Source organism: Streptomyces sp. BHT-5-2, from assembly GCF_019774615.1.
In the GTDB taxonomy this organism is placed as follows: domain Bacteria; phylum Actinomycetota; class Actinomycetes; order Streptomycetales; family Streptomycetaceae; genus Streptomyces.
The window spans coordinates 2,464,244-2,520,517 of sequence record NZ_CP081497.1; the positions used below are offsets into that span (position 1 = coordinate 2,464,244).

Consider the following 56,274-nt stretch of genomic DNA (forward strand, 5'->3'; position numbering starts at 1 on the left):
CCCGCTGCGGCCCGCCAGGGCATCCGCGGCCTTCTCCGCCACCTGCTCGGCCTTCACCGGAATCCCCGGGTGCATTTCCTTGGCGATGGCCTCGGCCCGGCGGAGCGCTTCGGTGCCGTACCGCCGTCGTTCGGCGCTCTCCGGGACGGACGAGACCGACCACGGCTGGGAGACCCAGGAATGCAGGAGGTGGAGCGGGAGGTTGCGGACGGCCGCCTCCTCGGCACCCCAGCGCACCGCCGGCTCGCTGTGGCCGGTGCCGTCGAGCCCGACGAGGACCGCGCCGCCCATGTCATGCCTCCTCCGGAGTGGCGGTGCGCGGCGGTGCGGCTCCCGGAGCGCAGTGCAGATGCCGGACGTGGGTGTCGGGGCCGGGGAAGAAGAGGGAGACCTGATCGGTGTCCGACCAGCGGACGTCGTAGGGCGGGGTCCCGTCTTCGTGGTGCAGTCCCACGACTTCCCCGTCCCGCCGGGTGGTTCCCGTGCTCGGTGATGCGACCACGAGCTGATCGCCGATGTGTGCCTGCACCGCCCTCACCTCACTTGTGCACCGGTGTCCAGTGCCGAACCTGTCACAGGGGCGACGGGTCGGACATAGGGCGAGTCGCCTGGCCAAAGGGTCGTTCGGCCCATGGGGTGGGGACCAACCGGAACTGGCCTTCGGCGCCGCCACGCGTTTCACTGAAAGTGACGAGGAGGACGGTAGACGCGGAGAAGCGGAGCGAGACCGTGCACCGCGCAATCAGGGCCCGCGAGAAGTGGGCGGTCCTCCTTGGTCGCGAACGCCGGCCCGCCTGTGCGGGCCGGCACGTTCACGGTCCGCCCGCCGGCGGGCGCGGAGCCCTGGTGTCCCGCGGCGCCGTCCCGCGGACGGCCGGAGATGTGGAGGACGGCCATGACCACCACGCCCCTGCTCCACCGACTCCCGCCCGACGGGCGGGAACGCCTCTTGGCCTTCGCCCACGAGGTGTCCTTCCCCGAAGGCACCCGCATCTTCGAGGAGGGCGGGGCAGCCGACCAGTTCTGGATCATCCGCACGGGTTCGGTGAACCTGGACGTCCGGCTGCCGGGCCGTCGGCCGGCGGTCGTCGAACCGCTGGGCCCGGGGGACCTGTTGGGCTGGTCGTGGCTGGTGCCGCCGTACCGGTGGCGGATGGGCGCGGAAGCGTTCACCCTCGTGCGGGCCCATGAGTTCGACGCCACCGCGGTGCGCGCACTGTGCGAAGCGGACCCCGCCCTGGGGCTGGCGGTGACCCGCCAGGTCCTCGACGTGGTCGCCCGCAGGCTGCTGGCCACCCGGCACCGGCTGGTCGATCTGGCCGGCGCGGGCGCGAGCCTCCGCCCCGGACCGACCTGAACGACCCCGCGCCGCCCGTGCTCCGTCAGCCGGAGACGCGGCCCCGGGCCACCCGGGACGGGCCGAACACCTCCTGCTCGATCTGCTGCCGCACCCGGTTCGTCAGCCGTGCCAGCGGCTTCGACACGGTGGCCCGTACCGGCGCCGGCGACCTGATCTCCCTGGCCGCGGCGGGGAGTTGCGCCACCTCCGCGGCGAGCCGCCGCCGGGCGTCCTCCAACGGCAGCGGCGACACGCACCGCATCCCGCCCCGCATCACCGCCCGCAACAGCGGCACACTGCCGGGCGGCGGCTCCTCGTCGGCCAGGCCGATCACGTCGACGCAGCCGGGGCGCCGGAAGACCTGCTTGCGGCCGGGTGCCGTCGCCTTGGCCGTCGACAGTTTCATCACCGGACGTCCGGCGTACTCGACGAGTTTGTAGGCGGTGTCCAGGTACGGGGCGTCGGCGCTGACTCCCACCCGGGTGCCGACGGCGTACACGTCGATCGGCGCCCGCGCCGACACCAGGTCGTGCACGGAGTACTCGTCCAGGCCACCACTGGCCACGATCCGGACCTGCGGGAGCCCGGCGGCGTCGAGGACGGCCCGGGCGCGGAAGGACAGTTCCTTGAGATCACCGCTGTCCAGCCGGACCGCCGAGCCGTCGGCGCGGTCCAATGCACGCAGCACGCGGGCGGCGGCTGCGACACCCGACTCGGTGTCGTAGGTGTCCACCAGGAGCGTGACCGGGCCGGGGTGGCAGCGCGCGAAGGCGGTGAAGGCCGCCTCCTCGTCCTTGAAGGCTTCGACGTACGAGTGCGCCATGGTGCCGACCGCGGGGAAGTTCAGGGCCCGGGCCGTGGCGACGTTGCTGGTGCCCGCGAAGCCGGTCAGGGCGGCAAGTCGGGCCGTGTGCAGGCCGGCGGCCATCCCGTGGGTGCGGCGCAGCGAGAAGTCCACCACCGCATGCCCCCGGGCTGCGAGGACGCAGCGGACGCACTTGGAGGCCACCATGGTCTGGTGGCTGAGGTGGTTCAGCACACTCGTCTCGACGAGCTGCGCCTGCGGCAGGGGTGCGGTGACCTCCATCAGCGGTTCGCCGGCCAGGACGACGCGGCCCTCGGGAACCGCGCGCACGCTGCCGGTGAAACGCATCCCCACCAGCGGCATCAGGTCGTGGACCGGACGTCGCAACGCCTCCGCGAAGGCCCTGGCGTCGTCGAGGCCGACGCGGTACCGGGACAGGTAGCTCAGCGCCGACTCGACACCGGCGCACACCAGGAAGCCCCGGTCGGGCGGGAGTTGACGGACGAAGCAGCTGAAGGTGGCCGAGTCCGTCATCCGCTCGCTCAGGTAGGAGAGCGCCATGGTCACTTCGTACAGGTCGGTGGTGGTGGTCTCGGACATGGCGGCCGTTCCTTCCACGTTTTCGCTTCCCCATGCCGGGGTGCCCGTCCCCCGGTCCCGCACATGGGCCCTTCGGCCGCCGGCGAGGACGACCGGCCCACAGCTCCGACCGGGCTCCCGCGCGACAGTGGGTTCGACGCCGGTGAGGAGGCCGTCATGAGGATTCGCGACGTGATGCGTACGCCGGTGGTCACGGTCACCCCCGACACCACCCTGCGGGACACTGCGCGGCTGATGGCGCGGCGCACCGTCGGGTGCGTCGTCGTGGTGTCGGCCGAGGCGGTTCTCGGCATGGTCACCGACCGGGATCTCGCGGTGCGCGGTCTCGGCGCGGAGCGGTGCGCGAGCGCGCCGGTCGGTGAGGTGATGACGGTGCCGGCCCAGGTCGTCCGGCCGGGCGACGACGTGGATGCCGCGTACCGGACCATGGCGCGCTCGGCGGTCCGCCGGCTCGCGGTCGTCGACGAGGGGCGGCTCGTGGGTGTGGTGGCGTTGGACGACCTGTTGATGGACGTCTCCAGGAGGCTCTCCGAACTGCTCGGCGCGGTCTCGTGGTGCGTCCTGGCAGAACCACCGCCGGCGGGGAGGGCCTCGCCGGGTTGACGGGGGACGGCTCGCCTCGGGCGGGCGGCACTCGCCGTGGTGTTCATGCGCCCGGACTCTGCTCGGTGCTCCCGGTCGGCGATGCAGGCGCCCCGGGAACGCGGATCCGCCGACCGCTGATCCGGGTCGGCCGGATGGCGATCCACTGGTACCGGCCACCGCCCACCCACGGGGCCGAGTACGCCTGCTCCTCGAACTTGCGGGACTCGTAGAAGCCGGTGACGACCTCGGCGGGCCCCACGACCAGCACACTCCACCCCTGACTGAACGCGTCGTCGATGTGGTCCACCTCCAGCGCCGCCTCGTGGCCGGCCGCCGCTGCGGGACCGGAGCCCGCCTGGGTGCGGTAGGCGATCACGTCGTCGATGACGCTGTAGTTGACGGGGAAGACGGCGGGGGTGTCGTTGAGGGTGACGGCCACTCTGCCGATGCCGTGGGTGGAGAGCAGTTCCCGGCACTCGGCGGGGCCGAGCGTCAGCACCTCGGGGTGTGTACCGGCTTGGCCGAAGCCTGCCGGTAGATCGGCGTTACCGCCCGTCAGCTCGGCGACCGAGGTGTTGAGCGCACTGGCGAGGCGCAGCAGGAAGCCGATGCTCGGTTCGGCCGCGTGTTCTTCGACGTACTGGATGTAGCCGGGTGCGGCGGCGGCCCGGGCCGCGACCTCCTCACGGGTCAGCCCCAGCTGCTCGCGGCGCATCGCGGTGCGCCGTCCCAGATCGCTGCGGGCCCGGACCGGTTCGGCGCCGGGTCCGGTTGCTCGGTCGCTCGTCATCGCGCACGCGTCCTTTCTGCCGGCGGCTCCGGCCTCGTTCGTGCGGCGGGGGTTGGTCACTCGTGCGGCACGACCGCCACGGGGCACGGCGCGTGGTGGACGGCCGCGTGGACGACGTGGCCGATGCGCGGGACCGCACGGCCCAGGTGTCGGCGGCCGACGATCAGCAACTGCGTTCCCGCTGCCCCGTGCAGCAGGGCCGGTGCCGGACTCTCCATCACCACCTGCTGCTCGACGCGCACGTCCCGGAACTTCTCCCGCCATGGGCGCAGCGCCTCGGACAGCTCCTCACGTGCCAGCAGTTCGGCTTGTTCCGCAGCGGCCCGCTCCGCGGCGCCGCCCCGGTCGTAGGCGAACGGCGGTAGGTTCCTGCCGTGTATGGCGCGGAGGGGGACGGCGCGTCGGGCGGCGGTCTCGAAGGCGAAGGCCAACAGCGCGTCGCCGGGGGCGTGCAGGCTGACACCGACGGCGACGCCGCTGCTGCCCTCGGTGGCCGGGCGATCGTGCCGGGCCCGGACCAGGACGACCGGGATGTCGACCCGGGGCACCAGGTCCAGGCCGGTCTCGCCGAGTGTGAAGCGGGCCGCCGGGCCCAGCCCACGCGACCCCAGGACCAGCAGGTCCGCCTGCTCGGCGGCCTCGACCAGGGCTTCCAACGGCGGCTCGCGCACCAGACTCACATCGATGGGTATCCCGGGCTCGGCCGACTCGACCGTGGCCCTGGCCTCCTCGATGATCCGGTCCGGCCAGTGCGGGATCTCCTGCGTCCACGGTGCCCCGCGGGGTCTCGCGGTAAGGGGTTCCCAGGCGGTCAGGAGCCGCAGTCGGGACTGTCGTAGGCGCGCTTCGTGTGCCGCCCACGTCGCTGCCGCCAGGGCATGGGGTGTACCGTCCACGCCGACGGTGATGACGTTCTTCGTGACGGCGCTCTTCATGATGGCGGTCTTCATGATGGCGTCCGGCTTTCCTTGGTTCGTCCTTCGCCGGTCCGGACGGTCCGGTCGTCGGCCGCCGGCGTCGGTTTGAGGTCCTCGGACACCGACACCACGCCGTCGACGCTCGCGCACATCCGCACCAGCACCGGGATCAGCAGTGCGTCCGTCACGGTGCCGTGCAGGGCGACCTGGCCCCGATTGACCTCGGCGGTCACGCCGGCGGCGCCGAGCCGTGCCGTGCGCCCGAGGACCTCGCGGGTGATCTCCTCCCGGATCGCCCGGTCCTTGCGCAGGAAGACGCGCAGCAGGTCGCTGCGGCTGACGATGCCCAGCAGGACATCCGCCTCGTCGACCACGGGAAGCCGCTTGAGGTGCTGCACCTCCATCAGGCGGGCCGCCTCCACCACCGTCCAGTCCGGGTGCGCGCACACCGCCGGGGCGGACATCAGCTCTCCGGCGGTGCGCCCCTCCGCGCGGGCCTTCTCCCACGCCTCCAGATGCGGTAGCGGCGTCCGGCCGGACAGATCCGACCGGTCGGCGGCCTTCCGCAGCAGGTCGGCCTCCGAGACGACGCCGGCCGGCCTGCCGAGACTGTCGAGCACCGGCACGGCGCTCACCGCGTGGTCGGCGAGCGTCTGCGCGATCTCCTTGAAAGGAGTCTCCAGCCCTACGCTCACGACCTTCCGGGTCATCAGCTCGCCTATCGTGCGATGCTCCATCTCCGGCTCCTTCCGCCCCGGCGGCCCAGGGTGCGGCCACACCTCCAGCGTGGGCGGCCCGGTGGGCGCACCGGTATGAGCCACTTGGCCCTCTCGACCGGCCGGCCGTCCCCGGCCGGGCCGACCGGTCCCCGGTCGGGGCCCGATGGCCCCTGATGTCACCGACGGCGTCCCGCGAGGCTGAAGGCACCTGCCAACTCACCGTCCGCGCCCCGGCCGGGCGCGGTCCGATCCGCCCGGGAGGCCCCGGTGCTCACCCACCCCACCCTCGACGACACCGCCGTGATGTCCCTGATCGCCGACGCCATCACCGCGCCCTCGATGCACAACGCCCAACCGTGGCACTTCGACTACTCCCGGGCCTCGCGCACCGTGCTGCTCTCCGCCGACCTGGATCGCGCGATGCCGCTGGCCGACCCCACCACGCGCGGACTCCACCTCGGCTGCGGCGCGGCCCTGCTCAACCTCCGCGTGGCCGCCGCCCACGCCGGCCACCGCACGATCACCACACTGCTACCAGACCCCCACACCCCCGCACTGCTGGCCTCGGTGCGCCTCGACGTACCGCACGAGCCCTTGGACGTGGCCCTCTCCCACCTCCAGCCCGCCATCGCCGTCCGGCACACCAGCCGCTACCCCTTCACCGAGCGGCGCATCGCGGAGAGCCTGCGTGCCGCCCTGGTCGAGGCCGCGGCCGCGGAAGGGGCCCGCCTGGCGTTCCTGACCACCCCGCACCGCGAGGCGGTACTCGACCTCATCCTGCACGCCGAGGGCTACGACCGCATGGACGACGGCCGCGAAGTCGAACAGCGCCGATGGACCCACGACGCCTCCGCCGACACCCCCGTCGACACCTCTGCCGAAGCCGCTGCCGAGGGCATCCCGGAGTACGCCTTCGGCCCGGCCAAACGCAGCGGCGCGGCCCCGATACGGGACTTCGCCGGCCGACGCGCCATCCCCGGACGCGCCTACGCCGACTTCGAGAAACACCCCCAGCTGGCCTCCCTGAGCACCACCCACGACACCCCCGCCGACTGGCTCCGCGCCGGCCAGGCACTGGAACGCGTCCTGCTCCTGGCCACCCGCCAGGGCCTGGCCAGTTCCTTCGCCACCCAGGCCCTGGAATGGCCCGACCTGCGCTGGCTGCTGCGCGACCCGCTCTCCGGCCCCGGCCACGTCCAGATGATCCTCCGCCTCGGCTACGGCCCCGACGGACCACCCACCCCGCGCCGCCCGGTGGATGAGGTCCTCACCATCACGGCGTGAGCGCTGGGACCGGATGACCCCGTGCACCCGGACACGGGCTCGACGCCGGGACGGCCTGGGAGGCCCCGGGCAAGGAGCGGAGGCTGTCGTGCGGTGCGCTGAGGACCGGGCGGGAGGCCGGGCGCGCGAGACCGCGGATGCCCGGCGGAGGCGTCGCGACCCGATGCTGCTGAGCGCGACGACGGTGGCGCTGGTCGCGGGCGGGATCGCCTGGCTGGCCGGACGCGGGGCACTGGCCGATGCGTGCTGGGCGGGCGGCACGGTGATCGCCGTGGTCCCGGCCGTGGCCTGGGTGGTGGACACACTGCGGAAGGGGCGGGTCGGGGTCGATCTGATCGCGGTGCTGGCGCTCGCCGGGACGCTGGTCGTCGGCGAGTACCTCGCCGGGGCGCTGATCGCCGTGATGCTGGCGACCGGCCGGACGTTGGAGACCGCCGCCGGTCACCGGGCCTCACGTGATCTGCGGGCCCTGTTGGAGCGTGCGCCGCGCTCGGCCCGGTGTCGCCGCGGTGGGGAGATCGCCTCCGTGGACCTGGACGAGGTCGGCGTGGGCGAGGTGGTCGTCGTCGGCCCCGGTGAGGTCGTGCCGGTCGACGGCACGGTCGTGTCGGGTGCGGCGGTGCTGGACGAGTCGGCGCTCACCGGTGAGTCGACGCAGGTGGAGCGGCGGGCCGGCGAAGCGGTGCGCAGCGGTGTGGTGAACGCCGGCGGGGTCTTCGAGGCGACGGCGACGGCGACCGCGCGGGAGAGCACCTATGCGCAGGTCGTGCGGCTGGCCCGGGAGGCGAGCGCCGAGAAGGCGCCGGCGGTGCGTCTCGCGGAGCGGTATGCCGCGTGGTTCCTCCCGTTGTCGTTGGGGCTGGCCGGGGTCGCCTGGGGAGTGAGCGGGGAGCCGGTGCGGGCGGTGGCCGTGCTGGTCGTGGCGACCCCTTGCCCGCTGCTGCTGGCGGTGCCGGTGGCCGTCGTCTCCGGCATGTCGCGGGCGGCCCGACGGGGCGTGGTGGTCCGGGACGGTCGGGCGCTGGAATCGCTGGGCCGGGCCCGGACCATGGTGATCGACAAGACCGGGACGCTCACGGCGGGGCGACCGCGGGTGCTGGAGGTGGCGGCGGCACCCGGTGGCCCTTCCCCCACCGAGGTCCTGCGGTTGGCCGCCTCGGTCGACCAGGTCTCGGTGCACGTCCTCGCCGAGGCGATCGCCCGGGAGGCGCGCGATCGCGGCCTGACCCCGTCCCTGCCCGGGGAGGTCGTCGAGGAACCGGGGCGGGGAGCCACCGGAACCGTGGACGGCCGCCGGGTCGCCGTCGGCAGGACCGACCTGCCGTCGGCGGAGCTGCCCCGCTGGGCCCGGACCGTGGACAACCGCGCGCTGCTCGACGGGGCCGCGGTCGCCTGGGTCACCGTCGACGGCGCGCTCAGCGGTGCCGTGCTGCTCCACGACCCCCTGCGCCGGGACGCCCCGCACACCGTGCGGCGGCTGCGGGCGGCCGGGCTGACCAGGCTCCTGCTGCTCACCGGGGACCGTCCCGAGCCGGCCAGGCAGGTCGGGACGGTGCTGGGGCTGGACGACGTCCGTGCCGGGCAGCTGCCGGCCGACAAGGTCCGGGCCGTGCGGGAGGAGCGCGGGCGCGCCGTGACCATGATGGTCGGCGACGGCGTCAACGACGCCCCCGCCCTGGCCGCCGCGGACATCGGCGTCGCCATGGGTGCACGCGGCGCGACCTCGGCGTCGGAGGCCGCCGACATCGTGCTCGGCACCGACCGGGTCGGGCGGCTCGCCGACGCGATGGACATCGCCGTGCGGGCGCGCCGGATCGCGGTGCAGAGCGCGGTGGGCGGCATGGCGCTGTCCTTGGCGGCGATGGTCGCGGCGCTGTGGGGGCTGCTGCCGCCGGCTGCCGGCGCGCTGCTGCAGGAGGCCATCGACGTGGCCGCCATCCTCAACGCACTCCGTGTCGTGCTGCCGGCGCCGGGTACCGGCGGCCCGCCTCTCGAACCGGCGGCGGAGCGCCTCGTCCACCGGTTCGCCGCCGAACACGAGGATCTGCGCGGCGTCCTGGACGCCATCCGGGAGGCGGCGAGCCTGCTCTCCGCCGAGCCGGGCCCGCGCGCCCTGGCAGCGGTCCGGCGCGTCGACCGTCTGCTCACCGAGCGGTTGCTGCCGCACGAGTACGCCGAGGAGCACCAGCTGTACCCCGCGCTCAACGAGCGGCTCGGCGGCCCGGACGCCACGGAGACCATGAGCCGGGCGCACGCCGAGATCGAGCGCCTCGCCCAGCGCATCGCCACCCACCTCGCCCTGGCCGACGCGGCGGGGGCCTTGCTGCCGGAGCAACTCGACGATCTCCGGGCGTCGTTGTACGGGCTCCACACGGTCCTTCGGCTCCACTTCAGCCAGGAGGAGGAGAGCTATTTCTCGCTCTCCTCCTGACGACTGCCAGGGTCAGGGCCAGGGCCGGTCGGACTGCCCGGGGGCCTCGAAGCCGCCTGCCCCGGCAAGAAGAACCTCGTTCGGCATCAGATGCCGTCACTCCTGGGTTGCGGTACGGCGATGACGGGACACTGTGCGTAGTGGAGCAGGCCCTGGCTGACCGAGCCCAGCAGCATGCCGGTGAAGCCGCCGCGCCCGCGGGTTCCGACCACCAGGCACAGGGCGTGGGCGGATGCCCTGGCGAGCTCTTCCACCGGGTGGCCGAGGAGGACCTCGTGGTGCAGTTCCACCTCGGGGTAGGTCGCGGTGCGGCCTGCCACGGTCTCGGACAGCAGGCTGCGGCATTCGCTTTCCACGATGTGCTCGTCCCGCACACGGAACCGCTCCGGGCTCCGCACGTACACGGCTCGCAGGACGGCGCCGTGCTGGGCGGCCTGCCGGAAGGCGACGTCCACCGCGGCCGCGGAGTGGGCGCTGCCGTCGACCCCGACGACGACGTACGGCGGGTCCTGGGTGACGTGTTCCGACTCGGGTACCACGACGACCGGGCAGGGGGCGTGTGCCATGACGGGCAGCGCGACGGAAGCCGGACTGAAGACTTCCTGCACCCGGCCCAGGTGGCGGGAGCCCACCACCACCTCGGCGGCATCACGGGCCTGCTCCCGCAGGACCCACACCGGTCCGCCCTCGGCCAGCAGAGCCGAGAGCCGCACCTGCGGTTGCCGGTCCTCCACGAACGCCACCGCGCCTTCGAGCACGCGCTCGCCGGCTTCGTGCAGGGACTGGTTCCACTCCTCCCATGAAGGCCGTACCTCCGTCTTCCGATAACCACCGGTGGGTACTCCCTCGGCATGGACCAGGCGCAGCGGCATCCGGCGGCGCGCCGCCTGGGCCGCCGCCCAGGCCAGTGCCGTTCGCTGGGAAGGATCCGGATCCACGCCGACCACGATCGACCGGCGGACTTCCGCTGAGGCCATTGCCATCTCCCGGCCACACCCGTTGTCAGCCCCTTCTCCAGAATGGCGCCGTCGACGGCGAGTGGCACGACAGACAGCCGTGAGAGGGGATACCGAGGAGAGCCGGGCCGGGGCGTGGTCCCCCGACTGGTGACCGCCCCGCTCCCGGCGCGACACTGGAGGGGAGAGACGCCTTTTCGGACGTGGAGGAATGGCCATGACCACCGCGCGAGACATCATGCACGCCGGCGGCACCTGCGTGCGGGAGGACGAGACGTTGGAGAGCGCCGCGCGCCGGATGAGCGAACTGAACATCGGCTCCCTGCCGATCTGCGGTCCGGACGACCGACTGCACGGGATCATCACGGATCGGGACATCGTCGTGAAGTGCCTTGCCAAGGGCAAGGATCCCAAGGTCATGACCGCGGGGCAGCTTGCCCAGGGGAAGCCCGTCACCATCGATGCCGAGGCCGACGCCGAACAGGTCCTCAGGGCCATGGAGGGGCACCGGATCCGGAGGCTTCCCGTCATCTCCGACCATCGCCTGGTGGGGATGATCAGCGAAGCGGATCTCGCACAGCATCTCTCGGAAAAGCAGGTCGGTCGCTTCGTCGAGATGATCTGCACGCCTGCCTGACGGACCATCGCCCCCTGGCTTCGTGACCGTTCACGCCGCTCGGGCCAGGAGGAACGCGGTGCCGTCCGCGAGCGTGGTGAGACGGGGAGCGCCATCGTCATCGAAGATCCGCTACTTCGGAGCCGGGCAGCCGGCCGTTCCGGACACGGGTGGCCAGATCCTTCAACTGGGCCATGAAATATGGGAGTTCGAGCGCGTCGGCGTGCCGTAGAGCGGGACGACCAGCCCGCCGCCACGCGGGGAGACCGCCACGCCGAGGCGTGCCTCCGCACCGGCGGTAAAACGGCAATCGAGCCAGCAGCCGTTCAACTCGGGTACCTCCCGGGCGTCGGGTGTCGGCGGCTGGCCGGTCGAAGTCGAGGGTTTCCCTTTCAGCGCCATGTGCATCGCGATGAGCTTGGGTACCGAAGGGCTCACGTTGCTCACACTCGGGCTGGTCAAGCCCTGGGGCGAGGTGGTGCCGGGCTGGATCCCGCTGATCGGGGGGAAGCGTGTCGCGCCGCTGGCGGCGGTGGTTCCGGCGTTGCTCGGCGCGGCCGTTGTGATGCTGTTGACGATCCCCCGGGCGGGCGGCTTCGGAGGGGCCCAGGGAGCCCCGACCGGGCCGGCGCTCGTCGTGATGGACGCCTGTTACGCACCACTGCTGTTGTGGGGACCACTGCTCGTGGTCGTCACGATCTCCTACTACCCACGGCGCCTGAACTGAGCAGGCACAGTCAACCTCGTTGCGGCCGGCCCCGCTCCCTTGGGCTCATCCGTTCAGAGCACGGACACCGCACGGCGCCCCAAACCCAAACGGTTCGGGGCGCCGAGGCGTTCGGTCAGGCCGGGGTGACGTTCTCCGCCTGCGGGCCCTTCGGGCCCTGAGTGACGTCGAAGGTCACCTGCTGGTTCTCCTCCAGGGACCGGAATCCGCCGGAGTTGATGGCGGAGTAGTGGACGAAGACGTCGGGGCCGCCGCCGTCCTGGGAGATGAAGCCGAAGCCCTTTTCGGCGTTGAACCACTTCACGCTGCCGGTTGCCATGTTGTCCCCTTGTCCAGGGTTGGGGGGCGCTGGCTCGTCAGCGCCCCTGGGTGAGGTGATCGCCCTGGTCCTCGGGCACTGCTGCACAGCACGACGCCCGCGGTGCGAACCGCGGGCGCTGAGACTTCGGAACCACGACTACTGCTGACGAAGTTAGCCGATCACGAGCCGCCTGGCTACCAGCCACAACAGAACTGGAGAGCACCGTCGGACAAGCTCCAGCGGATCGGGTGGGAGCATGCCTGCCTCGACGCTCTGCTCACAGCGGAGCGGAGGACGAGGGCGCGGTCGAGGGTGCGGCGCATCGTTGAGCCGCCCCAGCGGAACCGGCGGCCGGGCAGCGCGCAGGCGCACCGGAGCCGAAGGGGAGTTCCACGCCCGTGAATGACGCCCCGCCCGGTCGCTGTCGGCTGTGAGCGGGCCGCGTACCCGAGCGACTCGTCGGATGAAGCCTGCGGCCATACGGCTACCCCGCAGCGCATGGCCCGCTCCCCGAACGAGACGGTACGGCCTGAGCCCTACCAGGTCTTCCGCGAGCTTCAGCTACTCCTCGCGGTGGGAACCGTACCTGCCCCACCTGTCACCGCGACATGTCCACACCCATACAAACCTGGCCGGACCCTACTTGTTGCTGATGCTTTTCCGCTCGCGCTTTTGGAGACGGCGTCCCTTGGCCGGGGGGAGTTGGTGGACGATGTGGACGCTGCCGCAGGCGGCGACGCCGGTGATGTTGATCCGGTGCGCTGCCGAGTGGTCCGCGCTTTCGTGGTCCTGCTTGAACCCGCCCAGGATTCCGGTGCCCTCGACGCGTACCTCGACGTTTTCGGGGACGACGACGTGTACGGTGCCGAGCCACGCGTTGACGTGAAGGGTCGTTTCGGGACCGGTGAACTCGGCCTCGCGCAGATCGACCACTCCGGAGCTGACGACCGCGGTGCTGCGATGGCTGTCGCCCACCAGCCAGCGTCCCCTGCGGACGAAATCGCTGAGGACACCGACGTCCTTGGTCGACGTCGGCGTGCCCCTCGACCACGGGACCGGCTGCAGGTCCTTCACGACGGATGCCAGTTCGTCCCTGGACTTGGCGCTGTAGACCAGTTCCAGACGCTCTTGCAGTTCGCCGGTGGAGACCCGGCCGTCGACGGTGGCGGCTCGCAGTACGTCTGCGGCCCGCTCGCGGTCGGCATCGGAGGCTCGCAGGGTCGCGTCGGCAGGAACGGCTGTGCGCGCGCGTGGATCGCCGGGCGCGGCCGCAGAAGGGTGTGAGAGGTCCATGGTTCGAGCTCCTCGCTGATCTGTGCAGTGGAGACGGGTCACGGAGGGGCGGCCGGGTCGGCCGCGTGGACGCCGTCCTGCGCCTTGTGCGCGGGCGGCACGGTGCGCAGCCGTCAGGCTGAGCGGGTGTGCCGGTCCGAGGACCGGTCGAGGAGGTGTCCGATGCTGTCCGCGACGGTCCCTGGCTGCTCGGCCTGGATGAAGTGACCCGAGTCAACCTCTTCGAACCGCCCGTCCGCCAGCGTCTCGGCCCAACGTCGTTGGTGTTCGGCGATGAGGGTGTGCTGCTGTTCCCGGCCCTTGGCGGGGCGGGATGACGAGAGCAGGACCGTCGGGCACGTCGGGAGGCCGGGCGGCTCGGCACGGAGCTGGGGGATGGCCGCGGCCACGGCCTTGAACTCCTTCCTCGTCTGCGCGATGCCATCCGGAACGAAGTCCTCGGCGAGCATGGCCCGGTAGGTGTCCGCCGGGAAGATGCGGCGGACGTTCTCGCTGACCACGCGGGCCAGCGGGCGGAACCGGACCAGCGCCTGCGTCACGCCCATCGCACGGTCGACCTTCGCGGCGGTCTGGTCGAACGTGTCGTAGACCGGCGCGTTCTCCGGCGTCGGATCGACCAGCAGCAGCCCCCTCACCTGCGGCCCCAGACGCTCCATCGCGCGGCGCGCGACCAGAGCGCCCATGCTGTGTGCGACGAGCACGAACCGGCTGGGGACGACCGCTTCGACCATGGCGACCAGGTCCGCGGCCATGTCGTCGATGCCCAGTCGGGCCGTCGTCCGGCCGCTGCGGCCGGAGCCGGCGCGGTCGTAGGCCACCAGCCGTGCCCGATCCGTCAGCAACGGCAGAACCGCGTCCCAGCAGGTACGTCCCATGCCCTGGCCGGATTCGAAGACCACCCGGTCCGGTCCGGTGCCGGACTCCTCGACATAGACGGACCGATCGTTTACCTGAACCGCCCGCCCTGCTGCCTGGCGCATGTTCCCCCCTTGGGCTTCGCCCTACGTTTTCAACTTCGATAAAGGTAGCGCATATGAAAGAGTAGTGTCATGGACGCTACCGACCTGCTTCTTCACCCGGTGCGACTGCGCGTGGTGCACGCGCTCTCCGGCGGCCGGGTGCTGACCACCTCGCAACTGTGCGACCGTATGCCCGAGGCGTCGAAGGTGACCGTGTACCGGCATGTCGCCCTGCTGGTCGAGGCGGGTTTTGTGGAGGTGGCCGAGGAGCATCGGGTACGTGGCGCCGTCGAACGGCATTACCGGCTACGCCAGGACCGCCCCGTCATCGACGCCGACGCGGCCGCCGCCATGTCGCTGGACGACCACCGCCGGGGCTTCGCCGCCGCCATGGCCGTCCTCATCTCCGAGTTCAACGCCTACCTCGACCGCCCCGGCGCCGACCCGGTCGCCGACGCGGTCGGCTACCGCCAGGGCACGCTCTGGCTCAGTCGGGATGAACTCGCCGAGATGAACCACAAGTTGCTCGAGATTCTGGGCCCCCTGCTCGCCAACCAGCCGGCGCCGGACCGTGCCCCCTACCTCATCAGCCGGATCTTCTTCCCTGCCCAGCAGGCGCCTCGCGACGAGAAGGGCCCTGCCCATTGATCCTGGGTACAGGTTTGCGGCTGGGCCGGCGTAGTTGATGGTGTATCGAGTGCCGTCTCGAAGGCGATCGGGCTGCGGTGCCCGAGGCTGGAGTGACGGCGAACGGTGTTGTATCGGTGCAGCCAACGGAACAGCGAGAGCCGCGCCTCGCGCTCGTCGGCGAAGGCCCGGCGGCCCGGGAGCGTCTCCCGCTTGCAGGTTGCGTTGAAGGACTCGGCGAACGCACGGGACGCGTATGCGCTATGTGGTCCGTGTGCATGATGCGCCGGTGAGGCTGTCACGTCAGCGTTGGGCTGCAGCCAGGGGTCGACGACGAGCTCGGCACGCGGGTGAGCCGGGATCGCCCAGCCGACCAGGCGCCGTGAGGCCAGGTCGCTGACCGTGGCGAAACACAGGTCAGCGACCTCAAGGAGGCCCGGCAGCGCCAGCTACCCCGAGTGCCGATCCTGTTGCGTGCGGGTGCGGCGCAGAGAGACGCACTCGCCTCGTCGCCCAACAACCGTGGCATTGGGCCAGGCTGTCACGGGGAGAACCGCTCCGGGCGGAAGTCCGCAAGCAGCTCATCTCTCTTCCCGCTGAGGATCTCCGAAGCAAGCAGCCGGCCGACCACCGGCCCGAGCGTGATGCCGCTGTGGGTAACAGCCTCGTAGTAGCCCGGCACAGACGGCACCGCTCCCACCGAGGGAAATCCGTCGGCTGGGATGGGCCGGTGGGCCACCCGTGTCTGTGCGATGCGGGAGTTGCCGAGCTCGGGAACGACGTGCCGCGCCGATTCGTGAAGCCGCCGTGCGAGTTGCGCTGGATCTTCGCCTGTGTCGACGAGCGCGTCGATCTCGCGGCTGTGGAGGAGCACCGAACCGTCTCCGTCAGGACGGATCTCGACGTGCGGCGCGTGCATGGCTCGGTGAACCGGGACCTGAGCACAGCCGATCCGGGTGACGGCGCCGGGTTCCCGGCGCATCGGCAAGTGCCGTGCGACGAGCCCGGCGACGTGGGAGGCGTGGGGACCTGCCGCGTTCACGACGATGTCGACGTCGAGACAGCTCCCATCGGACAGACCAACTGTCCGGATGCTCCCGTCGGCACCGGTGCCGACGTCACAGACCGCGGTGCCGGACCGGAGCTCGGCGCCGGACGCAACGGCCTGGCCGACCAGGCGGCCGACGAGATGCCGTCCGTGCACCCAGGCTTCGTCGGCGTAGAACACGACTGGAACTTCACCGGGCATCGTGAGGGCAGGTTCGAGGCGGCGGCGCACCTCGGCCCCCGTGTACACCTCGACCCGGTAGTCCCGCTCAGCCAGCAGTCCGGCGGTTTTGAGGAGCTTCGCCTCCGCTGCGGGATCGTCTGCCCAGCGCAGGTGGCCGCTCGGATACCACCATGAGTCCGGCCCGATGGCCCGGGCGAGTTCACGGTGAGCTGCCATTCCCGCGACGTTCAGGTCGAAGTAGGACTTGCGCGCGGTCTTGTTGCTGGCGTTGACCCACGAGAAAGACCAGTCGGTGACGCCTTCGCCCGGCTGGCCTGCATCGATGAAGACCACCTTGGCGCCGTGCCGGGACAGGTTCCAGCCCACGCTGGCTCCGAGGATGCCCACTCCGATGACAGCGACACGTTCAGGCAGCTTCGCGAACCCGACCCTCACGAACGCCCCCTTCCCAGATCACGGCGAACTCCCTTTCTAACAGGCGAACATGTGGAACGGACAGCAGAGAAACGGGAATGGCTTGGGCAGTAGCCGTATCCGGCGTGGCCGGCCAGGTCGGAGGGTTTGACCTTCTCGCGGGAGGCCGCGCAGGGCACGGGCGTGGGCGACGCCGATCCCCGGTGGGCACTCCGGCGGGCCCCTGAACGTGGTGGGGCAGGCCCTGCATCGGGTCTTCACGGCAGGCGGTGAAGACCCGGGAGCTCCCGGCGGGTTGAGCGCGCGTGTGTGCCGAGAGCGGAATGAACCGTTTCTTGACCGCCCGCTACCTATTCGCCTGTTCGCTCGCCTGCCAGGGTTCTCGTGCGCACCACTGAGGTACGGGGAGAGAGGACTCTCGGTGAACCTGAAGGTGAGATCGGCGCTGGTGGCCGGCCTGCTGGCGGCTGCGGCAATGGCGGGAACAACGGGCACCGCCCAAGCGAACACCTACCAGTACAACGTGATGCTCCAGGACTACGCCACCGGCTACTGCCTGGACTCCAACGGTGGCGACGTCTACACCAATCCGTGCCAGCCCGGTAATCCGTGGCAGCGGTGGAACGTCGTGTCCTACGACGGCAACGTCGGTGGCTACTACGACCGGGTGCAGATCGTCCATCGCAAGGAGGGCAACTGCCTTCGAGTCCAGTGGTCGCATTCCGTCTCGGATCCCAGCTGGTTTGCAACCCGCGCGGCCGGGTGCAGTTCGAGCGACTACCACGACCAGTGGAACATGACCTGGGTCGGCAACAGCTCCGGCAACCCTCGCAACAGTTGGCAGTTCGCCAACTACCAGGCGGACTCCAATCTCAACGAGGTGCTCTGCCTTGATCGCGGGCAGGACGGACACCACAACCAGCTGCTGTGGGACCAGGGCCACCCGCAGGGCGCCCCGGTCGCCAAGACCACCTGCTACAACCACACCAACCGGTACCAGATGTGGAACATGGTCCATTGAGCGTGGTCGAGGGGTCGGGTGACGGACTCGTCGGCAGAACGCCGTGTGGGGGCTGCGCGGATCTCTCTTCCTGAACGGCGGTCCGCCGCTGTGGGCCGTAGCTGTCCGGGCTGAAGGGCACAGACGCGTTACGGGCACGGCGGGCTCGCGGTAGCTGTGGTGCGGCGCCTGTGGTCGATACGGGCGAGGGCGGGATCTCGGAGTACCACACCCGTTATGGCGGGGACCTGATCTGGGAAGTGGGGACGGGCTACTTCGGCTGTCGCACCCCGGACGGAGACTTCGCCGCCGGGAATCCGCCCGGAAGGCAGCGTGGGAGAGCGTCCGTGGAGTTTCCCTGAAACTTTCGCAAGGGCGAAGCCCGGGAAGGGCGGGGTCTAGGGCGCTTCTGACGAATCCGAAGACGTCACACCCGACTTCATCGTTGTGGACGGCGCCGAGGGAGGCGCCGGGGCCGCTCCGCTGGAATTCGTCGACCACGTCGGCACGCCCTTGACCGAAGGGCTCATAACGGTCCGCAACGCCTTGGTCGGGACGGGGCTACGGGACCGCATCCGCATCGGGGCGAGCGGCAAGGTCGCCACCGGTGCGGACATCGTCAAACGGCTGGTCCAAGGCGCGGACTACACCAATGCGGCGCGGGCCATGATGTTCGCGGTCGGCTGCATCCAGTCACCACGCTGCCACGCCAACACCTGCCCCGTGGGCGTCGCCACGCAGGATCCCCACCGGGCACGGGCGCTCCATGTGCCGGACAAGTACCTACGTGTCCAACGCTTTCAACAGGCCACGGTGCACAGCGCCATGGAGATCATGGCCGCCCTCGGCGCAACGGAACCCTCGCAGCTGCATCCTCGTATGCTCTACCGGCGCATCTCGCCGCACGCCGTCGCGTCGTACGACGAGCTGTTCACTTGGCTGGCGCCCGGGCAACTGATTTCCGGCGATCGCCGCCCCGAGGATCGGGCACGCGCGGCTGCGCCACGTCGACAGTCGATACCCGCACTGTGCCCACCAGCCATTTCACTGGCATTTGATCGGCCGTGGTTAGCGTCAGCGCCGTCCGAGGGGTCCTGCTTCAGTGCGCCATGCACTGTGACCCATCACTACAGAGGAAGGACGCTCAGCAGCATGAGCAACACGTCCCGCATTGAGACCCGTGAGATAGCCGACGACGACCTCGACAACGTCGCGGGTGGTCTCTCCATCAGCGGCTCCGTGAACGGCCTGACCGCCACGTTCGCCCCGGGTCCCAATGGCATCCCCATCCTGACCGGCGGCTCCGTGAAGTCCGTCAGCCTCACGGTCTCCGACATCCCTCTGGGCCCGCTCCACGGCTGAGATGCAGCTGTAGCGCGGTGCTCAGCCACCGGGCCGGGGAACCGCCCCCGGTCGTCGTGGGGTGACCAAGGGTCCTGCGTGACGTCGGCCTTCAAGACCTGGTTGTGGTCGTGGAGGCCGACTTTGCTCCGCGTGGCCGGTTCTACTGGCGGGAGCCTCCGGCGATGGCGGTGATGATGTCGATGGTGTCGTCGGCCGTGGCGGGTTCGTCGCGGTGTCGGATTCCAGTTGATTTCCGTTGAGGAAGAGGCGGTGGACGGCGCTGAACCGGTGACGCGGGATGCCGGCACGGGACCATGCCGGCCCCGTGCCGGCCCCGCGCCCGCGGCTACAGCACTCCCGCGTCCCGCGCCGTCCACACCGACGGGATCAGCGGGCGGTAGCCCAGTTCGTGACGGATGCGGGTCGTCGACATCACGGTGTGCCACTGGTCCGGGGCGTCCCTCTCGTACGCCTCCTGCGGCACCGGCAGGCCCTGGAACTGGAAGAGGTCGACCGTGGTGACCGGGGCATCGTCGGCGATGTTGTAGACGCCGTGCGCTCCCGGCGCGTACAGCAACCGCTGCAGGCCCTGCGCCACATCCACGTGGTGGCCCATGTGCAGGCGCTGCATGGCGGGCCAGTCCAACGCCCACTTCATCGCGTTGGCCAGGTGCGGGTCCCCGTCGCCGTACACGAACGGCAACCGTCCGATGCGCAGGTCGTCCAGGCCGTCCAGCGCTCCGAGAGCGCGCTCCGCCTCCCACTTGGACTCGGGGTAGGCGCCCCAGAAATTACCGCCAGGCACCGTCTCGTCACCCTCGACCAGCGCCCTGCCGCGCCCCATGCCGTACACGAGTGCGGTGCTGACCTGCACGAATCGCCGGACGCCCGAGGCCACTGCGGCCCGGCCCAGCTCGACGGCCGCGTCCCGGTTGACCGCCCGTGCCTCCTCGTCGGGCACCCCGCGGAAGGCGGCGGCGACGTTCACCACCGCGTCCACGCCGGCCGTCGCCTTGCCGAGCACCTCCACATCGCGCAGGTCGCCGACCAGCACCTGGGCGCCGAGCCCGGCGAAGTGCTCGCCGCGCGCCGCGTCCCGCACCAGGACCCGCACCTCGTCGCCGGGCCTCGCGCCGTGCAGCAGTCGCGGCACGAACCGCCGCCCGACCTGGCCCGTCGCTCCTGTCACCAACATCAGCATGGCTGCCTCCTCGTCGTCGTAGCCATGCCCAAAGCCTGCGGGGACGGCCCGAACGGCGGGAGAGACGCGGTTATCCACGGACCGGCACTCCCTGGATAGGAGCCCGGGGCCGGGGGATCCTGGAACCGTGAACCGCACCGAACTCGCCGACTTCCTGCGCCGATCCCGCACCCGCCTGGACCCCTCCGACGTGGGCCTGAGCGCGGGGCCTCGGCGCCGCACCCCGGGCCTGCGCCGCGAGGAGGTGGCGCAGCTCGCAGGGATGTCCACGGACTACTACACGCGCCTGGAACAGCGCCGCGGCTCCCACCCCTCGCGGCAGATGCTCGCCGCCCTCGCCCGCGCCCTGCGGCTCACGGACGCCGAGCGCGACCACCTGTTCCATCTGGCGGGCCAGGAGCCCCCGCGGCCCGGCGGCTCCTCGGGCCACGTCCGCCCGGGGCTGCTCCTGATCCTGGACCGGCTGCACGACCTCCCGGCGTCGGTACTGAGCGACTGGGGCGAGGTGCTCGCCCAGAACACGATGTCGGCGGCCCTGACCGGCGGCCACACCGGGACCAATGTGATCCGTCGCTGGTTCATGGTGCCGGGCACGCGGGACCTCTTCCCGCCCGAGAACCACGAGCAGCTCGCCCGCGCGCACGTGGCGAGCCTGCGGGCGGTCACCGCGGCCCGCCCCGACGACCCGGGCCCGGCCGCCCTCGTTGCCGAACTCCGCGCTGCGTCACGGGAGTTCGAGCATCTCTGGAAGTCGCATGACGTCGTGGTGCGCCGCCCGTCGCCGAAGCGCTTCCTGCACCCCGTGGTCGGCGTCCTCGACCTCGACTGCGAAGTGCTGCTCAGCGACGGCCACGGCCACGGCCAGCAACTCGTCGTCCACTCGGCACAGCCGGGCACACAGACGTACCAGCGACTCGAACTGCTCCGGGTCGTCGGCCTCCAGGACCTGACGCCCAGCTCGTAGGGGAGACATGTGACGCGGTAGGTGTCGGCCGCTGCCGTACGATCCTGGGTGGCCGCCTGGTCGTGGCGGACGCGGCCAGTCCCATGGTCGCCCCTACGACAGCTGGTCCAAAGAGATTTGGGACACGGGGTGGGCGATGCTGCTGGAGTTCTGGTCGAAGTCATTGCCGGAAGGCGTGTAGGTCGCCGTCGAGTTGCGCGGCCCGTCCGGGCCGGAGTGCATGTTGTTGTCCGGTCCGGTGTAGGTGCTGGCCTGGATGCTGACCGGCACGACGTACGGGTTCGTGAACGCCGGCGGCACCATGACCTGAACGATGTCGTAGTCGGCGAAGTCCTGGTGCTGGTGGATGAACGTCCCCCCGGGAGGCAGGGTGGTGACGTGGTAGTACGGCCCGACGAGGAGGCACAATTTGGAGTTCGCCGTGGTGGGCAGGTTGCCCCCGGTGAGGTTGTTGAACAGCTGGAACTCCGTCACGGTCGGGGTCTGCGTGCCGAGCAGCGTGGCTGTGGAGTGCACGAAGTAGAGGTCCACCGGGTTGGACCCAGGGGGAGGTGTCGAGGGTTGTGCCGGGACCACCGCGGCGAGGGCCCCCATGCTTCGCGACAGGTCGGTACAGAGGTCGTTGCCGGTCGGCACCGCGTTCACCGCGCCATTGGGCATCTGGGCGGGCAGCGCGCTGTTGGTCGGCAGGCAGAGGTTGAGCCCGATGTTCACCGAGGTCTTCTGTCCCCCGTCGAGGTGTGTCTGGTCCAAGTAGCGCAGGATTTGCGGACAGGCGCAGTCGCTGGGAGTGGAGAGTGCCGTGATCGCGTGGCCGGGCGGTTGGACCCCGTTCCACCGCGTGAACGGCGGCAGCGCCAAGGTCACCTGCACCGGAGAGGTGGTGTCGTTGGGGGAGAAATTCCCGTCGAAGATCGTCAACATGCCGGTCGGCGGGGTCGACGTGGAGAACTGGACCGTCTGCGACCCTACAAAGAGGCTGACCAGGTTCGCTGTCACTGCCGTACTCCTCCCGAGGCGTGGACGCGATGCGGGCCCCGAGCGCAGTCCCGACATGCCGCCAACTCGCCCTACCCGCCCGCTCCTCGTACTGTATGACCGCCTTCCGGTTCGCCGTGAGGCGCGCAGACGTGGTGCCCGGAGCAGGCCCGCGGCGCGCATGCCGGGTCCCGCACCCCACGCTGCTGCGTGCGCCGCCTGTACTCTCCCGTTTGCGACAGTGGGGGCGCGCTGGCGCAGCGCCGCCGACCACGGGCGGGTCGGTCGTCCCCGAGCTGCGTCTGACCGCGGAGCGCGACTTACCGTGCAGCGTATGGGGTGGCGGTCCGCACTCTTCCCGCACGCCGGCTCACGGCGGCGCGGGCGTACGCGCACCGGCACGGTTGGTGTGGGTGACGGGCAATTCAGGACTGGTAAGTCCACGGTCTGCGGGGTGTTGCGAGCGCGTGGCTACGTTGCGCTCGACGCCGACGAGGACGGCTTCAGCCGCTGGATCGACCGAGCCGAGGGCGAGGTTGTGGTGGATCCTCCGTAACCGGTTCCTGGAGGCTGGCTCGACCGCTACGGGTGGGCGATCGTCCGTGAGCGCGTTGAGGCCCTCGTCGAGGAGTCTCGTTGCCGGATCGCGTTCTCGTGTGGGTCGGCGGAGAACGAGGCGGATGTCCGCGATCTTTTCGACCTCATCGTGTGCCTGGTGATCGACGAGGACGCCCTCCGCCACCGGCTCGCGACCCGCGCCGGGTGGCCGCTCAGCGGCAGTCCACAACCTCCACGCCCCCCTCACCCGGCGAACCTACGTGGCCGGAGCATTAGGCCGGGCCGGTGGGGTCGTGGGTGATCAGGTCGCCTGGCTGGCACTGGAGGACGTCGCAGATTCTCGACAGCGTTGAGAAGCGGATGGCCTTGGCCCGCCCGTTCTTGAGCACGGACAGATTGACGACGGTGATGCCTACTTGTGCGGACAGTTCGGTGAGCGTCATGCCGCGTTCGGCGAGGATCCGGTCGAGGTGGATGCGGATCGAGTGGAGTTCCTCTTCGGGCATCAGATGGTTCCTTCGAGGTCCTCCCGCATGCGCACGCCCTCGCGCATGATCTTCCCCATGATCACCGCGGCGAGGCCGGCGAGGACGAGCACCAGTGGCCCGGAGAGCGTCGGCCCGGAACCTACGACCGGCGCCATGCTCCCGACCAGCCAGGACTGCGACCAGCCGACGACGAGGCCGGCCAGCGGTGTGCCCAAGGTGACGAACCAGCCGAGAGTGGAGAGCCGTTGCGACACCGTGTCGGTGAACGGCCCCTGCCGATGGACGGCCTTGAGCAGCCGGGAGAAGAGCAGCAGCGCGAGGGAGCCGAACAGCAGCCAGGGCAGTTCGCCCCCGAGGTCGGCGGCGCGCTGGGCGGCGGAGGGGCCGTCCTGGCAGAGGCGCGTAGTACTGCTGGACGCCTGCACGCCCTTGCTGACCGGCAGCTTCTCCGACGCCAGCGAGGCGTTGCGCCAGAAGTCCGTCTGCACGCAGACCGCCCCGTCGTCGAGCATGTGCGTGACCCCCGTGCCGACGAAGGCGAGCCCGCAGAGCACCGCCAGCGCAAAGGTCACCGAGGCCAGGATCCTCGTGAGTCGCGAGTCCATCGCACCCTTCCTTATCGTTTTTCGATACGCCTGAGGCTAGCGGAGCATATCGATAATCGACAAGCTCACGGCGGTGGTCCCGGAAGGGACCAGACAGCGAACGTGAACTCCTGCCCGTGCTTGGCCTGCGCCCTCGCTTGCCTGTCGGCTGTGGCGGGGGGGGGTGCCCCTATGGGTTTCGTCAACCCGTGGGGGCTGGTTGGGGTTGGTAGAAGGTGCCGTCGCGGAGCATGGCGAAGAGCACGTCGGCTCGTCGTCTGGCGAGGCAGAGGAGGGCTTGGGTGTGGTGTTTTCCCTGGGCGATCTTCTTGTCGTAGTAGGCCCTGGAGACGGGGTCGGCCAGGGCGGCGAACGCGGAGAGGAAGAAGGCGCGTTTGAGCTGTTTGTTTCCTCTGCGCGATGGCTGTTCGCCGCGGATGGAGGACCCGGAACTGCGGGTTGCCGGGGCGAGGCCGGCGTAGGCGGCGAGGTGGGCGGCGCTGGGGAAGCTGCTGGCGTCGCCGATGTCGATGAGGATGCGTGCTCCGGTCCTGACGCCGATCCCCGGCATGGACGTCAGGACCTTGGAAAGAGGGTGAGCCTCCAGCAGTTCCTCGATCCTTGTGGCGAGGAGTTTGCGCTGGTCAAGTACCGACTGGAGCGAGCTGGCGAGGCTGGGGACGATCAATGCGGCCGCGGCCGTGCCTGGCACGACCACTGTCTGCTCGTCCAGGGCGGTGAAGATGTCATCGACGAGCCGTTCCGCCATCCGTGGTGCCTTTGGGCGGATCAGGTTCACCAGCCGACGCCGTCCGGCCTTGCGGACCTGGGCCGGCGAACCGCACTGGTCGAGCAGCTTGAGCACGGCTGGGTGCTGCATTCGCGGTCCCAGTACCCGTTCCAGCGACGGGTGGATCTGTGTCAGCAGTCCCCGCAGTCTGTTGCTGATGCGGGTGGCTTCGCCGGCCAGGTCGTCGTCGAAACCCACGATCATTTCCAGCTCGGCTACTGCCTCGTCGGCAAGCTCGACGGCCCGCAGAGTGTGCGGCATCGACCGGGCCGCGTCCGCGATGATGAAGGCGTCGCGGGCGTCGGTTTTGGCTTCACCGGGGTAGAGGTCGGCGATCCGCCGCATCGTCAGGCCCGGCAGGTAAGCCACGGGGCAGTCCATGTCGCGGGCCACGGCCAGCGGCAGGGCGCCGATGGAGGCGGGCTGGTCGACGACCACGAGCACGGTGCCGTGCTTGGCTTTCAGCTTGGCGAACACGTCGCGGAGCTTGGGTTCGCTGTTGGGCAGCCGCTTGTCGAAGGCCTTCCTTCCGGCCGGAGTGACGGCGGTGGCGTGGTGTTCGCTCTTGCCGACGTCCAGGCCGAGGAAGGCGCCGATCTCACTGACGTCGATCACGTGCGTCCTCTGGTCGTTCCCGCCCGGCCGTCCCACGGCACCGATCGCCACATCCACATTACGAAGAGCCTCCCGACCTGCGGACAAGCCGGTGGTCATGCCCCTAATCAGCGGTCTGTCGATGCCTCCGGAGCCGGTGACACCACCCCCCAGGCCATACGTTCGACAGGGGGAGAAAGTCATGCCAACTCCGAAGGCCGGGCGCCCCATTGCGGGGCCACCAAGAAGGTAATGGGGGGGTACAGGACGCGGTCCCAACGTATCCGGCCCAGCAGTTCAACTGGCAGGTCGGCGGGGAGAAGGCCAGGCGGGTCACGTCGTAGCCGGCATCGACAACGATCAGGGCTGGCAGGTCACCAGTGTGCCGCTGCCCAGCCGCCGGCAGCCGCTGGGCGACCTCCCGGACCTGTCCGGCGGTGACAATCTCGTCGTCGCACGGACGCAGGCGGACCACGTCAAGCATGACTGTCCACGAAGTCCGCCCAGGCTCCAGGCGGCGACGAAGGGCCACAAAACCTTCGTCATCTGCACAACACCGCACCAAGTGGGTGGGCACGGCGGAGGGGAGCCGACTGGAGGGGGCAGTCTGGTCTCACGGAATCAGCAGCGATCCAGTAGGCGGGCGAGTTCGGTAATGCTGTCGGCCGTGTAGTCCCATTCCTGTTGGGCGTACAAATCGGTTTGCTGACGTGGGCCGTGTTCGGTGGGGCGCCGTAGGAATGCGGTGCCGAGCCCCGCACTGCGGGCATGGGCGAGGTCATCGTTGTGAGCGGCACACATTACGGCTTCCTCGGGAGCGCACCCGAGGAGGGAGCAGGCTCCCAGGTAGACCTCCCTGTCCGGTTTGTAGTGGTGGAACACATCTGCTCCGATGATGTGGTCCCAGGGCAGCCCGGTGTTCTTGGCGATATCGGTGAGCATGGCCACGCTGCCGTTCGACAGTGTGCTGATGGTGTATCGATCCTTGAGGCGATGCAGGCCGGCCAGCACATCGGGCCATGGGTGTAATTGGTGCCAGCCGAGGACCAGTACCTCCAGGTCGTCCGTCGTCAGCCCGTCGATTGCCAGTTGTGTGATCACTTTGCGCAGACTGCTCCGGTGCAGGTCGTCGAGTGTCGTCCAGGGAAGTTCCCCTCGGCGTACCCGGTCCATGGACGGCGCGTATTCGGCGCGCCAAGCATCCACCAGTGCACCCCAGTCGGCGTCGACACCGCGGTGCCGCCCGAGACGGCTCGCCGTGTCGAGCATGCTGGATCGCCAGTCGACGACGGTCCCGAAAGTGTCGAAGAAAATTACTCGGATTTGAGGCACCAGTACATCCTCCGCCGTTCCGATCACGTTTTCGGACGGCACGCAGAGTACTTGACTGGTCCAATTCGTCAAGGGAAAGCATACGGAAACAGGTCATCTGCAGTGGTCCAGACGAACAGGCTGGGCGCGCCGTGGTTTCGGAGCGCCCAGCCCGAGGTTGGAGGGACAATGTGGTCAGTGCAGTCCTGATTCCCGGATGCTCTGCTCCACTTCGTCCATGCCCGGCACGTGACAAGCCGCAGCCTTGTCATCGAGACGGCTGCGAAATCTCTCAAGGCTGATCACGGTGCGTTGGTGTTCACCGGAGCCAATGAGGTCCATGTCATCATGCGCCTCGACGTTCCAGGTGACCCGGGACCTCTCGATTTTCATGCAGGTGGCCACCACTGTCACGGTCATGCCGGGCAGGGTTGCCGCGCAGTGACTCACCTCAATTCCCGTACCCAGACTCCCTTCTCCGTCTTGCAGGTGCGGTCGCAGAGCATCCAAACAGGCCCATTCCATGAGGCCCACCATGAACCCGGTGGCGAACACCGGAGGTACGGCTAGAAACTCCCTGGACTCCGGATAAAGGAACGGAACGGTTTTCTGGAGAGGGACCTGAAATTTCAGCTCGTGCCTGGCGCCGGGCTGGAGTGTGGAGAGCAAGGTGCTCCTCCGTGGTCGTTGCACATCTCGGACAGGGGGGTGGCAGGCGGTCGGTAGGACCGGTCAGCACGGAGCCGGCGCGGCGTCACTCGGGTACCACGGTGCGCTGTAGCGTCCGAGGGCCACATCCGCGATCCGCTTGCGTTGCACGTCGGATGTGCCCGCGGGGGCCAGAGTGAGTAGTGCGTCGCGCAGGTGCCGGTCCATGCGGAACGAACTGAGACCTCCGCGTGCTCCCAGGACGGCGTTTCCGTGCCGGGCAGCGGTCACCGCGTTCTCGGTCGCGGTGAGTTTCGCGATCAGCAACCACTCGTCAGCGGCCTGTCCGTGATCGAGCAAGTCCGCGGCCTGGTAGGCACTGATGCGGGAAAGTTGAAGATCGGTGTAAATGTCCGCGATGCGAGCCCGCACGCTGTCGAGGGCTGCCAGCGGCTTGCCGTACATCTGCCGCTGGTCTGCGTATGCGGTGACGTCTTCCAGTACCGCCTGGTGGATGCCGAGGGCCACGGCAGTGAGATTGGGTTTGCCGGCCTCCGTGATCGAACGGTGGCCGACCTCAAGCCCGTTGCCTTGGCCGCCGACAACGGCTGAGGCTGGGATTCGGCAGTCCTCGAAGACGACCTCGCCGAGATTGAACCCCTTGAGGCCGGTGATGTCATGCGTGACACCGGCCCGACAACCGGGCGTATCCGCATCAACGAGGAAAGCGGTCAGTGAGTCCCGGCGGCCCGAATCCGAGGTCTTCGCCACGACTCCGTGGACGTGGGCGACGTGAGAGTTGGCTATGAACCATTTCCTGCCGTTGAGCACGTATTCGTCGCCTTCACGACGTGCGGTGGTACCCATGCCCAGTACGTGGGAACCGGATTCAGGCTCGGTGATGCAAATCGATGCAATGCGCCGGCCCTCGGCAAGATCTGGAAGATATCGTTCTTTCTGCTCCGGGGAACCGTAGTTGACGATCATGGCCACGCCGAGTTGCGCGGACTGTAACGCAGCTCCGGCTGCTGCCGAGACCCGGCTCACCTCCTCGATGGAGATGAGTCTGGCCAGATGGCCCAAGTCCATTCCGCCGTGTTCCCGCGGGATAGCCAGCCCGTGCCATCCTGTCGCAGCCAGCAACTCGACGACACCATGGTGTATTTGCGATCCCTCGATTTCTTCGGCCAAGGGACGGATCTTGTTCTCGCAGAAGTCACGGAAGTTCGTTCGCAGTTCCGTGGCTCGGTCTAAAATCTGCACGGTCTTCCTCCTGGTTGTGGCGTTGGTGGATATGACGTCCTTGCAGGGGGTGTGTGCCGCTTCCGCGCTACACGCGGTCACATTGCGCCGACCCAGGTCACTGGGGCTTGCGGGCACTTCGAGAGAAGGTGGTGGTTGTTGCGAGTGCCGTCGCCCCGATGGCAGCCACGAAAGCGGCGCAGGCAGTGAAGAGACCGGCTTCCTCGGCGATGGCACCAACTGCAAGGACTGGTACGGCGGTTGCTACGTAGGCCCCCACGTAGTAAGCGGAAATCATCCGCCCCTTGTCGGCAGCCGGTGCCGTCTCGCTGACCAGCGTGAGGCTTCCGCGGAAGGCCAAGCCCTGACCGAGTCCGGTGACCGCGGTGGCTCCCGCGAACACCGCCGGTGAATGCCAGGACAGCGCGGGAAGTAGCAACAACAGACCGGCTGTCAGCAGCCACAGCCCTTCGCGCTGCGCGCGGTGAGCTGGGCGGGCATGCAGGGCCACCTGCGCCACCGCCGATACGCCGAGCATCAATACGACCGTGAGCGAACCGACCAACACCGAGGCACCCAGGTACTCGCGTGCCACGGTGGGCGCCAACGCCGAGTACAGGCCGTTCACCGCATAGGCACAACAGACGGCGAGCGCCGGCCGCACGAACTGACGGCGCAGGCTGTGTGGCACCCCGATCCGGGGCTGCCATGGAACGGGACGGCGCCGGCATCCGGTCTCGGGCACCCGCACGACGGCGATCAGCGCGATGACGAGCAGTACGAGGTAGCCGAGGTAGACGGTGTGTAGGGGGAATGGCGCCCAGCGTGCGGCAAGCCCTCCCAGGAGGGGGCCGGCGGCAAGACCTCCGGAGGTGGCAACCGAGCTGGCGAGCGCGCCGTGAGCCGGGTTCGGGTGCAGGTCTCGCAGGGCAGAGGTGACGGCTCCTGCGCACAGGCCCACTCCGAGCCCGGTCAGTAGACGCGCCACGTTGAGCTCCAGGACGTTGGTCGCGAACTCGAAGACCAACGCGGAGGCGAAGACGAACAGGGCGGCCACCAGGGCGACTGGGCGGCGCCCTACGTAGTCCGAGAGGTGCCCACCGAAGACCAGGGCCGCCAGCACGCCCACGACGTAGCTGGCGAAGACCACCGTCATGGTGAAGGTGGAGGTGTGCCACTCGGCGCGGTACAAGTCGTAGAGCGGCGTGGGCACGGTACTGCCGAGGAGTACCACGAACATGGCGTACACCAGCCACGAGAAGTGGCCTCGCCACTTGTCTGGCGCCGATGCCGTTAACTCGGCCTCAGCGCTACCCAGCGCCGTCATTGGTTCTCCTGTCCCCGCTTGATCCGGTCACGTGGAACCTATTTGACTGGTTCCACGTGCCTCCGACGGTAGCAACTCCGGAACCAGTTAGGCTGGTTGGCGGTAACGAGGTGAGGAGGATCACCGTTCAGTCGCGTGAAGGGGTGCACCATGGATCCACTCTCGTTCTCCTTCCGCTCCGACCGTCTTTGTCTCGACTTTGCAGCGACCCTGGGTCGTCGCGGAGTCAGCGACATCGAACGGCTGCGGAGTGCGGATGAATTGTCCCGGTGGTGCGTGAAGGCCGGGCTGCTGCCCGAACTGCCGGCCGCCGACCAGAACCACTTGGCGCAGGCCAGAATCCTGCGGGAGGCGGTCTACCGCTCTGTCCAACACGCACGGAGCGGCCGCGAATGCATGCCGCAGGACATCGAGGAGATCAACACCTGGGCTGTGCTTCCCCCCGCCCCATTGCGCCTGCGCCGTGACGGTCGTGCGACGGAACCCGTCGGCAGCGAATCGGTGGCTCACGCATTCGCTTCAGTGGCCCGAGATGCAGTCGATCTGCTGACCGGCGCCGAACTCGAACGTATCGGGGAGTGCCAAGGGGAAGCGTGCAGCGTCTTGTTCGTCGACCGCTCCCGTACTGTTCGGCGACGGTGGTGTTCGATGAACCACTGCGGAAACAAGGCGAAGAAGAAGACCTACCGCGGTCACTCGCACGGATAGCGACAAGGCCGTCACGCTTCGTTTCCCACCCGCGTTGCTCCAGGGACAAGCGGCTGCGCAAGGCCGCCGAGCTCATCCGCCACGTCACCCGCACACTGGCCCGCGACACCACGCTGTGGAGCGACGACGAAGGAGACCTTCAAGGGGCAACTCGACCTCGAACGCCACTGTTCAGCGCCGCCGAATCACCTGGCCAGTCGACCGATCTGCGCTTTGGGCGGGCCGGACCGCTATTGGTTCGGCAGCGTAGCCAGCCGTGTGTTCAGTCGATACAGAACTCGTTGCCCTCGATGTCCAGCATAGGGATGCACGAATCACTACCGTCATACAGCGTTTGCACGTGTACCGCGCCGAGCGGGATCAGTCGTGCGCATTCGGCCTCGAGTGCGGCGAGGCGTTCCTCACCCACGAGTCCGGTGCCGACCCGCACATCAAGATGCACCCGGTTCTTGACGGCCTTCCCTTCGGGGACGCGCTGGAAGTACAGTCGCGGGCCCACACCTGAAGGATCAATGCAGGCGAACCACGAATCCCGCTGCTCAGATGGCTGCGAACGCTTGAAATCATCCCAAGTGGCAAACCCCGCTGGTGGCGGCGGTACGACGTACCCCAACACCTCGCACCAGAAGCGGGCGAGGCGCTCGGGTTCCGCGCAGTCAAAGGTGACTTGGAACTTCCTGATCGCCGACATCGGTGCACCGTACCAAGGGGACTTGGGACTCTGCCGCTCATTTCCCCAGAAGGATCCGCCCGCAACCCCGGCGCGCCCTGGGCCACCTCGGACACCGAATGATCAAACCGGACGGTCCACGGGAACGACGCGACCCCGACGGTGGAGCCAACAGGTGGTCCCCAGGACCCAGCCCTGACCAACCGCCTTCACGCGAAGGAACGGAATGCCCCCGTGCTGCCTTCCGTTTCCTGGTGGCTCGGTCCGGCCGCGTATGCCAGCGGAGGTGCGATTGCCTGGGCGTCCGCTCGCTCACCGACCCACAGGGCGATGAACAGCGCGGCAGTCGCTTCCAGGAGTACCGCACGTTCGAGACCGCCGCCGGCCACGGGTTCACAACCCACGTCCCGCACCAACTCACGCACACGCGCGAGTGCCGTCTCGTCGTCCCCGCAGACCGGAACAGCCAGTGGTCGCCCGTCGAAGACGGGAGGCCGCATGCGCCACACGTCCTCGTGGCAGAGGTTGAATGCCTTGACCACCTGGGCTGCGGGTGCCGCCGCGGCAAGTTGCTGCGCGGCTGAGGGGCCTCCTTGCGTCAGCAGCCGGAAGCCCGGTCCGACCGGGTTGGAGCAGTCGAGCAGCACCTTTCCTTCCAGGGCGGTGTGCAGGTCCCGTGCCACGTCTGCTCCCGCCCCGAAGGGCAGTGCGGCCAGCACCACCTGGCCGGACTCGGCCGCCGCGTGCAGACTGGCAGGCTTCGCGCTGCCTCCGATGCGCGTCGCGAGCCGCTCCGCTTTGTGCGCGTCCCGTCCCCCGATAATCACCTCGTGCCCGGCCCGCACCCAGTGGGTGGCGAGCGCATCGGCCATGTTGCCTGTTCCCAGTACACCGATTCTCATCACGTGGTCCCTCTCCGTGCCTGCTTCGACCGTTCACACCGACGCTAGACGGCCGGTCGGGCACCATTTGGTACGTGACGACCGACGCCTTCCTCGCCGACTGCCGTGCCCGCCTCGCCTTCGACCTGCTCTCCAACACCTGGAATGCCGTGGTGCTCTGGGCGCTGCGCGACGGCCCCAGGCGCCCGGCCGAACTACGGGAGCGGATCGGGGGCATCAGCTCCAAGGTCCTCACCGAGACCCTGCGCCGGCTGCAGTTCAACGGACTGGTCGACCGGCAGGCACACCCCGACACACCATCACGGGTCGAGTACCAACTCACGGCTCTGGGCCGGACCTTGCTGGCGCCCATCGACGCCGTCGGCGCATGGGCCTTCGAGCACGGCGATGAGGTTATGGCAGCCCAGGAGGCAGCATGCCCTTCCGCCCCGCAGTCCCCTCCTCCTCGCTAGACCGATCAACAGCGTGAACGCAGACGTCGCCAGCAGATCAGCGCACAGCTCAGAGTCAGGAAAGCTTCGTGGATGTCGTCACGGAACCCCCAGTGGATCCGCAGGCGGCGGAACCAGTGCAGGTGGGTGAACGCCCATTCCGCGATCCAGCGTTGGGTGCCCAGACCGGAGCCGTACTCGGTGCCACCGCTTCGAGCAGCGGAATGAGCTGGGTGACATCGTTGCGGTTGCCGCCGGTCAGGGGGGCCGCGAGCGGGATGCCGGTGGCATCGGTGGGCAAGTGGTGTTGGCTGCCCCTTCTACCCCGGTCAACAGGACCTCGTCCCGTCTTGGACCCCCCTTTGACACCCGGATGTGGGAGCCGTCGACGGCCGCCCGGGAGAAGTCCGGAACGTTCGCGCTGCGCAGCTTGGCGAGGAGGTCCTCGTGCAACCGGGGCCACACCCCGGCCTCGGGCCACTCGGCCGGTCCCGGAGTGATCCAACCTCCTCGGAGATCATTTCGTCAGGAATTCGAAGTAGCAGGTCAGACGGGGTGCGGCGGCATTCGCCTATCAGCTGTCCCGGAAACGGCAACGAATGTTGTCGGATATGGGCCGCGATCGCAGGCTGTGGGTGGAGGTGATCGCGATGAGCGAGGCGGGGAGCGGCGCACGGCGGGCCGCGGAGAACGACGTGGTGCGGCATGAGGCGAGTGTGAGCGCGAGCGAGTCGGTGTACGACGTGGTGGTGGTCGGTGCCGGAGCTGCCGGGCTGAACGCGGCGCTGGTGCTGGGCCGGTCCCGCCGCCGGGTGGCGGTGGTGGACGCCGGGCAGCCGCGCAACGCCCCTGCCGGTCACATGCAGGGCTTTCTGTCCCGGGACGGCATGCCGCCGGCGGCGCTGCTGGCGGTGGGCCGGGCCGAGGTGGCTCGGTACGGGGTGGAGCTGATCGAGGGCCGGGTGGACCGTATCGCCCACGGCTTCTTCGTCCACCTGGACGGCGGCCCGGTCCTCAGGGCCCGCCGGATCCTGGTGGCCACCGGATTGCGCGACGAACTGCCCGAGATTCCCGGCGTACGCGAACGCTGGGGCAAGGATCTGCTGCATTGCCCGTACTGCCACGGCTACGAGGTCCGCGACCGGCCCATCGGTGTGCTCGGCACCCACCCGAACGCCGTGGCGCACGCACTGCTGCTACGGCAGTGGTCCGATGACGTCTTCTTCTTCCCCCACACCCTGGACGTCGCCGACGAGGAACGGCGTCGGCTGACCGGCTACGGCGTGCACATCGCCGACGGCGTGATCAAACAACTCGTGGTGGACGAAGACCGGCTGCGCGGCGTCGAGTTGGCGGAGGGCCGTGTCGTGCCCCGAAGTGCGGTGTTCCTCTTCCCTCGCATGGTGCCCCACGACGCCCTGCTCACCGACCTCGGGTGCGAGGAGGGCGAGGAAGGCCGGGTGGCCACCGACGGCACGGGCCGCACCAGTGTTTTCGGGGTCTGGGCGGCCGGCAATGTCACCGACCCCCGCGCCCAGGTGGTCACCGCGGCCGGGAACGGATCGGCCGCCGCCATCGCCATCAACCACGACCTGGTTCAGGAGGATGTCCAACGGGCGGAGGACGTCCAACGGGTCCTCGAAGACCAGCCTGTGTGAACGGCGGAGCGTCTGCTGGCGCGCCACGGTGACATGTCGTCCCACGCTCTCTTGCCAGGGGCGTCGGATCTCGGAGGTGTCCCTCCTGGAGGGGGTCATTGCCGTCCTGGCGCCGGCCGAGTGGCATCGGTCAGGTCATCCAGGAGTATGTCGGCGATGAGCTCCTCGACTACGGCGATGCCGTGCTCCGTCATCGCCGTGGTCAGCTCCGGGTCCCAAGGGGCCGCGGTCAGACGGCCGGGCGGAGGGCCGTGCGGTGTGCGGGCTGCCGCGGCGCGGTAGTCCGCTGCGGTCATGCGCCAGGGTCGGGCGGGCGTCTTGTCCAGGACGTACGCGGCGATGCGGATGCCTTCGCCGTCGAAGTCGCCGTGGTAGCGCAGAGCCGCATCGTGGTCCGCGAGGAGGCGAAGGAGCTGGATGGCCGCGCTGTTGGGCCATCCCGATGTGCAGACGAGGGGCGGGCAGCCCGGCCCGAAGCGGCGTAGGGCGAGGGCCAGCACGCTGGGGTTCTCCACGATGTGGACGACCGGCGCGGTCCCCGTGGGGAGGGTGAAGGTGCCCGGGGCGCGCAGCTGGGCGAGAGTGAGGCTGGCCGCCTGGCCGGCCCCGGCGCACGCTCGTGCCACGCGGGCGAGCGGCCCGTCGCCGTCGGGCCGGAGCCCGGCTGCGAGGACGGTGGCCGACAACTCGTCGTCGGCGATGCCCGCGCGGGCCCAGAGCGCACGCCGGCCTTCGGCGGACTGCGGCGGGTCGGTGCAGAAGAGGGCTGCCAGGGCGCGCATCACGAGGGAGGACAGGCGGGTGCCGTCGTCCAGCGCGTGGGAGTCGCCCTTGAGGACCCGGGCGGCGAAGGCGGGCAGCGGCTCTCCTCGGGCGGGCAGCGCCGTGAGCACCGCGAGCGCGTCGGTGAGCAGGGCGCGGGTGCGCTCCGTCGAGCTGCCGACCAGGCCGGCGGCTCGGCAGGAGGCCGTCCAGTCGGCGAGCGCGGGCTGGGCCCGTACGGTGCTGTGGCCGTCCAACCACGCCCAGAGGGCGGCCCGTTCGTCCTCCTCGCGGCGACGTTCGGAGGCCCGGTCCCCGAGTGGGCCGATCAGTTCGGCGACGACGTCCCGTACCGTGCGGCCGCAGCTCTCGGCCACCGCCTCCTCCAGGCGGGTCAGAAGGACGGAGGGGCGCGCGTCCGGCAGACGGTCCAGGCCGAGGAGGTCGGCGAGGGCTTCGCGTTGGGGGTCGTCGAGGGGGCCGAGGCGCACGCGGGTGACGGGCCGGCCGGAGGAGAGCCGGTCGTGGACCGCCTGCCACAGCGAGTGCAGTTCGGTGCGGGCCAGGGCCCGTTCGCCCCGGGGCGTTGCGCTGTGTGTCATGGTGCCGGCTCCGTCCTCGCGTCCGACGGCGTGTACGGCTCGTCGGCCGTGGTGGCGGGCTGTTGTCCCCGCGACTGTTCCCGTGGCTGTTCCCGGGGCTGTGCCCGTGTCTGTTCCCGGGGCGTCGGTGCGTCCTGGTGCGTCTCCAGGTCCGTACCGTTCCACACGAAGCGGGCGCTGGTGACCGCGTCGTCGTCGGCGCCGGTGAGGAGCTGGTGGACGGCGATGCCGGGCAACTCCCCATAGGTGCACCACTCGTGGTCGGAGGTCAGCATGAGGTCCAGGTCGAGCGCGGTGAGCAGGGCGAAGACCTGTCCGCGGTTGACGGTGTCGACGCCGACGAAGACCTCGTCCAGCAGGATCAGCCGGGGTGCCTCGGGCACGGCCTCGTAGTGGGCGGAGACGGCGGCGAACAGCGGAAGGTGGAGGGCGATGGCCTTCTCCCCGCCGGAGAGCGCGCCGTGCAGCTTCTTGGTGAGCGGTTGCCAGCCGGTCCCGTTCGCGCGGTCGAGGCGGACGGTGAACTGGTGCCAGGCGGTGTAGTCGAGGACCTCGCCGAGCTGCTCTTCCCAACTCGCCGCCGTGTCACTGCCTTTGGCCTCCTCGATGCGGGAGCGGAAGAAGGCGTGCAGCGCCTCCCGGTCGCCCTCGGTGACCCGACCCGGGTCCTTGAGCAGCAGTTCGCGGGCGGTGCGGGTGCCGTCGGGGAGGTCCGGACGGATCTGCCACACGAGCTGGACGGCGACGTTGGAGGCGGTGCGGACGTTTTCCAGGTGGCCGTTCATCCGGTCGACGAGTTCGCCGGCCTGGCGGATGCGGGCCGCGAGATGGCGGCGGATGTCGCCGGTGAGGATCTGGTCGAACAGGCGGCGTTCCGCGGCGGTGATGTCGTCGCGGCTGCGGTCGCGCTCCTGCGTCAGCGTGTCGAGCAGGCCCGCCGCCCCGACGCGTACGCCGTCCAGGCTGGCGGTGAAGAGCTGGACGTCCTCGTCGGCCTCCAGGTCCAGGTCGGTGCGGGCGCCGAGATGCCGACGGGCCTGGTGGACGGCCTCGGACAGGCGGGTGGCGGCGTCGCCGAGGTTGCGTGGCGCGTGTGGGATGTCCGGCCACTTCGCCGCTGTCGCTCGGGCGGCCTCCAGGGTGGCCTTGGCCCCGTCCTCGGCGCGGAGTTCCAGCGTGCTGCCGGCGTCCTCGGCCAGGCCGGCCAGGCACAGGTGGCGGAAGCGGTGTGCCGCGCCGTCCCGGGTGGTGACGGCCTGTTCCCGGTGCTCGGCGTCCCGTTCGCTGGTGGCTCGCAGTTCCCCGATCCGCCGCTCCAACCGGAGCAGGTGGTCGCTCGTGTGCCGGGCTTCCTCGCGGCAGCGGCGCAGTGCGTTCCGCGCCTCGGCGACGCGCGCGACGACCTGGCGATAGTCCTCGCCGACGGTGGACTCCACCGCCGTCAGGCGTGCCCGCAACCCCTCGGCCTCGGCCTGTGCGGCCGCCGCTTCCTCGGATCGTTCGCGGGCGGTCTGATCCGATCGTGCCGCCTGCGTGGCCAGCTGCCTGGCGCCGCCGGCCGCCGCGACGGCGTTCAGGCGGGCGTCCGCCCAGGTGTCGGCGGTGTCCCGGAACGCGTCCACGGCGGTGGACAGTTCGCGCAGGCGGCCGCGGTCGGTGGGCAGGCCGTGCTCCGCCGACTGCCGGCTGAGCCTGCGCAGGGTGGCCGCCACGCCGTTCTCGCGCTCTTCGAGGCGTACCGCGGCGTCGCGGACGGCGTCGTCCCGGGCGGCCACTCGTTCCTCGGCGCGGTCCCGGTCACGGCGCCGGGCGTCGAGTTCCCGGTGGTCGGGGCGGGCCGACAGGTCGGCGTCGAGCCGGGCACGGCGGGTTGCCAGGGCGCGCAGCTCGTCGTCGAGCACGGCCAGTGAGGCGTTCGTCCGGCTGATCCGGTCGGTCAGTTCGCCGATCCGGCGCTGCCTGGCCCGCTGACGGGCGAGGGCGCCGATGTGGGCGGGCTCCGGTTTGCTCCAGCTGCCCGTCGCGGGCGCGAGGCGCCAGGCGCCCGCTGCGGAAACGGCCGCCGGATGGCCGCCGGGCAGGCTCGTGCCGTATGCGATGCCGGCCAGGAGGCGGGTGACGGTCTCGGCCGGGACCGGGAGGTCCTCCTCCGGGCGCAGCACCTCCAGCAGGCTGGCGCCCGGGGCGGACACGGCCAGGGCCGCCTCGGCCCGGGTGTCGTGGCCGGACAGCGTGACGCTCTCGTCAGGGCCGACCCAGGCGTCCAGCAGACCCGACGCCTCCAAGGCGGCCTCCACTCCGGCCTGGACGGCGACGGGGACGTCCTCGCGGAAGGCGATCAGCCGCCACAGCGGGGCGCCGGGCATCGTCGATCTGTCCGTGGTGCGGGTGGGCGGGGGCGAGGGCGGCAGGTCGGTCTCCCGGCTCAACCGCTCCACCTCCTCGACCAGGCCGTTGCGCTCGTCCAGCAGGGCCCGGCGTGCGGCCCGGACCGCGGCCTCGCCCTCGGCGATCTCTCGCTCCACCGTGCGCGCGGCGGCCTCCACTTGGGCCGTCACCCGGGGCTCGGAGGCCGCCTCGGCCAGCAGCCCCTCAGGGTCGGCGATCCGGAGTTCCGTACAGCCCTCGGCCCAGAGGCGCAGCCGCCCCGCCAGTGCGGTGAGTGCGTCGTCCCAGGCGTGGGCTGCTTCGTCCCGCCGGCCGGCGGCCTCGGCCAGCCGGGTGCGGGTCTGTTCCAGCGTCTCCTCGGCGGCGCCGCGGTCGCGCACCGCCCGCTCGTGCGCGTCCATGGCCTCGGCGACGAGGGCGATCTGCGTGCGCCGGGCGGTGACCGCGCCCCGGAGCAGCTGCCGGACCCGTCGGGCCCGGTCCTCGGCCGTCGTTCCGTCGGGTGGTGTGTTCTCCGCCGTGCCGGCGTCCGTCGCCGACGTCGCGCCGGCGGCGGGCGCGCGGACCTCGTCGAGGAGGGCCTTCGCCTCGTGGTGGACGGACTCCAGGCCCGCCGTCCGGGCGGACCGGTGGGCCTCCTCGGCGGCCTGGTGGGCGTGGTCGTCGAGTGTGCGGGCGCGGCGCACCGCCTCGTCGGTGCGCCGCCGGTCGTCTTCCGCCCGTTCGCGCGCGGTCCCCGCGGCGGCACCCAGTCGCTGGGCGGTGGCGGCCGCGTCCTCCGTACGGCGCCGGAGCCGGTCCAGTTCCTCGCCCTGGCGGTACGCGTCGCTCTCCCGCAGGCCCTCGATGGTCTCCTCCAGGGCGTGCCCGCGCCGCTCCTGTTCCTCCCGTTGCAGCCGGGCTGACTCGCGTCCTTCCAGGGCCTGTTCGTGTTCCTGGGCGCTGTGGCGGGCGACACGGGTGAGGTTGTCCATCTCGGTGGTCGCCGAGATCAGCGCGGCGGAACCGGCACGCAGTACCCGTCGGGCGTAGGCGCGCTGGCGGGCCGCGACGGTCTCGGCCGCCGCCACTTCCTCGTCGAGCTGCTTGAGGTGTTCGCGCTGGCGGTCGAGCCGTTCGAAGCCCTCGGCGAGCTCGGCGACCTCGCCCTCGCCCAGCGGAGGCAGGGCGCGGGAGAGCAGGGTGGACAGCAGTGACGGGTCGAGCCGCTCGGACAGTTTGGGCTGGCGCAGCTGGAGCAGGGCGGTCAGCAGTGACTCGTAGCGCTGCTCGCCCATGCCCACGAAGAGCCCTCGTCGTACCGCGGTGCGGTAGTCGGCGGCCGAGGCGTGCACCGCGCCGTGGTCGCGCACGGCCTCGGCGAGGGCGGCCCGGGTCAGCGGCTGGCCGGACTCGTTGGTGAGGGACAGGCCGTCGGGGTGGGCGATCCGGCCCGTGGTGGTGAAGTAGTCGGCGTGCACGCCGCTGGTGTGCACGCTCGCCTGCAACCGCGCCCCGCAGCCGAACCACCGCTCCGTGCCGTCCTCGCCGAGGCGGCGGAACTCCATCCACACGTAGCCGACGCGGGTCTTGCCGGTGGCGCCCTCGCCGAGGAGGTTCCAGTGCATGGTGCGCTCCGAACCACCGAAGGTGGACAGCCGGTTGGGGCGCAGACTGGCGTCGAAGAGGTAGGGCAGCAGCAGCTCCAGGGCCTTGGACTTGCCGGAGCCGTTCTGGCCGCGGAGCAGCAGCCGCCCCCGGTGGAAGGCGAAGGTCTCGTCGTAGTAGCGCCAGACGTTGAGAATGCCGGCGCGGTGCGGCTGCCAGCGGCTCCGGGCCACGTCCGCCGCGTCCCCGGGCGACCGGGGGACACCGGTGGGCTCCTCCGGTGTCCGTGGCAGTGGAAGTTCCGTCACGCTCACTGCTGGTCTCCTTCGTCCGGTCCGTCGAACGCGGGTGTCGTACTCGTCGTCGCAGGCGGGTTCGTGCCCGTCCCCGGACTGTTCCTGTGCCTGCGGCTTTGCCTGTCGTCTGCCTCGGTGCTCGTCGTCCCGGCGAGACGGTAGCGGTACGCGGCCGGGCGTGCGACGACGCGGCCCCCGGCCCGTCGGACCAGCCCGACGTCGCACAGCACCCGCACTGCGTCCTCGACCAGCCGGACCGCCCCGTCCGCGGACTGGTACGCCTTCGCCCAGCGGGGGAAGCGACGGAGGAGATCGGCGCCGGCCTCGGCGAACTGCTCCGGCAGCATTCCCCCGGGCGAGGAGCAGACCGGCTCCAGAAGCAAGAGCGCGGCGACCCGGGCGGTGGACGCGTCGTCGGGGAAGCGGTGGTCGGTGGCGAGCGCGTCCGGATCGACGAGCAGGAACCCCTCGGCCCGTTCCTCCAGGACGAACCCGGCCTGCTCGACCGACCGGCGCAGGATCTGGCGCCCTGTCAGGGAGGTGACGTACGCGAGCTCCTCCTCGGTGAGGTCCGCGCGGTAGAGCACGGGGTCGTCGAAGAGGCGGCGCAGTACCGAGTGGCGCAGCCACAGGTTGCGCTGAGTGTCCGAGGCGGCCGCGGGCTCGCTTCGTGCCTCCTCCCGCTCCCCGCCACCGGCGGCCTCGGGGGCAGCGCCGTAACGCCGCTCCCGCACCAGCCCGGCGAGCAGCTCCGCGAACCGCAGCGGCACCTCGTCCGGCGGCACGGCCAGCCGGGATGCTCCGACCGGGGCCGTGGGAAGCCTCATCAGCAAGGTGGTGTCCACCCGATAGAGCACCTTGGCCTCCGCCGAAGCCACATACGCCTCGGTCGCGCCGTCCACGGCCCGCAGCACGCCGTACGCCTCCAGCAGCTTCAGGACGTCGACGAACGCCATCCGTTCCGGCCGGTGGACCGGGTCGAAGGCGGGCAGCGCCTGATCCGACGCCGTGGCCTGCACGACCCGGTCGGCGAGCAGGCCGATGGTCGTCATCGGCATCGACAGCAGCTCGGCGGCGGTCACGCACAGCAGCACATAGCGCCGGCGGTCGAACGGCGCCCGGCCCGACCGCGCCCTGCGAGCCGGGCGGGAGGCGTCGACATCGGCGCGGACCTTGGCCAGCCGCGCGTACCCGCGGCGGGGCTCCACGACCAGGCTCCAGCCACAGGTGTAGTCGAACCACTTGGCAAGCGGCTCGCGCCGGCGCCGCACCAGATCAAAACCGGGCGGGTCGGCGGCCTCGGTGAGCAGCGGGCGGCCCAGCAGCAGGCGGATGTCCCGGGCGACCTCTTCCCGCTCGGCGGCGGCCAGTTGATTGGCGAGCGTGCTCATCCCGCCACCTCCCGCCGTGCGGCGCGTGGCGTCGGCAACGCGCCCGCTCCACCTGCCGCCGTGATGCACACGACGTAGTCCGGCCCGGCAAGCACGCCCCTTGCGGTACGGAGGACGGCGGTGCGACCGTCCGGCGGAGGGGACAGGGCGATCTCCACCCGGCCGTCGCCGGTGGTCGAGCGCCGCACTCCCACGGCATCCGGCCGGGTGGACATGGCTCGGCCCAGGAGATCGAGCAGCCGGGCGAAGACGGCGGTGTCCAGCTCCTGAAAGGAGGACAGCCGCACCGGCCCCTCCGTCGCCAAATCAGCCCATGCGCGGGCGAGTTCGGCGCGTTCCCTGCGGGCCTGCTCGGCTCGCTCCGCTTTGACCGCCGCGACATCCCGCACCCTGGCCGTACGCGTGAACCGCTCGGTCCTGCCGCTCGTACGCAGCAGTGCCGACACCTCCACGGGCGGGGCCTGGGACCACGGCAGCGACGAAGGGATCAACTCCGGGTCGGGGTGGGCGAGATGGGCGTGCCGTGCCGAACCCAGGCCGAATGCCGCCGACCACAACCGGTGCAGATCCTCCTCTCCCGGAGCCGCGGCGAACCAGCGCGCCAGTTCCCGGAAGTCCTGCACGGCACTGGAGGAGCGGCGCCGCGATTCGTTGATCCGCTCCAGGACCTGCAAGAGGGAGACGATGGCCCGCCGGGCGATGTCGTGCAGCTGCTCGATCCGCGGCCGCACGCCCTCCTCCGGTAGGAACCAGGACCGCAGGCCCGCCCAGCGCGCCCGCCGGCTCTCCAGCCAGCCGGCCGCGGGATCCCCACCTGCCACCGGCGGCAGCTCGGCTCCCCGCAGGGCCCGCTCGCGCAGCACGCCTATTCCCTGGACCTCCACCCGGGCCACGGCAGCGGCCACTGCCTGACCGCGCCGGTCCAGGTTGATCAGGAACTCCTGCAGATACGCGACGGTGGCGGCCTTCACCTCGCGGAACACCTCCAGGTCCGCGCCCTCGGCGCGCAGCAGCCGCTGCAACTCACCGTTGAACGCCTTGGTGTTCTCCACCAGCGCCTCCAGGTGCCCCTCCAACTCCCGCAGCGTGCTGAAGATCCGGCGATCGGCCGAGGCGGGCTCACCGGCCAGGACGCACAGCTCGTCGAGACGATCCGCGATCGCCTCCAGCACGGCGGTCTGTAGCGCCCCCGTCGAGGCGAGGACCTCCAGCGCGTGCCGCACCCCGGCGAGCGCGGCCTCACCTCGACGGGTCAGGGAATACTGCAGATTGCGGCGTTCGTACTCCTCGGCCGTGCGGTAGTTCTCCGCGTGGTTCTGGACCACTTCCAGAAGCCCCCAGCGCCCCAGCTGCTTCAGCGCCTCGTGCAGATCCTCGTCCTCGACCGCCGCCAGCCACCCCACGGCGCGCAGCCCCTCCCGTACGGCGTCGAGCCCCAAGGCCGTTTCCAGGCGCTCACCGGCCGCACCGAAGGCGTCCAGCACCGCTCCGTACAGATCGGACCTCTCACCCGTCGTGAACCGGAACATCTCCGGTGGAACCCTGCGCACGCCCCTCGCCCTCCTCCGCCACCGGCTCGGCACTGCCCGGCAGCATCTGATCTCCCACCGTAGAGGTCCGCACTGACATCCAGCCGCGGGTCCCGGAACAGTCGGATCTGTTGCTGGATCTGTTGCTCGTGCACCGTCAGGGAAGCGAGCGTTGTTCCGGCCGCCGGGGACGCGACCCCACTCCGCTTACGTGCCGCCCGCGTGGGGGCTTCGCATTTCCGCCGTCACCGCACCGACCAGACGTCGATTCGGTTGATCCGGCTCAGTGCCGTACAGTTCATCGTGCCGACGCGGGGTGGAGCAGCTCGGTAGCTCGCTGGGCTCATAACCCAGAGGTCGCAGGTTCAAATCCTGTCCCCGCTACTTGTGAGTGAAGGCCCGGTGGGATCCACCGGGCCTTCACTGCGTTTGGGCATGCGTTCGGAGAAGTTCGGTCGGATCGTGAACGTCACCTCACGGGCGACGCATGGGGCCAGGGACCGTACGTCCTATGCGGCGGCCGAGAGCGCGCTGGTGGGTTGCGCGCGGTCGTGGGCCCGGGCACCGGACGGCTGCGCTGTCCATGAGAAGGACCCGGAAGCGTTCATGCGCCGTGATGCAGGCGGTTGATGTCGATCAGCTGGACCGTGGGGTTGCTCGTTGCGCGCCGGCGCACTTCGTCGGTGAGGCCCGTGCCGCTGAAGCACTGAAGTCGGGCGTTCTCCGTGGCGTTACCCCGTGCCGTGAGGAGCCGCACCGTCCATGCCGATCGGCCCGATGGCGTTTGCCTGGTTGAGGGTGAACCACAGGGCGCCGTCCCGTCCCGTGGTGAGGGCACAGGGCCCGGCCGCGTGGTCGGCCACGGTGTGCTCTTCGATGGATATCTGGGGCACGTGGTTCAAAGGGACTTCCCCTGTCCGTGCTCGGTGGCGATGCGTTCGATGTCGGCCGGGGTTCCGGCCATGATGGTGCGGGCGTGTTCGGTGACCAGGTCGGCGGGCCAGTCCCACCAGGCTGCGCGCCGCAGCCGCTCGATGTCGGCGTCGTCGAAGCGCTGCCGGATCGGTTTGGCCGGGTTGCCGCCGACGATCGTGTAGGGCGGGACGTCGGCGGTGACTACGGCGCCGGCCGCGATGATGGCGCCGTCGCCAATCCGTACGCCGGGCATGACGGTCGCCCGGTACCCGAACCAGACGTCGCTGCCGACGACTGTGTCGCCGCGGCTGGGCATGGCGGTGACGATGTCCAGTGTCTGCTCGGCCCACCGGCCGCCGAACATGGTGAACGGGTACGTCGAGACGCCCATCGTCGGGTGCGCGGCGCCGGCCATCAGGAAGGTGGTTCCGGTGGCGATCGCGCAGTACTTGCCGATGGTGAGGCGTTCCGGGCCGTAGGCGTAGCGGACGTTGCGGTGCTCGAACTCCGTGGCGCCGTCCGGGTCGTCGTAGTAGGTGTACTCGCCCACGGTGATGTTCGGTGAGGTGACCAGCGGTTTGAGGAACACCACGCGGTCGTGGGCGGGCAGCGGGTGCACGGTGGTCGGGTCAGGGGACAAGGTCGGGTTCCTTTGCGTGGTTGCGGGGTGTAGCACTCGGCCCTGGTGGGGCGTCGCCGGGCCGGGGTCGGATCACCCTGGCCCGGTGGGGCTTCAGGTGTTCTCGGGGCTGGGCAGGGTGACCCACTCGATGAACTGGACGATCGTGCCGCTGGGGTCGGTGACCTGGAAGTCGCGTTCGCCTAGGGGGCCTCGGCAGCGGCATGCTGATGTCGACGCCCCCGGCGCGCAGCCGCTTCTCCCGGCCAAGGCGGTTGTTGTTGTCAACGGCTCTTCACGGATGCCTCGTTCGAGGTGGTGACCGCATCTGGATCGGTGGAACGACGCGGCTCCGCGGAGCCTTCCGCGGGCTTGGACCTCGCCAGCCACAGGCCACTGAACACGGCAGTGGCCAAAGTGACGGTGCCGGCGGCGAGGAAGGCGCTGTTGAGGCCGGACTCGAAGGAGGCGCCGCCGGATTGGCGGGCGCGGACGATGGCTCCGAGTACCGCCACACCGAGCACCGCGCCGATCTGCCGGGTGGTGCTGCTGATGCCTGATGCGAGGCCGCCTTCCTGCGGGCTGACTGCTTGGATGGCGGCGCCTGTCAGTGGGGACATGGCCAGTGCGAAGCCGATGCCGGCGAGTCCCAGCCGCCACCACACGTTCCCGTAGCCGGTGTCGGCGTGCACCGTGCCGAGCGCCAGCAGTCCCAGACCGGCCAGGGCCAGGCCGGTGGTGACCACGATTCGGAAGCCGTACCGGGCGGCGAGCCGGCCCGCGTACGGGCTGACGATCACCATGGCGAGGGATACCGGCAGGGTCTGCAGGCCCGCGCGCAGGATCGAGCTGCCCTGGACGTACACGAAGAACTGGGAGAAGAAGAACGAAGAGCCCATGAGCGCGAACCCCACCACGACCATGGCGGTGTTGGACACGGTGAACAGGCGCTGCCGGAACAGCCGCAGCGGCAGCATCGGAGCGGAACGACGGGCCTCGACGGCGACGAAGGCGGCGAGGAGGATCGCCGCGGCGGCGAAGCAGCCCAGGATGACCGGTGAGGTCCAGCCGCGGGCACCTCCCTCGATCAGCCCGTAGGTCAGTACCCCCACCGCCAGAACGGACAGCGCCGTGCCCGGGACGTCCATCGCGGGGGCGCCCGGGTTGCGGGACTCGCCGAGGCGGCGCAGGCCGACCAGCAGCAGGACCACGCCTATGGGCAGATTGATCAGGAAGATGGCGGGCCAGCCGAAGGCTTGTGCCAGCACGCCGCCGGCCACGGGGCCTGCGGCCAGACCGATTCCGCTGAGTCCGGCCCACAGTCCGATCGCCTTGATGCGTTCTCGCGGCACGGGATGGGCGGCGGCGAGCAGGGCGAGCGAGGCAGGGCTCAGCGCCGCGGCCCCGATGCCCTGCAGCACCCGGCCGGCGACCAGCCAGCCGAGCGAGGGCGCGAGGCTGCACAGCAGCGACGCGGCGGTGAACACCACCACGCCGGTCAGGTACACCCGCTTGCGGCCGAACCGGTCGGCGAAGACACCGCCGGACAGCAGCAGCATGGCGACGAGCAGTACGTACGCGTCGACGATCCATTGCAGTCCGGTCAACTGCGTGTGCAGCCGGTGCTGCATATCGGGCAGTGCCGCTCCAACGATCGTGTTGTCGAGCAGGACCATGAACTGGCCCAGGCAGGTCACCGTGAGCAGCACGGCCCGGTTTGATCGACTGCCTGCGGTCGCATGCGATGCAGCTATGGGATCCCCCTCAATCGTTGGTTGCGCCCGGACGCGGTCGACGCGGTGGCGATACACCTGAGCGCCCTAACGCAGTCAGCGACTGCGTTAGGGGACTATAGGGAGGATCGCCTCGTAAACGCAAGTCACGACTGCGTTAAGGTGGGAGGCGTGAACGAACGACAGCGAGCCCGGCGGCCCGGCGGGCGTAGCGCCCGCGTCGGCGCGCAGGTGCACCAGGCCGTCACCGACCTGATCAGTGAGCGCGGCTACGGCAACTTCACCGTCGGCGAGGTCGCAGCCCGCGCAGGCGTAGCCGACAGCAGCATCTACCGTCGGTGGGGCGGCCTGGAAACCCTGCTCACCGACGTGGCGCTCACCCGCCTCAACGCGCAGTCGCCGATGCCCGACACCGGGAGCCTCGCCGGCGACCTACGCACTTACGCGGCCCAAGTGGCCCGGGAGATCACCGGACCCGACGGTCCGGCGGTGCTGTACCTTGCCGTCGCCCTGTCGAACAGCGGTCAGCAGGGCCTGCGGGCTGGTGCCGACCTCCGCGCCGAACGCACCCGGCAACTGCAGTCCGTGCTCGATCGCGCCCGTGACCGTGGAGAGGACGCACCCGACGCGTTCGACGTGCTGGACCACATCCTGGCCCCGATGTATCTCCGCGTCTTGTTCGGCATGGGCCCGCTCACCCCGGACTACATCGACGGGTTGGTCGACCGATTGCTGTGACCTCGACCCGGTTCCCGCGATCAGCCCTCGGACGCGGTGCCAGGGCTCCGCGGGTGGTGCACTACCGAGATGTGGCTTCTTTGCGGTTGGCGGTGTTGGATCCCCACATGCCCTGACACCACACAACCGCGGTGTCGGCCCCGGTGGTTCGGTGGCCTGGAAGAGCAGGGCGGCGGTGTCGCCACGGGAAAGGCCGTGCGCACGGGGGGATGCGCTGCGAGGTGAAGACTTCTTTGCCGGCGGCGCTGATCGTGTCACCAAGCTGGGTGAGGGTGCCGCCGCGGTTGAGCATGAGGCGGGCGGCGGTGGTGCCGGCACCATCTGGGCGGCCGTGGTGTCGTTGCCGCCGACCTCCAGGGCGACGCCGGTCCCGTCCTCACGGGCCATGCTCACGCCGTAGCGGCCGGTGGAGAATTGGCCCACCCCGAGCGCCTGCGCGCCGCCGGGGCGCGGACACCGAGATCAAGCTCCTCGGCACGGTCCACCATCTCAACGAGCTGATCAAGCACGCATCCAAGATGTCTGCGCCGAGGTTGTCTGGAAGGTCCAGGGCGCGCCGGACCCGAACTGAGAGGCGTTCGCCCTGCGAGTCCTGGCAGTATGGACTGCGTGGCCATGTCCGAGAGGGCGGGTCGGGCAACGGCTTTGAAAACTATGGAGGTTGGAGGAGCAGGGTGAAAGACGTTCTGATCACCGGAGCCAGCAAGGGCATCGGGTTGGCGGTTTCCCGGCGGTTGGCGGAGGCGGGGTACGCGGTCATCGGTGTGGCTCGGAGCGCACCCGAGGGCGAGTTCCCCGGCACGTTCCTGCGGTGCGACCTCTCCGATGTCGAGGACACCGCGCGCATGGTCAAGGAGGTGACCCGGGGACGTGCGGTGTGTCGGGTGGTCAACAATGCGGGTATCGCCCAGCCCCAGCCCATCGAGGAGCTGGACTTGGCGGTCCTGCAACAGGTGGTGGACTTGAACCTGCGTGCTTCGGTTCAGATCGTCCAGGCGCTTGTCCCGGGTATGCGTTCGGAGAAGTTCGGTCGGATCGTGAACGTCACCTCACGGGCGACGTATGGGGCCCGGGACCGTACGTCCTATGCGGCGGCCAAGAGCGCCCTGGTGGGTTGCACGCGGTCGTGGGCGCTGGAGCTGGCTGCGGATGGCATTACGTCCAACGCGGTGTCCCCCGGCCCAACTGCGACGGAATTGTTCCATCGCGCGAGGACCGTCGGCAGTGAGGGTGAGCGAAGCGCGATTGCTTCGATTCCGATGGGGCGTCTGGGCACTCCCGACGACGTCGCCGCGGCTGTGGCGTTTTTGCTGTCCGACGAGGCGGGATTCATCACCGGCCATGTTCTCGATGTCGATGGCGGGAGCAGCTTGGGCGGGCGCTGAACGCGCTGTTCCTGAGACAGCGTTCTGCCGGGTTCGGGCCACCCGCACTTCGTCACCGACCCGGTCAGCCTCCTCGCAGGAGAGGCTCCCCGGCCCTTGGACCCCGCCTCCGTAACGCAGGACGCACTCGTACGAGGCACACTTCCCGTGGTGCTCGACGACCCGCGCGACGACGGCCAGCCGTGTCGTTCCGCGCACCTCCAGCCAGCACGTAGGCGTGCGACGCCTTCGAGGCGGCGGCGGCACCGGTCCAGTTGTCGCCGAGCCGGCTACATCCAGGAGGCTGGACAGACAGGCATCGCAGGTCGGATGCGTCGGATGCGCAGGACAGGGATTTTCACGGGCCCCTAACGCGACCCGGAGAGCCCGGCCATGCTCATGGTGCGGAAAATCTGGGGCGCTGCCTGGCCGGCCGTGGCAGGCTCCATGCATGTCGATCGTTGACGTGTCTGCCGAGGTGTCCCTCGCGTACGAGGGTTTCGGCGATCCGGGGGACCCGCCGGTCCTGCTCGTGATGGGATTCGGCGCGCAGATGCTGGCCTGGCACGAGGACTTCTGCCGGGCATTGGCGGACCGCGGCCGTTACGTGATCCGATACGACAACCGCGACTGCGGGCTGTCCACCAAGTTCGACCATCACCCCGTCGACATGGGTCAGTTCATTGCCGCCGTCAGCTCGGGTGACATTCCCGCCGCCCTCGCGATGGTTCCCTACCGACTGCTCGACATGGCCGGCGACGGCCTCGGTTTGCTCACCGCGCTCGGTATCGAACGCGCCCACGTGGTCGGCGCCTCGATGGGGGGAATGATCGCCCAGACGATGGCCATTTCCTGCCCGGAGCGAGTGCTGACGTTGACGTCGATGATGTCCTCGACCGGTGAGAGTGAATACGGCCGGGCCAGCCCGGAGGCCCAGGCCGTGCTGTTCGGTCCGAAGCCCGCAGACCGCGAGGGGTACGTCGCGGCGGCGGTGAAGGAACTGGTGTGGGCCTCCGAGCGCTACGGCAACGCCGCGGTGTTGCGTGAGCTGGCCGCCGAAAGCTACGACCGCTCCTACTACCCCGCGGGGATCGGACGACAGCTCGGCGCGATGATCCTCAGCGGTTCACGCGCGGACGCGCTTCGCGAGCTGAGGGTGCCGACGCTCGTGATCCACGGCTCGGACGACACGCTCATCGACCCCAGCGGTGGGAGACGCACCGCGGAGCTGGTGCCCGGCGCCGAACTCCTGCTGGTCCCCGACATGGGCCACGACCGCCCGCGCGAACTCTGGCCCCGTCTCATCGATGCCTTGGTGACCCACACCGGTTGACCAGGCACGGGCGTAGGGCCGGATGTCCAAGAGCACCCACGGTCGACCTACGGCCGGCTGCCCCGACGTCGCTCGCGACCGCGCCGAAATGCCGAGCCCGGCCGTCTCGGGTACACCCGTGCCGACGGGCCGCACCCCTACGGCACGAGCGTGCACCTGCCGGAGCCGTTCGACCTCGACCTCGACACCAGCAGTCTGTGACCGCGGAGCCGATCGCCACCGAGCCGGCGGGTTGCGCCTGGTACAGCCGTCACGGGGCGTTGGCGACCGGCGGAGACCACGACAGGTGGTGTTGAATGCGAACTGGCGGTGTCTGTCGACGGCAGTCCTGCTTGAACTGTTCGGGGTCCCCAGGAGAGCAATGACCGCTGAGATCGATGAGAACGAGGCCGGTGTGCACGAGCGGCTCGCCGGATACCGGGACCGCTTCAACGGGCTGTTCGCGGACTACTTCGACTCGGTCGCCGAACAGGGGCCTGCGGGCAACTCGTTCGTGCCCGAGGCGTTGGAACTGGTGCGGGACATGTCCCTGCGGGGCGGGAAGCGGCTGCGGGTCGCGCTGCTCTACGAGGCGGCGCGACTGGTGACTCCCGATGCCGTGCCCGGGCTGGACGAGGCCGCGCTCAGCATCGAGTTGTTGCAGACGCACGGGCTGATCCACGACGACATCATCGACGACTCCCCGGTGCGCCGGGGAGCGCCGTCGGTGTACTACGCCTACCGCGAGCGGTTCCCCGACCGTCCGCAGACGGCGTTGGGTCTGGCCGTCCTGGCCGGGGACCTGGCCGCGTTCCTCTCGGTCCAGGTGCTGCTGACCGCCCCGGTGCCCCGCGACCTGCGGCAGGCGCTGGCGGCCGTGCAGGCGACGGCGGGCGCGGACACGGTCCGCGGGCAGTTCCTCGACCTGGAGCGCGACTTCGGCCCGATGCCCGACCGTGCGGCGCTGGACACCGTGTCCGAGTACAAGAGCGCCCGGTACTCGGTGCTGGCCCCGTTGCAGCTGGGGCTGCTGGCGGCCGGCGCAGACGTCGCCGCTCATGAGAAGGAACTGGCCCGGTACGCGCGACTGCTCGGCGTGAGCGGGCAGCTGCGCGACGACTACCTCGACCTGTTCGCGGACGCAGACACGGTCGGCAAGCCGGCCGGATCGGATCTGCGCGAGGGCCGCCGCAGCTACGCGGTATGCGCGCTGCTGGCGGCGACGAGCGGCACGGAGCGGGCGGTCGTGGAGTCGGCGCTCGCCGGTCCGGGCTGCCCACCGCAGACCGTCGAACGGGTGCAGGACATCGCCCGGAGCCACGGCGTCGACAAGCAGCTGCTCGCCGAGATCCGCCAGGGTGCCGAGGAAGCGGCGGCCGTCGCGGCCACCTGGCGCGGGCGGTGGCGGGACGAAGCCGTCGAGTTCTTCGAGCAGCTGCCACTGTGGGGCGTGCTGCGCGCCCAGTGACCTCCCGTGTGGGGCCACGCCGGTGCGCTGTGCCTGGCAACGTCCACCGGGTTGCGTAACTGCTGGATGGAGTCTTGGCCGGTCTTGTAGCGTCACGATATGAGTGATGACGGCGGGACTCGGATCCGGTTAGCGGAGCAGGCGGATGCTGCCGTGATCGCGCGCATCCACATGGCCTCTCGGTCGGCGACCATGCCCTATCTGCCTCCGCAGAAGCGCAGTCACGAGCAGGTGACCCGGTGGTTCCGGGACGTCGTGCTCAAGCAGTGCCGCACCTGGGTCGCAGTGCGTGATGCGGAGATCATCGGCTATGCGGCCCTTGACGGTGACGTGCTCGAACACCTCTATCTGTGCCCGGACGTCCGTCGGCAGGGCATCGGCACGCTACTCCTCGACGAGGCCAGGCGGCACAGCCCTGACGGGATGTCCCTGCACGTCTTCCAGCAGAACACCGATGCCCGTGCGTTCTACGAACGCCGCGGTTTCACCGTCGTCGACACCAACGACGGCGATCGCAACATGGAGAACCTGCCCGACATGACCCTCCGCTGGGCACCGAACCGTGCGGTGGTCCAGTCGCACCCGCTATGAGTGACGGGGTTCCGGCATGCCATGCTCGGCCGTATGAAGATCGCTACGACCCAGCTCACCTGCGTCCCGGCCGACATATCCGCCAACGTTCGGCAGATGGTCGCCCTCGCCGGCGAGGCCCGTGTGCAGGATGCCGAGCTGGTGGTGTTCCCCGAGCTGGCGCTGACCGGGTACGAGCTCGAAGCCCTGAGCGCCGATCCGGGCCTGTGGGTGGACGCAGACGATCCGCGCCTGGACGCTGTCCGGGGGAGTGGTATCGCCACCGTCGTCAACTGCGCGGTCGACACGGGCGGAGCGCGTCCCGCTATCGAGACGCTGGTCTACGGAGCCGACGGTGAGCTGATCACCAGCTACCGGAAGCAACACCTGTACGAGCAGGAGCAGAGCGTGTTCGCGGCCGGGCAGCGGGACGGGCGATTCGAGCTCGGCGGACTGCGGTTCGCTCTGGCCACGTGCTACGACAACCACTTCTCCGAGCTCACCTGCCGCAGTGCCGCCGACGGCTGCCAGGTGCACCTGGCCAGCTCGCTGTACGGCACCGGCGGCGGGGTCGAGGAACGTGCAACGGTCTACCCGGGCATCGCCGAGGAAGCGAACCTGTACGTCGTACTGGCAAACCACGTCGGCCCGGCGGGTGTCTGGACCGGCTGCGGTGGTTCCGCGCTGTGGGCTCCGGGCGGTGCCCTTCTGGCGGAGGCCGATGCCGACCGGGCCATGGTGGTCACCGCCGAGGTCGGATAGGCCGCCGGGGATCAACGGCGGAGCCGGACGAGGAGCGCCGCCGCGGTGACGGTACCGGGGCCTCGCGTTCGGAACGCGCGTCCTATCCATGCCCCTCTCGAACCGGGTGCAGTCCACGCACTGCTCCCACGTGTCGGGCAAGAACGGACAGTCGGCGGCCGCCCTCCGCAGCAACGTGGCTCTTGCTTGTCAGCCACCGCGGGAGCGGCCGAGGGCGGCCTCATCCGGCGCGACGACTGCATCTCCTGCTGATCGCCCCATGCAGGCATGGCTGCCGACGCGTGGATGTCGGCTTCCGGTTTCAGTTCTCCGTGGAGGTGCGGCGGCGGGAGGCGAGGATCAGGCCGGCGCCGGTGGTGAGGGCGATGGCGGTGCCGCCGATCGCCCACGGGGTGGCGGGGCCGGCGCCCGAGGCGGCGAGCTGGGCGCCGGTGTTCCGGGCCGGCTTGGCGGTGTCCTGGCCGGGCGCGACGGCCGGCTTGGCGTCGGGGCCGCGGTCGCCGGCGTTGTGCGGGTGCTGCTCGCCGGTGGCGGGCTTGTTCGCCTCGCCGTGCTTGCCCTCGGTGCTGGGCGCGGGCTTGTTCTTGGCAGCGTCCTTGGCCGCTTCCTCGGCTGCGTCCTTGGCCGCTTGCTCGGCGAACCTCTTCGCATCGGCCTTGTCCTTGGCGCGGGCCTCGTACTGGCCGACCTCCAGGAAGTGGCGGATGTCCTCCATGGTGCCGTCCATCGCCTTGCTGGCAGCTTCCTTCACCTTGGGGCCGCCGTTGTGGAGGATCCGCATGGTCCGAACCCGGTCGTCGTCGTCTTGGGCCTGCTGCCGGCCGACCTCAAGGAAGCGCACCCGGTCCTCGGGAGTGCCGTTGAGTGCCGCCTCGGCAGCCTCCCGGACGCCGCGGCCGGAGTTCCGGTCGGAAAGGATATTGAGGATGGCGAAGCGGTTGTTCTCGTCGGCCTTCGCGTTCCCCTGGGTGTCCGGCTTGGCGTTCGGCGTCGCGTCAGGGGTGGAGCTGGCCGGCGACGTAGCGGTTTCAGCGGCGACCGCCGGAGAGGCGAACAGGACGGCAGGCGCTATCGCGGCAGCCGCGACGACAGACGAAATACGGGACAGCTTCACGCGTACCCTCACTTTCTCGGGAAAGTAGTAGTAAATATCTTGCAAACTATAAATGGGTGAGAATTTCCGCTGTAAGGGGGGTGGCGCCGCCCTGCTGCTGCCCCAGTCGCTGGGCCGATCCGGACTTCCACGACAGCAGGCGGAACCGCCCCAGCCCCCGCATGGACCTGTGCAAGAAGCCACGTGGACAGGGGAAACGCAACTTCGACATGGCCCGCAGGAGCAGCTACCTTCACCTGGACTTCGGCAATCGCCCACGGTCGCCCAGGAGTTCCTTCAGGCTCAGCCACCCGCGACGGGATGACTCGGTCACGTCCCACGAACCCTCACCCCCGTGTCCAAGCCACCGAACCGGATCCACACCAGGCACCCCCAACCAGGGAGAGACGCATGCCCCATCTTGCGCTGTACACATTCGGCGTCCTGAAGTCACCTCTCGCCGATCCCACACCTCTCACACGCGAACTCCACGACAGCGGCGCGGCCATCTACCCGAAGATCAGCCAGCATCCCGGATACCTCGCTCGTGCCGAAGCGGCAGACCGCAACCGGGGCACACACTTCGACTTGGACTGGGGTGCCTGGGGAGAGTTCGCCGTACCGACGTGGTACGACAAGGGCCGCACTGTGGAGACCATCGCCCTGGACGCGACCCTCTCGCTCTGGACCGACCTGCGCCCCGCCTTCGACGCCATCTACAGCGGTCTGCACCGTGCGGCGCTGAACAGGCGTTACGACTGGTTCGAGAGGACAGGACGCCCGAGTTACGTGCTCTGGTGGGTCTCCGACGACGTGATACCCACCTGGCAGGACGGGGTCTCCAGGCTGGAGTACCTCCACGACCACGGCTCCGCGCCGCACGCCTTCACCTTCCACCACTCGTTCGCCCCGGACGGGACTCCGACCAGGGGCAAAGACATCGGGCCGAAGAGCGACCAGGTTCGCTGACAAGGAAGCCTGAACGACTGGGTTCGCTGTCAAACGCCCGATTGAAGGACGGCGAACAGCAACGGCCTGGCTTTGTTCACGAGCACCCGGTTCTCGTGGACAAAGCCAACCGGCTCCGACTCCCCGGCGGGTTCTCTGGACTTCAGGGGTCGCGCACATATGTGGCTCAAGGTGCCGATGCAGTAGGGGCGTTGTACAGGTCGACCATCGTGCGTACGGGAGGCGGCAGCCAGTCTTCGGATGACGAGTCGTTCCGGGAGAGCTGTTCGAGTACCTCGGTGGACGTCGGGCGACTGTTCGGGTCGTGATCGAGGCACCGGGTGATGATGCCGACGAAGCGAGACGGCAACAGACCGAGGGCGGACTCCAGGGATTCACCGTCCGTGAGCGGCCTGGCTCCGGTGGCGTGGCAGAGCACCATGCCAAAGGCGTAGAGGTCTGTGGCGTGCGTGATCGATGCGCCGGTGAGCTGTTCCGGGGCGAGGAACCCCTGTGTGCCGACGACGTGGTGGGTGCGGGTGAGTGCGGTGCTGTCGAGAGTTCGGGCGATGCCGAAGTCGATGACGCGAGGACCCGTACCGGAGATGATGATGTTGCTGGGTTTGAGGTCGCGGTGGATGATGCCGCAGGCATGGATGCGCTCGAGCGCTTCGGCGACGCCGACGGCAAGGGTATGAAGGGTTCTTGTGGGCAGGGCGCTGCCCGGGAGACTCGTCGAGGGCGCCGCCCAGGGTCGCGTTGATCTCCTCGCGGGAGGTGAGGGTCCGGTCCAGGCTCATGGCGCCGACGATGCCGCGCAGCGTGGTGACGGTGAGCTGCTCGATCGCCTGGACGTAGCCGGCGACTTCGTAGGTCGCGGCGCAGGCGTCCGTCACGCTGGTAACAGATGACAGTGTCGATGTTCACGACCAGGTTGTCCTGGGCGATCACCGGCTGCGGCGGGAAGGGAACCACCTGCTCACGGAGGTCGATGCGGTCGCCGACCTTGTCGACGAACACCAGAACGGTCAGGACGATCAAGATCGGTTCCACGGCGGCTCCCCTGCCCCTCGACCGTCCTCGCACTGGCGTCAGACAGTGCCGGGCAGGAGTCTTCCAGAACCACCGCACAAGTGGGCTTGAGTTGACGGACATCAGGCCGGGTGCTCGCCCAACGGCGGGTTCTGAGCGGGTTGTTGGTGATGGTGTGGGACAGGTCTAGCGCACGTGATGGTCGGTCACCAGCATCACGTCCGCCGTCGCGGGTCGTGGGCGCGAAGGGCCCGCTGACGAGCGGTGCCGACCGGATCGGCCGGGCCGGCGACAGTCATCCACTACCACAGGTCAGAAGGGTGACGAGGCGAAGCTGATCCGGATCCTTCGCCATCCTTGCGCGACGCCCTGGCTCACCTCGGTGCGGAGTCGAGCCGGTGGCCGCACGGAGCCCACTGGCGATCGTCCGGCCTGGAATGACGCACCTTGACGGCGCGAGTGGATCAAGGCGCGAGCGAGGGGGCTTCGCGGATGCCGAATTCGCGGCGCAGTGCCGAGCGGGCCGCGAGGTAGCCGCACATGCCGTGCACGCCGGGGCCGGGGGGAGTGGCGGCGGAACACAGGTAGAGACCGCGGAGCGGAGTGCGGTACGGGTCGGTCTGGGGGACGGGACGGGCCAGGCTCTGCTTGAGCGTCATCGCTCCTGCACCGATGTCCCCGCCCACGTAGTTGGGGTTGTACTTCTCGTAGGCGGCGCCGGTGATACTGCGGTGGGCCAGGATGGTGTCGGTGAATCCAGGGGCGTACCGCTCGATCTGGCCCCGGATCAGGTCGTAGGGATCGGTGGTGCTGCCGTGCGGCAGGTGCGCGTACGCCCATATCGGGCGCTTCCCGCGGTGTGCTCTGCCGGGATCGGCGACCGCCGGGTCGACGAGCAGGACGAACGGTTCGCCGGTGGCGACGCCGCGGGCGGTGAGGGTCTCCTGCCGGAAGATGCCGTCCTGGGTGCCGCCGAGGTGCACGGTTGGGGCCTTGGCGGTCTCCGGGGCGGCCCACGGAACGGGGCCGGATACGAGGAAGTCGACCTTGGCGGCGGCGGGCCCGTAGCGGAACCGCGCCAGCCGGGCGCGGTAGCGGGCCGGCAGCCGGTCACCTGCGAGCTGCAGCAGACCCTTGGGTGCGACGTCGAGCAACACGGCCTGGGCGGGCGGT

54 protein-coding genes, 1 tRNA gene and 7 pseudogenes (2 of these 62 only partly in view) are annotated in these 56,274 nt (G+C 69.9%); 23 read left to right on the forward strand and 39 right to left on the reverse strand.

The features are described from left to right. Together K2224_RS38525 and K2224_RS38530 are read right to left on the reverse strand one after the other, a co-directional pair. Nucleotides 1-291, reverse strand: the 5' portion of a protein-coding gene (locus K2224_RS38525) for a universal stress protein (protein WP_221911742.1). The gene continues 564 nt to the left of window position 1, outside the view; the window shows 291 of its 855 coding nt (coding positions 1-291); it begins with the start codon at nt 289-291; its stop codon lies beyond the left edge, outside the window. A gap of 1 nt (nt 292) precedes the next feature. Beyond that, nucleotides 293-529: a DUF1918 domain-containing protein gene (locus K2224_RS38530; RefSeq protein WP_221911743.1), complete on the reverse strand. Its 237-nt coding sequence runs from the start codon at nt 527-529 to the stop codon at nt 293-295. Nucleotides 530-895: 366 nt separating this feature from the next. On the opposite strand from K2224_RS38530, the gene K2224_RS38535 reads away from it, so the two are divergent. Further along, nucleotides 896-1,357 carry a cyclic nucleotide-binding domain-containing protein gene (locus K2224_RS38535; protein WP_221911744.1) on the forward strand — a complete coding sequence of 154 codons (462 nt, stop codon included), beginning with the start codon at nt 896-898 and terminating at the stop codon, nt 1,355-1,357. Between the two features lie 25 nt (nt 1,358-1,382). Here the strand turns inward: K2224_RS38535 and K2224_RS38540 are convergent, their stop codons facing one another. Then, nucleotides 1,383-2,744 (reverse strand): nicotinate phosphoribosyltransferase, encoded by a 1,362-nt coding sequence (locus K2224_RS38540; protein ID WP_221911745.1) that lies wholly within the window; start codon nt 2,742-2,744, stop codon nt 1,383-1,385. A 156-nt stretch (nt 2,745-2,900) separates the two neighbouring features. Between K2224_RS38540 and K2224_RS38545 the strand changes: the two genes are divergently transcribed. Then, entirely contained in the window at nt 2,901-3,347 is a 447-nt protein-coding gene (locus K2224_RS38545) for a CBS domain-containing protein (protein ID WP_221911746.1), read from the forward strand. A gap of 43 nt (nt 3,348-3,390) precedes the next feature. On the opposite strand, the gene K2224_RS38550 is transcribed toward K2224_RS38545, so the two are convergent. Genes K2224_RS38550 through K2224_RS38560 form a run of 3 tightly spaced genes read right to left on the reverse strand, consistent with a single transcriptional unit; the run spans nt 3,391 to nt 5,773 of the window. After that, complete coding sequence (locus tag K2224_RS38550; RefSeq protein ID WP_221911747.1) at nt 3,391-4,119, reverse strand: pyridoxamine 5'-phosphate oxidase family protein; 729 nt, start codon at nt 4,117-4,119, stop codon at nt 3,391-3,393. Between the two features lie 56 nt (nt 4,120-4,175). Further along, entirely contained in the window at nt 4,176-5,069 is an 894-nt protein-coding gene (locus K2224_RS38555; RefSeq protein WP_260693810.1) for a universal stress protein, read from the reverse strand. After that, nucleotides 5,066-5,773, reverse strand: a complete 708-nt coding sequence (locus K2224_RS38560; protein WP_221911748.1) for a CBS domain-containing protein — start codon at nt 5,771-5,773, stop codon at nt 5,066-5,068. Before K2224_RS38560 ends, K2224_RS38555 begins: the two co-directional genes overlap by 4 nt. 249 nt (nt 5,774-6,022) lie before the next feature. Here K2224_RS38560 and K2224_RS38565 point away from each other — a divergent pair, with 249 nt between their 5' ends. Then, complete coding sequence (locus K2224_RS38565) at nt 6,023-7,039, forward strand: Acg family FMN-binding oxidoreductase (RefSeq protein WP_260693812.1); 1,017 nt, start codon at nt 6,023-6,025, stop codon at nt 7,037-7,039. A gap of 163 nt (nt 7,040-7,202) precedes the next feature. Further along, entirely contained in the window at nt 7,203-9,470 is a 2,268-nt protein-coding gene (locus K2224_RS38570; RefSeq protein WP_221912237.1) for a heavy metal translocating P-type ATPase, read from the forward strand. 86 nt (nt 9,471-9,556) lie between these two features. Here the strand turns inward: K2224_RS38570 and K2224_RS38575 are convergent, their stop codons facing one another. Beyond that, the gene (locus K2224_RS38575; protein WP_221911749.1) at nt 9,557-10,447 is read right to left on the reverse strand and encodes a universal stress protein; all 891 of its coding nucleotides are present in this window, start codon (nt 10,445-10,447) and stop codon (nt 9,557-9,559) included. A gap of 196 nt (nt 10,448-10,643) precedes the next feature. Between K2224_RS38575 and K2224_RS38580 the strand changes: the two genes are divergently transcribed. After that, the gene (locus tag K2224_RS38580) at nt 10,644-11,063 is read left to right on the forward strand and encodes a CBS domain-containing protein (RefSeq protein WP_221911750.1); all 420 of its coding nucleotides are present in this window, start codon (nt 10,644-10,646) and stop codon (nt 11,061-11,063) included. Nucleotides 11,064-11,225: 162 nt separating this feature from the next. Here the strand turns inward: K2224_RS38580 and K2224_RS38585 are convergent, their stop codons facing one another. Next, entirely contained in the window at nt 11,226-11,489 is a 264-nt protein-coding gene (locus K2224_RS38585) for a hypothetical protein (protein WP_221912323.1), read from the reverse strand. Between K2224_RS38585 and K2224_RS38590 the strand changes: the two genes are divergently transcribed. Continuing rightward, complete coding sequence (locus K2224_RS38590) at nt 11,482-11,769, forward strand: hypothetical protein (protein WP_260693813.1); 288 nt, start codon at nt 11,482-11,484, stop codon at nt 11,767-11,769. The two genes, K2224_RS38585 and K2224_RS38590, sit on opposite strands and share 8 nt — an antisense overlap. A 115-nt stretch (nt 11,770-11,884) precedes the next feature. On the opposite strand, the gene K2224_RS38595 is transcribed toward K2224_RS38590, so the two are convergent. The 3 genes from K2224_RS38595 to K2224_RS38605 all read right to left on the reverse strand — a co-directional run bounded on the left by K2224_RS38595 (nt 11,885) and on the right by K2224_RS38605 (nt 14,343). Beyond that, the gene (locus K2224_RS38595) at nt 11,885-12,088 is read right to left on the reverse strand and encodes a cold-shock protein (protein ID WP_221911752.1); all 204 of its coding nucleotides are present in this window, start codon (nt 12,086-12,088) and stop codon (nt 11,885-11,887) included. Between the two features lie 621 nt (nt 12,089-12,709). Beyond that, on the reverse strand, nt 12,710-13,363 hold the full coding sequence (locus K2224_RS38600) for a DUF1707 domain-containing protein (RefSeq protein WP_221911753.1): 654 nt from the start codon (nt 13,361-13,363) through the stop codon (nt 12,710-12,712). Nucleotides 13,364-13,476: 113 nt separating this feature from the next. Beyond that, on the reverse strand, nt 13,477-14,343 hold the full coding sequence (locus K2224_RS38605) for an alpha/beta fold hydrolase (protein WP_221911754.1): 867 nt from the start codon (nt 14,341-14,343) through the stop codon (nt 13,477-13,479). Between the two features lie 69 nt (nt 14,344-14,412). Here K2224_RS38605 and K2224_RS38610 point away from each other — a divergent pair, with 69 nt between their 5' ends. After that, on the forward strand, nt 14,413-14,970 hold the full coding sequence (locus tag K2224_RS38610; RefSeq protein WP_221911755.1) for a helix-turn-helix domain-containing protein: 558 nt from the start codon (nt 14,413-14,415) through the stop codon (nt 14,968-14,970). Here K2224_RS38610 and K2224_RS41835 read toward each other — a convergent pair. The 3 genes and pseudogenes from K2224_RS41835 to K2224_RS38625 all read right to left on the reverse strand — a co-directional run. Next, nucleotides 14,901-15,251, reverse strand: a complete 351-nt coding sequence (locus K2224_RS41835; protein WP_221911756.1) for an integrase core domain-containing protein — start codon at nt 15,249-15,251, stop codon at nt 14,901-14,903. The two genes, K2224_RS38610 and K2224_RS41835, sit on opposite strands and share 70 nt — an antisense overlap. 239 nt (nt 15,252-15,490) lie before the next feature. After that, nucleotides 15,491-16,615, reverse strand: a complete 1,125-nt coding sequence (locus K2224_RS38620) for an FAD-binding oxidoreductase (protein WP_260693814.1) — start codon at nt 16,613-16,615, stop codon at nt 15,491-15,493. Between the two features lie 68 nt (nt 16,616-16,683). After that, nucleotides 16,684-16,779: pseudogene (locus K2224_RS38625) on the reverse strand (IS982 family transposase); the annotation flags it as partial. 236 nt (nt 16,780-17,015) lie between these two features. Here K2224_RS38625 and K2224_RS38630 point away from each other — a divergent pair. Both K2224_RS38630 and K2224_RS41230 read left to right on the forward strand, forming a co-directional pair. Further along, nucleotides 17,016-17,615, forward strand: a complete 600-nt coding sequence (locus tag K2224_RS38630; protein ID WP_221911757.1) for a hypothetical protein — start codon at nt 17,016-17,018, stop codon at nt 17,613-17,615. 176 nt (nt 17,616-17,791) lie between these two features. Continuing rightward, nucleotides 17,792-18,560 (forward strand): annotated as a pseudogene (locus K2224_RS41230) (glutamate synthase-related protein); the annotation flags it as partial. Nucleotides 18,561-19,284: 724 nt separating this feature from the next. Here the strand turns inward: K2224_RS41230 and K2224_RS38640 are convergent. Next, nucleotides 19,285-20,139, reverse strand: a complete 855-nt coding sequence (locus K2224_RS38640; RefSeq protein WP_221911758.1) for an NAD(P)-dependent oxidoreductase — start codon at nt 20,137-20,139, stop codon at nt 19,285-19,287. 127 nt (nt 20,140-20,266) lie between these two features. Between K2224_RS38640 and K2224_RS38645 the strand changes: the two genes are divergently transcribed. Then, nucleotides 20,267-21,103 carry a helix-turn-helix transcriptional regulator gene (locus tag K2224_RS38645; protein WP_221911759.1) on the forward strand — a complete coding sequence of 279 codons (837 nt, stop codon included), beginning with the start codon at nt 20,267-20,269 and terminating at the stop codon, nt 21,101-21,103. Between the two features lie 93 nt (nt 21,104-21,196). Here K2224_RS38645 and K2224_RS38650 read toward each other — a convergent pair whose 3' ends face one another. The 9 genes and pseudogenes from K2224_RS38650 to K2224_RS38685 form a co-directional block, all read right to left on the reverse strand. Further along, nucleotides 21,197-22,102, reverse strand: coding sequence for a hypothetical protein (locus tag K2224_RS38650; protein ID WP_221911760.1), 906 nt, complete (start codon nt 22,100-22,102; stop codon nt 21,197-21,199). Between the two features lie 809 nt (nt 22,103-22,911). Then, the gene (locus tag K2224_RS38655) at nt 22,912-23,145 is read right to left on the reverse strand and encodes a helix-turn-helix transcriptional regulator (protein WP_221911761.1); all 234 of its coding nucleotides are present in this window, start codon (nt 23,143-23,145) and stop codon (nt 22,912-22,914) included. Then, complete coding sequence (locus K2224_RS38660; protein ID WP_221911762.1) at nt 23,145-23,732, reverse strand: DUF2975 domain-containing protein; 588 nt, start codon at nt 23,730-23,732, stop codon at nt 23,145-23,147. Before K2224_RS38660 ends, K2224_RS38655 begins: the two co-directional genes overlap by 1 nt. A 181-nt stretch (nt 23,733-23,913) precedes the next feature. Next, a complete protein-coding gene (locus K2224_RS38665) occupies nt 23,914-25,116 on the reverse strand; it encodes an IS110 family transposase (protein WP_221909414.1) in 1,203 nt (400 codons plus the stop codon). Between the two features lie 233 nt (nt 25,117-25,349). Further along, nucleotides 25,350-25,609, reverse strand: a pseudogene (locus K2224_RS41235) (transposase); the annotation flags it as partial. A gap of 107 nt (nt 25,610-25,716) precedes the next feature. After that, a complete protein-coding gene (locus tag K2224_RS38670) occupies nt 25,717-26,469 on the reverse strand; it encodes a haloacid dehalogenase type II (RefSeq protein ID WP_260693815.1) in 753 nt (250 codons plus the stop codon). Between the two features lie 132 nt (nt 26,470-26,601). Further along, a complete protein-coding gene (locus K2224_RS38675; protein WP_260693816.1) occupies nt 26,602-27,075 on the reverse strand; it encodes a thioesterase family protein in 474 nt (157 codons plus the stop codon). A gap of 63 nt (nt 27,076-27,138) precedes the next feature. Continuing rightward, nucleotides 27,139-28,317 carry an acyl-CoA dehydrogenase family protein gene (locus tag K2224_RS38680; protein ID WP_221911763.1) on the reverse strand — a complete coding sequence of 393 codons (1,179 nt, stop codon included), beginning with the start codon at nt 28,315-28,317 and terminating at the stop codon, nt 27,139-27,141. Between the two features lie 97 nt (nt 28,318-28,414). Beyond that, the gene (locus K2224_RS38685; protein ID WP_221911764.1) at nt 28,415-29,623 is read right to left on the reverse strand and encodes an MFS transporter; all 1,209 of its coding nucleotides are present in this window, start codon (nt 29,621-29,623) and stop codon (nt 28,415-28,417) included. Between the two features lie 150 nt (nt 29,624-29,773). On the opposite strand from K2224_RS38685, the gene K2224_RS38690 reads away from it, so the two are divergent. After that, on the forward strand, nt 29,774-30,331 hold the full coding sequence (locus K2224_RS38690; protein WP_221911765.1) for an ABATE domain-containing protein: 558 nt from the start codon (nt 29,774-29,776) through the stop codon (nt 30,329-30,331). Between the two features lie 262 nt (nt 30,332-30,593). Here K2224_RS38690 and K2224_RS38695 read toward each other — a convergent pair whose 3' ends face one another. After that, nucleotides 30,594-31,022 (reverse strand): VOC family protein, encoded by a 429-nt coding sequence (locus K2224_RS38695; protein WP_221911766.1) that lies wholly within the window; start codon nt 31,020-31,022, stop codon nt 30,594-30,596. 188 nt (nt 31,023-31,210) lie between these two features. Next, nucleotides 31,211-31,903: an NADPH-dependent F420 reductase gene (locus K2224_RS38700; RefSeq protein ID WP_221912246.1), complete on the reverse strand. Its 693-nt coding sequence runs from the start codon at nt 31,901-31,903 to the stop codon at nt 31,211-31,213. A 74-nt stretch (nt 31,904-31,977) separates the two neighbouring features. Between K2224_RS38700 and K2224_RS38705 the strand changes: the two genes are divergently transcribed. Beyond that, nucleotides 31,978-32,355, forward strand: coding sequence for a helix-turn-helix domain-containing protein (locus K2224_RS38705; RefSeq protein ID WP_221911767.1), 378 nt, complete (start codon nt 31,978-31,980; stop codon nt 32,353-32,355). A 5-nt stretch (nt 32,356-32,360) separates the two neighbouring features. On the opposite strand, the pseudogene K2224_RS38710 reads toward K2224_RS38705, so the two are convergent. After that, nucleotides 32,361-32,817: pseudogene (locus K2224_RS38710) on the reverse strand (transposase); the annotation flags it as partial. 167 nt (nt 32,818-32,984) lie between these two features. Here K2224_RS38710 and K2224_RS38715 point away from each other — a divergent pair. Next, entirely contained in the window at nt 32,985-33,992 is a 1,008-nt protein-coding gene (locus tag K2224_RS38715; protein WP_221911769.1) for an NAD(P)/FAD-dependent oxidoreductase, read from the forward strand. A gap of 95 nt (nt 33,993-34,087) precedes the next feature. Here K2224_RS38715 and K2224_RS38720 read toward each other — a convergent pair whose 3' ends face one another. Genes K2224_RS38720 through K2224_RS38735 form a run of 4 tightly spaced genes read right to left on the reverse strand, consistent with a single transcriptional unit; the run spans nt 34,088 to nt 42,568 of the window. Continuing rightward, entirely contained in the window at nt 34,088-35,356 is a 1,269-nt protein-coding gene (locus K2224_RS38720; protein ID WP_221911770.1) for a TIGR02679 family protein, read from the reverse strand. Next, nucleotides 35,353-39,645, reverse strand: coding sequence for a TIGR02680 family protein (locus K2224_RS38725; RefSeq protein ID WP_221911771.1), 4,293 nt, complete (start codon nt 39,643-39,645; stop codon nt 35,353-35,355). Before K2224_RS38725 ends, K2224_RS38720 begins: the two co-directional genes overlap by 4 nt. Then, nucleotides 39,642-41,018 (reverse strand): TIGR02678 family protein, encoded by a 1,377-nt coding sequence (locus K2224_RS38730; RefSeq protein WP_221911772.1) that lies wholly within the window; start codon nt 41,016-41,018, stop codon nt 39,642-39,644. The genes K2224_RS38725 and K2224_RS38730 overlap by 4 nt, the downstream gene beginning before the upstream one ends. Further along, complete coding sequence (locus tag K2224_RS38735; protein WP_399021164.1) at nt 41,015-42,568, reverse strand: TIGR02677 family protein; 1,554 nt, start codon at nt 42,566-42,568, stop codon at nt 41,015-41,017. Before K2224_RS38735 ends, K2224_RS38730 begins: the two co-directional genes overlap by 4 nt. Before the next feature lie 289 nt (nt 42,569-42,857). Between K2224_RS38735 and K2224_RS38740 the strand changes: the two genes are divergently transcribed. Together K2224_RS38740 and K2224_RS41240 are read left to right on the forward strand one after the other, a co-directional pair. Then, nucleotides 42,858-42,931: transfer RNA gene (locus tag K2224_RS38740), tRNA-Met, on the forward strand. 66 nt (nt 42,932-42,997) lie between these two features. Beyond that, nucleotides 42,998-43,144 (forward strand): annotated as a pseudogene (locus tag K2224_RS41240) (short-chain dehydrogenase); the annotation flags it as partial. Between the two features lie 134 nt (nt 43,145-43,278). Here the strand turns inward: K2224_RS41240 and K2224_RS38745 are convergent. The 4 genes from K2224_RS38745 to K2224_RS38760 form a co-directional block, all read right to left on the reverse strand. Continuing rightward, entirely contained in the window at nt 43,279-43,449 is a 171-nt protein-coding gene (locus tag K2224_RS38745; protein WP_369359962.1) for a hypothetical protein, read from the reverse strand. After that, entirely contained in the window at nt 43,446-44,102 is a 657-nt protein-coding gene (locus K2224_RS38750) for a CatB-related O-acetyltransferase (RefSeq protein ID WP_221911773.1), read from the reverse strand. Before K2224_RS38750 ends, K2224_RS38745 begins: the two co-directional genes overlap by 4 nt. 93 nt (nt 44,103-44,195) lie before the next feature. After that, the gene (locus K2224_RS38755; protein ID WP_221911774.1) at nt 44,196-44,351 is read right to left on the reverse strand and encodes a hypothetical protein; all 156 of its coding nucleotides are present in this window, start codon (nt 44,349-44,351) and stop codon (nt 44,196-44,198) included. 14 nt (nt 44,352-44,365) lie between these two features. Continuing rightward, nucleotides 44,366-45,835 carry an MFS transporter gene (locus K2224_RS38760; protein ID WP_260693935.1) on the reverse strand — a complete coding sequence of 490 codons (1,470 nt, stop codon included), beginning with the start codon at nt 45,833-45,835 and terminating at the stop codon, nt 44,366-44,368. A gap of 150 nt (nt 45,836-45,985) precedes the next feature. Here K2224_RS38760 and K2224_RS38765 point away from each other — a divergent pair, with 150 nt between their 5' ends. The 7 genes and pseudogenes from K2224_RS38765 to K2224_RS38790 all read left to right on the forward strand — a co-directional run bounded on the left by K2224_RS38765 (nt 45,986) and on the right by K2224_RS38790 (nt 52,028). Then, on the forward strand, nt 45,986-46,552 hold the full coding sequence (locus K2224_RS38765) for a TetR/AcrR family transcriptional regulator (RefSeq protein ID WP_221911775.1): 567 nt from the start codon (nt 45,986-45,988) through the stop codon (nt 46,550-46,552). Between the two features lie 674 nt (nt 46,553-47,226). Continuing rightward, nucleotides 47,227-47,937 carry an SDR family oxidoreductase gene (locus tag K2224_RS38770; protein ID WP_221911776.1) on the forward strand — a complete coding sequence of 237 codons (711 nt, stop codon included), beginning with the start codon at nt 47,227-47,229 and terminating at the stop codon, nt 47,935-47,937. 430 nt (nt 47,938-48,367) lie between these two features. Beyond that, entirely contained in the window at nt 48,368-49,249 is an 882-nt protein-coding gene (locus K2224_RS38775; RefSeq protein WP_221911777.1) for an alpha/beta fold hydrolase, read from the forward strand. A 90-nt stretch (nt 49,250-49,339) separates the two neighbouring features. After that, nucleotides 49,340-49,450: pseudogene (locus K2224_RS41245) on the forward strand (Uma2 family endonuclease); the annotation flags it as partial. A gap of 160 nt (nt 49,451-49,610) precedes the next feature. Then, nucleotides 49,611-50,696, forward strand: coding sequence for a polyprenyl synthetase family protein (locus K2224_RS38780; RefSeq protein WP_221911778.1), 1,086 nt, complete (start codon nt 49,611-49,613; stop codon nt 50,694-50,696). A gap of 99 nt (nt 50,697-50,795) precedes the next feature. Continuing rightward, nucleotides 50,796-51,287, forward strand: coding sequence for a GNAT family N-acetyltransferase (locus tag K2224_RS38785; protein WP_221911779.1), 492 nt, complete (start codon nt 50,796-50,798; stop codon nt 51,285-51,287). Nucleotides 51,288-51,320: 33 nt separating this feature from the next. Next, nucleotides 51,321-52,028 (forward strand): carbon-nitrogen hydrolase family protein, encoded by a 708-nt coding sequence (locus K2224_RS38790; protein WP_221911780.1) that lies wholly within the window; start codon nt 51,321-51,323, stop codon nt 52,026-52,028. 301 nt (nt 52,029-52,329) lie between these two features. Here the strand turns inward: K2224_RS38790 and K2224_RS38795 are convergent, their stop codons facing one another. After that, entirely contained in the window at nt 52,330-53,154 is an 825-nt protein-coding gene (locus K2224_RS38795; protein WP_221911781.1) for an ALF repeat-containing protein, read from the reverse strand. Nucleotides 53,155-53,532: 378 nt separating this feature from the next. Here K2224_RS38795 and K2224_RS38800 point away from each other — a divergent pair, with 378 nt between their 5' ends. Then, a complete protein-coding gene (locus tag K2224_RS38800; RefSeq protein WP_221911782.1) occupies nt 53,533-54,090 on the forward strand; it encodes a DUF3291 domain-containing protein in 558 nt (185 codons plus the stop codon). Between the two features lie 166 nt (nt 54,091-54,256). Here the strand turns inward: K2224_RS38800 and K2224_RS41540 are convergent, their stop codons facing one another. The 3 genes and pseudogenes from K2224_RS41540 to K2224_RS38810 form a co-directional block, all read right to left on the reverse strand. Next, the gene (locus tag K2224_RS41540) at nt 54,257-54,784 is read right to left on the reverse strand and encodes a serine/threonine-protein kinase (protein ID WP_313904839.1); all 528 of its coding nucleotides are present in this window, start codon (nt 54,782-54,784) and stop codon (nt 54,257-54,259) included. 4 nt (nt 54,785-54,788) lie between these two features. Next, nucleotides 54,789-55,071 (reverse strand): annotated as a pseudogene (locus tag K2224_RS41545) (paraslipin); the annotation flags it as partial. Between the two features lie 494 nt (nt 55,072-55,565). Then, a protein-coding gene (locus K2224_RS38810; protein ID WP_221911783.1) for an NAD(P)/FAD-dependent oxidoreductase crosses the window boundary here: on the reverse strand, nt 55,566-56,274 show its end. The gene runs 740 nt beyond the window's last position; the window shows 709 of its 1,449 coding nt (coding positions 741-1,449); its start codon lies off the right edge, out of view; it ends in the stop codon at nt 55,566-55,568.

Coding starts and splice junctions, on each gene's coding strand:
- K2224_RS38605 (WP_221911754.1), bottom strand. CDS start 14,343: ATGCGCCAGGCAGCAGGGCGGGCGGTTCAGGTAAACGATCGGTCCGTC.
- K2224_RS38715 (WP_221911769.1), top strand. CDS start 32,985: ATGAGCGAGGCGGGGAGCGGCGCACGGCGGGCCGCGGAGAACGACGTG.
- K2224_RS38790 (WP_221911780.1), top strand. CDS start 51,321: ATGAAGATCGCTACGACCCAGCTCACCTGCGTCCCGGCCGACATATCC.
- K2224_RS38595 (WP_221911752.1), bottom strand. CDS start 12,088: ATGGCAACCGGCAGCGTGAAGTGGTTCAACGCCGAAAAGGGCTTCGGC.
- K2224_RS38560 (WP_221911748.1), bottom strand. CDS start 5,773: ATGGAGCATCGCACGATAGGCGAGCTGATGACCCGGAAGGTCGTGAGC.
- K2224_RS38720 (WP_221911770.1), bottom strand. CDS start 35,356: ATGACACACAGCGCAACGCCCCGGGGCGAACGGGCCCTGGCCCGCACC.
- K2224_RS38660 (WP_221911762.1), bottom strand. CDS start 23,732: ATGGACTCGCGACTCACGAGGATCCTGGCCTCGGTGACCTTTGCGCTG.
- K2224_RS38700 (WP_221912246.1), bottom strand. CDS start 31,903: ATGAGAATCGGTGTACTGGGAACAGGCAACATGGCCGATGCGCTCGCC.
- K2224_RS38575 (WP_221911749.1), bottom strand. CDS start 10,447: ATGGCCTCAGCGGAAGTCCGCCGGTCGATCGTGGTCGGCGTGGATCCG.
- K2224_RS38685 (WP_221911764.1), bottom strand. CDS start 29,623: ATGACGGCGCTGGGTAGCGCTGAGGCCGAGTTAACGGCATCGGCGCCA.
- K2224_RS38775 (WP_221911777.1), top strand. CDS start 48,368: ATGTCGATCGTTGACGTGTCTGCCGAGGTGTCCCTCGCGTACGAGGGT.
- K2224_RS38610 (WP_221911755.1), top strand. CDS start 14,413: ATGGACGCTACCGACCTGCTTCTTCACCCGGTGCGACTGCGCGTGGTG.
- K2224_RS38555 (WP_260693810.1), bottom strand. CDS start 5,069: ATGAAGACCGCCATCATGAAGAGCGCCGTCACGAAGAACGTCATCACC.
- K2224_RS38580 (WP_221911750.1), top strand. CDS start 10,644: ATGACCACCGCGCGAGACATCATGCACGCCGGCGGCACCTGCGTGCGG.
- K2224_RS38550 (WP_221911747.1), bottom strand. CDS start 4,119: ATGACGAGCGACCGAGCAACCGGACCCGGCGCCGAACCGGTCCGGGCC.
- K2224_RS38730 (WP_221911772.1), bottom strand. CDS start 41,018: ATGAGCACGCTCGCCAATCAACTGGCCGCCGCCGAGCGGGAAGAGGTC.
- K2224_RS38600 (WP_221911753.1), bottom strand. CDS start 13,363: ATGGACCTCTCACACCCTTCTGCGGCCGCGCCCGGCGATCCACGCGCG.
- K2224_RS38690 (WP_221911765.1), top strand. CDS start 29,774: ATGGATCCACTCTCGTTCTCCTTCCGCTCCGACCGTCTTTGTCTCGAC.
- K2224_RS38535 (WP_221911744.1), top strand. CDS start 896: ATGACCACCACGCCCCTGCTCCACCGACTCCCGCCCGACGGGCGGGAA.
- K2224_RS38640 (WP_221911758.1), bottom strand. CDS start 20,139: ATGCTGATGTTGGTGACAGGAGCGACGGGCCAGGTCGGGCGGCGGTTC.
- K2224_RS38540 (WP_221911745.1), bottom strand. CDS start 2,744: ATGTCCGAGACCACCACCACCGACCTGTACGAAGTGACCATGGCGCTC.
- K2224_RS38695 (WP_221911766.1), bottom strand. CDS start 31,022: ATGTCGGCGATCAGGAAGTTCCAAGTCACCTTTGACTGCGCGGAACCC.
- K2224_RS38800 (WP_221911782.1), top strand. CDS start 53,533: ATGCCCCATCTTGCGCTGTACACATTCGGCGTCCTGAAGTCACCTCTC.
- K2224_RS38655 (WP_221911761.1), bottom strand. CDS start 23,145: ATGCCCGAAGAGGAACTCCACTCGATCCGCATCCACCTCGACCGGATC.
- K2224_RS38785 (WP_221911779.1), top strand. CDS start 50,796: ATGAGTGATGACGGCGGGACTCGGATCCGGTTAGCGGAGCAGGCGGAT.
- K2224_RS38545 (WP_221911746.1), top strand. CDS start 2,901: ATGAGGATTCGCGACGTGATGCGTACGCCGGTGGTCACGGTCACCCCC.
- K2224_RS38570 (WP_221912237.1), top strand. CDS start 7,203: ATGCTGCTGAGCGCGACGACGGTGGCGCTGGTCGCGGGCGGGATCGCC.
- K2224_RS38780 (WP_221911778.1), top strand. CDS start 49,611: ATGACCGCTGAGATCGATGAGAACGAGGCCGGTGTGCACGAGCGGCTC.